The 50,658-nt window shown below is 73.0% G+C and carries 35 protein-coding genes, 1 tRNA gene and 2 pseudogenes; 21 read left to right on the forward strand and 17 right to left on the reverse strand.

Features of this window, described 5'->3' with window-relative positions; all coding sequences use genetic code 11:
• Positions 1-916: 916 nt before the first annotated feature.
• The 9 genes from I003_RS0124090 to I003_RS0124130 form a co-directional block, all read right to left on the reverse strand.
• Positions 917-3,814, reverse strand: a complete 2,898-nt coding sequence (locus I003_RS0124090; protein ID WP_051368426.1) for a beta-galactosidase — start codon at positions 3,812-3,814, stop codon at positions 917-919.
• Between the two features lie 126 nt (positions 3,815-3,940).
• Entirely contained in the window at positions 3,941-6,856 is a 2,916-nt protein-coding gene (locus tag I003_RS0124095) for a glycoside hydrolase family 3 protein (RefSeq protein WP_027773857.1), read from the reverse strand.
• Positions 6,857-6,978: 122 nt separating this feature from the next.
• The gene (locus tag I003_RS0124100; RefSeq protein ID WP_199784348.1) at positions 6,979-7,986 is read right to left on the reverse strand and encodes a LacI family DNA-binding transcriptional regulator; all 1,008 of its coding nucleotides are present in this window, start codon (positions 7,984-7,986) and stop codon (positions 6,979-6,981) included.
• Between the two features lie 52 nt (positions 7,987-8,038).
• Positions 8,039-10,348, reverse strand: a complete 2,310-nt coding sequence (yicI, locus tag I003_RS0124105) for an alpha-xylosidase (RefSeq protein ID WP_027773859.1) — start codon at positions 10,346-10,348, stop codon at positions 8,039-8,041.
• 27 nt (positions 10,349-10,375) lie between these two features.
• Positions 10,376-11,197, reverse strand: a complete 822-nt coding sequence (locus I003_RS0124110; protein ID WP_027773860.1) for a carbohydrate ABC transporter permease — start codon at positions 11,195-11,197, stop codon at positions 10,376-10,378.
• Entirely contained in the window at positions 11,194-12,186 is a 993-nt protein-coding gene (locus I003_RS0124115; RefSeq protein ID WP_027773861.1) for a carbohydrate ABC transporter permease, read from the reverse strand. Before I003_RS0124115 ends, I003_RS0124110 begins: the two co-directional genes overlap by 4 nt.
• Complete coding sequence (locus I003_RS0124120; RefSeq protein ID WP_027773862.1) at positions 12,183-13,487, reverse strand: extracellular solute-binding protein; 1,305 nt, start codon at positions 13,485-13,487, stop codon at positions 12,183-12,185. The genes I003_RS0124115 and I003_RS0124120 overlap by 4 nt, the downstream gene beginning before the upstream one ends.
• 189 nt (positions 13,488-13,676) lie before the next feature.
• Entirely contained in the window at positions 13,677-14,960 is a 1,284-nt protein-coding gene (locus I003_RS0124125; protein WP_486584358.1) for a lactonase family protein, read from the reverse strand.
• A 280-nt stretch (positions 14,961-15,240) separates the two neighbouring features.
• Complete coding sequence (locus tag I003_RS0124130; RefSeq protein ID WP_027773864.1) at positions 15,241-16,878, reverse strand: FAD-binding protein; 1,638 nt, start codon at positions 16,876-16,878, stop codon at positions 15,241-15,243.
• Between the two features lie 248 nt (positions 16,879-17,126).
• Between I003_RS0124130 and I003_RS0124135 the strand changes: the two are divergent.
• From I003_RS0124135 to I003_RS0124145, 3 genes and pseudogenes are all read left to right on the forward strand, one after another.
• Positions 17,127-17,567 (forward strand): annotated as a pseudogene (locus tag I003_RS0124135) (hypothetical protein); the annotation flags it as partial.
• A 235-nt stretch (positions 17,568-17,802) separates the two neighbouring features.
• The gene (locus I003_RS0124140) at positions 17,803-18,420 is read left to right on the forward strand and encodes an allene oxide cyclase barrel-like domain-containing protein (protein ID WP_027773866.1); all 618 of its coding nucleotides are present in this window, start codon (positions 17,803-17,805) and stop codon (positions 18,418-18,420) included.
• A 51-nt stretch (positions 18,421-18,471) separates the two neighbouring features.
• Positions 18,472-18,981 carry a hypothetical protein gene (locus I003_RS0124145; RefSeq protein WP_027773867.1) on the forward strand — a complete coding sequence of 170 codons (510 nt, stop codon included), beginning with the start codon at positions 18,472-18,474 and terminating at the stop codon, positions 18,979-18,981.
• 30 nt (positions 18,982-19,011) lie between these two features.
• Here the strand turns inward: I003_RS0124145 and I003_RS0124150 are convergent, their stop codons facing one another.
• Positions 19,012-20,808, reverse strand: a complete 1,797-nt coding sequence (locus I003_RS0124150; RefSeq protein ID WP_037721583.1) for a serine/threonine-protein kinase — start codon at positions 20,806-20,808, stop codon at positions 19,012-19,014.
• Between the two features lie 507 nt (positions 20,809-21,315).
• On the opposite strand from I003_RS0124150, the gene I003_RS0124155 reads away from it, so the two are divergent.
• The 7 genes from I003_RS0124155 (at position 21,316) to I003_RS0124185 (ending at position 30,049) form a co-directional block, all read left to right on the forward strand.
• The gene (locus I003_RS0124155; protein ID WP_027773869.1) at positions 21,316-22,701 is read left to right on the forward strand and encodes an MFS transporter; all 1,386 of its coding nucleotides are present in this window, start codon (positions 21,316-21,318) and stop codon (positions 22,699-22,701) included.
• A gap of 52 nt (positions 22,702-22,753) precedes the next feature.
• A complete protein-coding gene (locus tag I003_RS0124160; protein WP_027773870.1) occupies positions 22,754-23,896 on the forward strand; it encodes a uroporphyrinogen-III synthase in 1,143 nt (380 codons plus the stop codon).
• A gap of 123 nt (positions 23,897-24,019) precedes the next feature.
• A complete protein-coding gene (locus tag I003_RS0124165; RefSeq protein WP_027773871.1) occupies positions 24,020-24,568 on the forward strand; it encodes a sigma-70 family RNA polymerase sigma factor in 549 nt (182 codons plus the stop codon).
• A complete protein-coding gene (locus tag I003_RS0124170) occupies positions 24,565-25,281 on the forward strand; it encodes a zf-HC2 domain-containing protein (RefSeq protein WP_027773872.1) in 717 nt (238 codons plus the stop codon). Before I003_RS0124165 ends, I003_RS0124170 begins: the two co-directional genes overlap by 4 nt.
• 127 nt (positions 25,282-25,408) lie before the next feature.
• On the forward strand, positions 25,409-27,697 hold the full coding sequence (locus tag I003_RS0124175; RefSeq protein ID WP_027773873.1) for a UvrD-helicase domain-containing protein: 2,289 nt from the start codon (positions 25,409-25,411) through the stop codon (positions 27,695-27,697).
• Between the two features lie 367 nt (positions 27,698-28,064).
• Entirely contained in the window at positions 28,065-29,498 is a 1,434-nt protein-coding gene (locus tag I003_RS0124180) for an NAD-dependent malic enzyme (RefSeq protein WP_027773874.1), read from the forward strand.
• Between the two features lie 269 nt (positions 29,499-29,767).
• A complete protein-coding gene (locus tag I003_RS0124185; protein WP_027773875.1) occupies positions 29,768-30,049 on the forward strand; it encodes an HU family DNA-binding protein in 282 nt (93 codons plus the stop codon).
• Between the two features lie 111 nt (positions 30,050-30,160).
• Here I003_RS0124185 and murA read toward each other — a convergent pair whose 3' ends face one another.
• Positions 30,161-31,522 carry a UDP-N-acetylglucosamine 1-carboxyvinyltransferase gene (gene murA, locus I003_RS0124190; RefSeq protein WP_027773876.1) on the reverse strand — a complete coding sequence of 454 codons (1,362 nt, stop codon included), beginning with the start codon at positions 31,520-31,522 and terminating at the stop codon, positions 30,161-30,163.
• Between the two features lie 452 nt (positions 31,523-31,974).
• On the opposite strand from murA, the gene I003_RS0124195 reads away from it, so the two are divergent.
• The 6 genes from I003_RS0124195 (at position 31,975) to I003_RS0124220 (ending at position 39,621) form a co-directional block, all read left to right on the forward strand.
• Entirely contained in the window at positions 31,975-32,556 is a 582-nt protein-coding gene (locus I003_RS0124195) for a YqgE/AlgH family protein (protein WP_027773877.1), read from the forward strand.
• A gap of 30 nt (positions 32,557-32,586) precedes the next feature.
• Positions 32,587-32,871, forward strand: a complete 285-nt coding sequence (locus tag I003_RS0124200) for a DUF3039 domain-containing protein (protein ID WP_027773878.1) — start codon at positions 32,587-32,589, stop codon at positions 32,869-32,871.
• A gap of 85 nt (positions 32,872-32,956) precedes the next feature.
• Positions 32,957-34,627 (forward strand): beta-N-acetylhexosaminidase, encoded by a 1,671-nt coding sequence (locus I003_RS0124205; RefSeq protein WP_027773879.1) that lies wholly within the window; start codon positions 32,957-32,959, stop codon positions 34,625-34,627.
• 250 nt (positions 34,628-34,877) lie between these two features.
• Positions 34,878-35,774 (forward strand): FAD binding domain-containing protein, encoded by an 897-nt coding sequence (locus I003_RS0124210; protein WP_027773880.1) that lies wholly within the window; start codon positions 34,878-34,880, stop codon positions 35,772-35,774.
• Positions 35,775-35,785: 11 nt separating this feature from the next.
• Positions 35,786-37,342, forward strand: coding sequence for a (2Fe-2S)-binding protein (locus tag I003_RS0124215; RefSeq protein WP_486584359.1), 1,557 nt, complete (start codon positions 35,786-35,788; stop codon positions 37,340-37,342).
• Positions 37,339-39,621: a xanthine dehydrogenase family protein gene (locus I003_RS0124220; RefSeq protein ID WP_027773882.1), complete on the forward strand. Its 2,283-nt coding sequence runs from the start codon at positions 37,339-37,341 to the stop codon at positions 39,619-39,621. The genes I003_RS0124215 and I003_RS0124220 overlap by 4 nt, the downstream gene beginning before the upstream one ends.
• A 125-nt stretch (positions 39,622-39,746) precedes the next feature.
• On the opposite strand, the gene I003_RS0124225 is transcribed toward I003_RS0124220, so the two are convergent.
• Positions 39,747-39,818 (reverse strand) — tRNA-Cys (locus tag I003_RS0124225).
• 231 nt (positions 39,819-40,049) lie between these two features.
• On the opposite strand from I003_RS0124225, the gene I003_RS0124230 reads away from it, so the two are divergent.
• The 3 genes from I003_RS0124230 to I003_RS0124240 all read left to right on the forward strand — a co-directional run bounded on the left by I003_RS0124230 (position 40,050) and on the right by I003_RS0124240 (position 44,228).
• Positions 40,050-41,489 carry an MFS transporter gene (locus I003_RS0124230; RefSeq protein WP_027773883.1) on the forward strand — a complete coding sequence of 480 codons (1,440 nt, stop codon included), beginning with the start codon at positions 40,050-40,052 and terminating at the stop codon, positions 41,487-41,489.
• Between the two features lie 181 nt (positions 41,490-41,670).
• The gene (locus I003_RS0124235) at positions 41,671-43,503 is read left to right on the forward strand and encodes a DEAD/DEAH box helicase (RefSeq protein WP_051368431.1); all 1,833 of its coding nucleotides are present in this window, start codon (positions 41,671-41,673) and stop codon (positions 43,501-43,503) included.
• A 50-nt stretch (positions 43,504-43,553) separates the two neighbouring features.
• On the forward strand, positions 43,554-44,228 hold the full coding sequence (locus I003_RS0124240) for a GyrI-like domain-containing protein (RefSeq protein WP_037721586.1): 675 nt from the start codon (positions 43,554-43,556) through the stop codon (positions 44,226-44,228).
• On the opposite strand, the gene I003_RS0124245 is transcribed toward I003_RS0124240, so the two are convergent.
• Complete coding sequence (locus tag I003_RS0124245; RefSeq protein ID WP_027773886.1) at positions 44,200-45,174, reverse strand: hypothetical protein; 975 nt, start codon at positions 45,172-45,174, stop codon at positions 44,200-44,202. The two genes, I003_RS0124240 and I003_RS0124245, sit on opposite strands and share 29 nt — an antisense overlap.
• A gap of 214 nt (positions 45,175-45,388) precedes the next feature.
• Positions 45,389-46,720, reverse strand: coding sequence for an FAD-dependent monooxygenase (locus I003_RS0124250; RefSeq protein ID WP_027773887.1), 1,332 nt, complete (start codon positions 46,718-46,720; stop codon positions 45,389-45,391).
• 265 nt (positions 46,721-46,985) lie between these two features.
• Here I003_RS0124250 and I003_RS0124255 point away from each other — a divergent pair, with 265 nt between their 5' ends.
• Together I003_RS0124255 and I003_RS0124260 are read left to right on the forward strand one after the other, a co-directional pair.
• On the forward strand, positions 46,986-47,564 hold the full coding sequence (locus I003_RS0124255) for a hypothetical protein (protein ID WP_027773888.1): 579 nt from the start codon (positions 46,986-46,988) through the stop codon (positions 47,562-47,564).
• Positions 47,565-47,591: 27 nt separating this feature from the next.
• Complete coding sequence (locus tag I003_RS0124260; protein WP_027773889.1) at positions 47,592-48,176, forward strand: DUF6529 family protein; 585 nt, start codon at positions 47,592-47,594, stop codon at positions 48,174-48,176.
• 38 nt (positions 48,177-48,214) lie between these two features.
• On the opposite strand, the gene I003_RS0124265 is transcribed toward I003_RS0124260, so the two are convergent.
• The 3 genes and pseudogenes from I003_RS0124265 to I003_RS0124275 all read right to left on the reverse strand — a co-directional run.
• On the reverse strand, positions 48,215-48,850 hold the full coding sequence (locus I003_RS0124265) for a hypothetical protein (protein ID WP_027773890.1): 636 nt from the start codon (positions 48,848-48,850) through the stop codon (positions 48,215-48,217).
• A 47-nt stretch (positions 48,851-48,897) separates the two neighbouring features.
• On the reverse strand, positions 48,898-50,136 hold the full coding sequence (locus tag I003_RS0124270; RefSeq protein ID WP_027773891.1) for an AAA family ATPase: 1,239 nt from the start codon (positions 50,134-50,136) through the stop codon (positions 48,898-48,900).
• 320 nt (positions 50,137-50,456) lie between these two features.
• Positions 50,457-50,658, reverse strand: a pseudogene (locus I003_RS0124275) (hypothetical protein); the annotation flags it as partial.

The raw sequence follows: 50,658 nt of genomic DNA on the forward strand, positions 1-50,658 counted from the left end.
AGCTTCGGTCAACGGGCGCCCGCTCCCCCTGGGCCACCCTTAGCTGCCGGTCGTTCACGGGCCGGAGTCCGGGGTCAAGGGTGGGGCGAAGCCCCATCGCGCAGCGACGCCCCCGCAGCGAAGCGGAAGGGGGCGCCCTTGACGCCGGACGCAGGCCCGACAATCAAAAAGCGGGGTGGCCCGGGGGGAGCCCCCACGACACCGCCCCACCCCGACACGGACCCCACCGACGCCGTCCCCGTCGCGGACGGGCACCCACCCCGTCGTGGGCACCCCGCATGCGCCTCCGTCACGGGCGGGCACCCACCCCGAGGTGGGGCCTCACCGCACACCGGCCTACCTCACGCACCGCCGCCCGCCCCGGCACGTACCCCGTACTCCGGCCTGCTCGGCGCAGCACCGTTCCGCCCGGCGCGTACCCCCGCACCCGCTCCACCCACCACGCCGGCCAGCCGCCGACACCGACGACCCGGGCCCACTGTCAGAGCAGGCGCATACCCTTGGGCGGGCGTGAGGGGACGTACGGCCCCGGGCGAACGATGGATCCCCCCGGCACGGGCACCCCCGCACACCGGCCCACCCACGCACCAACCCCCACCCCGGGCACGTACCCCCGCACACCGGCCCGCTCGGCGAACCACCGCCCACCCCGACACGTAAGGCACACCCGCGGGCCCCGCGGGCCCCGCGGGCCCCGCGGAATCCCGGCGCCCCAGGCCACCGTGCCCTCGGGCCGGTGGCGCCGACCTGAGCGTCCGCGGCGGGCGGCTATCCTCCCGCCCGCCGCGGACCACCGTGGTCGCCTCGGCGGGTCCGCGCCACTGTCGTCGCCTCGGCGGGCCCGCGCCACCGTCGTCGCCTAAGCGGGCCCGCGCCACTGTCTCCGCCTCGGCGGGCCCGCGCCACCGTCTCCGCCTCAGCGGGCCCGCCTGGGCAGGCCCGTGAGGTGGTTGCCCTTCACCGTCAGCGACGGCAGCCGCACCGCCGAGTCGTTCTCGGCGATCACGGCGAGCGCCAGGGTGTTGCGCCCGTTGGCGCGGAGCAGTCCGGCCGGGAGGGTGAAGTCCCGCTGCGGGCCGATGCCGGCGCCGTACTGGCCGACGTTCCAGCCGTTGAGGTACATCAGCAGCCGGTGCCCGGCGGGCGGTTCGCCGAACCGCAGCGCGAGGGCGGTGTCCTGGTCCCGGGGCAGGCTGAGGCGGAAGGACGTGCGGTACCAGGTGACGGTGCCCGCCCCGACGTCCGGCGGCGCCGCCCGCCACGCGCCGGAGTGCGGCTCGGCCGGCAGGTGCCAGCCGTGCCGCTCGCCGTACAGGCCGCCGGTGTTGAGCGGTCCGCGTACGGTGTCCGTCAGGTCCTCGCCGCCGCGGGCGCCCTGGAGCTTCCAGGACAGGGTGGCGTCCGACCCCTCCAGCTCCGCGCGTACGAGGCCGCGGGGCTGCTTGAAGCGGGTGTCGTCGGCGATCCAGTCGTCGTTGTGCCCCATGTTCTGGACGAGCACCGCGACGACCACCTCCTGGCCTGCCGCCGCCTGCGGCAGCGTGAACGTGCCGGGGCCCGGGTCCTCGTTGACCGGCGGGTCGGAGTCCGCCTGGACGCCGCCCTTCGCCGAGCCGAGGTAGTGGCCGTCCGCCCACACCTGGTAGATGCCGCGCCGGCCGGTGAGCGCGTTCAGCTTCAGCGTCGTCTCGCCGCCGGTGGCGGTGAACCGCCCCCGGTACCACAGGCTGCCGTGGTGGAAGCCGTGGTCGTCGGCGTGCAGTGTCGTGTCGCCGGACCGCCAGCGGGAGTCGTCGAAGCCCGGCTGTGCCTCCGGGGCCTCCGCCGCGGCCCGCCAGCCCGTCAGCTCCGGTGGTTCGACCGCCCGCGGCCCGGGCAGCGCGCCGAGCAGCGACCCGCTGGCGGTGCGCCGTACGGGCACCCGCTCGCCGTTCACCGTGAGCCGGCGGGCGTCCGCGAACACCTCGACGTCGCCGGATCGTTCGGTGTCGGCCCGCAGCCGCGCGGTGCCGCCGCGGACCGCGCCGTCGCGCAGCAGCGCGGTGCCGCGTACCAGCAGGCCGCTCTCCGCGTCCTGCCAGAACTCCGCCGCGGTCGCGTCGGTGCCGAGGAGGAGCAGCAGCGGCGGCCGGCCGCCGCCGGTGATCCGGACCCGGGTCAGGCCCTCGTGGACGTAGCCGAGGGTCAGCTCGCCTCCCCCTCCCCGGCGGGTGTACGCGGCGGACACCTCTCCGGACAGCACCTCGACCCGCGGCCGGGAGCCGTACTCCAGCACCGTGCGCCCGTCCTCGCCCGCACGCCCGTAGAGCAGCGCGACGTCCCCGCCGCCGTCGCCCGTGTGCGTCATCAGCTCGGAGCTGGACACCGCGAGCCGCTGCCCGCCGAAGCCGTACTCCGAGAGCAGCACCTTGGCGTCCCGGCCGTCGAGGCGCACGGGCAGGGTGCGCCCGTCGCCGTAGCCGAGGACGGCGGAGTCGTCGGTGGTGGCGGCCGGGTCGGCGTGGCGGAGGAGGGTGAAGCGGGCGCCGGTGCCGGGGCTGACGCGGCTCGCGGTCTCCAGCGCCGGATTGTCCGACGCGGGCCCTTCCGCCTCGTCCGTCTCGGTCAGGTGCCCGGATGCCGCCCGCAGGAAGTGCGACTGGAGCTTGAACTCGTCGTACTTCTCCGTGAGCCGGCGGTCCTCGGTGATCATCGCCCCGTAGTCGTACGAGGTGTAGACGTCGTTCGGCTGCCCCAGATAGCCCCAGTTGGTGCCGCCGAAGCCCATGTAGTAACTGAAAAGGGTGGCGCCGCTTCTGATCAGGTTGGATTTGTAGAAGTACTTCATGTACGCGGGACCGGTCAGCTTCCGGCACGCCTCGTAGCCCGCGTCGTTGAGGTCGATCGCCCCGCCCTGGTACTCGGCGGCGTACACGGGCGCGTCGTCCTTCAGCCGCCGGGTGATGCCGTCCCCCCACGGGCCCCAGACGGTGTCCGCGTCCTGGCACTCGAAGGACTGCGGGTAGTCGTCGACGCCGGGGATGTCCACGGCGCCGAGGCCCTCCGCCCAGTGCGGGGTCCAGGACGCCTGGCAGCACTGGTTGTGCGTGATCGGCACGTCGACGCCCTGCGCGTGCGCGAGGTCCTGGAGGTCCTGCATGTACTGCGCGTCGGTGTTCTGCGCGTACTCGTTCTCGACGTTGTAGAGGAGGACCGGGCCGCCCCTGGTGATCTGGTGCGGCACGATGATCTTGTTGATCTCGGTCAGCCACTCCCGGTACGCGGCGGTGTACCCGGCGTCGGACGACCGGGCCCGCCCGTCGACGGTCTTCAGCCACGCGGGCAGCCCGCCGCCGCCGGTCTCGGCGTTGATGTACGGACCGGGCCGGACGACGGCGTACAGCCCGACGTCCGCGACGACGTCGAGCAGCCGGTCGACGTCGCGGACGCCGGAGAAGTCGTAGACGCCGCGCTTGGGGGAGTGGTAGCCCCAGTGGAAGTACAGGGAGACGGTGTTGAACCCGGCGGCCTTGTACTTCTCCAGCACGTCCCGCCAGGTGTCCGGCGACGGCAGCCGGAAGTAGTGGAACTCGGCGCCCTGGACGAAGACCCGCTCGCCGTCGACGAGCAGCGAGTGGCGGTCGTAGGAAACGGTGTGGGCGGTGCCGGTGCCGGTGCCCGTGTCCGCGCGGGCGGCGGGCCGCGTTCGGGACTCCGGTCCCGGCGGCGCCGGGGCGCCGGAGGCCAGCCCGAGGCAGGCCGCCGCGGCGAGCGCGAGCAGTGCCGCGAGCACGCGGCGCGGGCGCGCGCGGCGGCGGGCGAGGAGTGGGTGCATGACGCTTCCTTCCGTGAGAAGGGCGGACCGCCGCCCGCGGGGGCCGGGGCGCACCCGGGGCCGGCGCCCCGGGCCCTGGCGGCCCCGGCGCCCCCGGCGGCCCGGCGGCCCCGCGGACGGGAGCGGTCAGCGCAGGGTGAAGGTGGCCAGGCGGACGCCCTCGGTCAGGACCAGGTACACGTCCTGCCGGCCCGAGGCGCCCGTCAGGGCCGCCGTGACCTCCGTGTACGCGTACCGCGAACCCGTTTCCGGCACCGCCGCCGTGCCCGCGAGGCGGCCGTCCGGGGCGCCCAGGCGGACCTCCAGCGTGCCCTCGCCCGGCGACTCCTTCGCCACCCTGGCGGTCAGCCGGGCCGCGCCGCGGCGCAGGTCCGCGTCCGCGAACAGCAGCCACGCGCCGGCGGACTCCGCTCCCACCGCCGTGCCCCGCGGCTTCGCCTCGTCGACCAGGCGCACGTCCGCGTAGTCGTCGAAGTTCTCCGCCCGGGTCGTACGCCTGAGGTCCCGCGGCGGCACCGTCTCGCTGTCGACGGCCAGCTCGGTCCGCGCCCGGATGTCCCCGGACGAGGCGCCGACGAGCACGTCGTACGTACTGCTCTCCACGACCCAGCGCTCCCGTGTGACGTCCCAGTGCGCCAGCGCCTCGCGCGTCAGCGGCAGCGTCACCGTCCGCGTCTCGCCCGGCCGCAGCGACACCTTCGCGAACGCCTGGAGCTTCTTCAGCGGCTGTTTCACCCGCGAGGTGCGCTGGCGCGTGTAGAGCTGCACGACCTCCGCGCCCTCCCGCGCGCCGGTGTTGGTGACCGCCACCGCGACGGCGCCGCGCAGCAGCCGGGGGCGGCCGTAGCGGAAGGTGGTGTACGACAGGCCGTGGCCGAAGGGGTAGAGCACGTCGCCGGTGAAGTACTGGTACGTGCGCTCGTACTTGATGTTGTCGTACTCCAGGATCGGCGGCAGGTCGTCGGCCGACCGGTACCAGGTCTGGGTGAGCCGGCCCGCGGGGTTCACGTCCCCGAACAGCACGTCCGCGAGCGCGCGGCCCGTCTCCTGGCCCGCGTGCGTGGTCCACACCAGGGCCGGGACGTGCTCCTGTTCCCAGGTCAGCGTCGTGGGGTAGCTGTTCTCGACCACGACGACGGTCCTGGGGTTCGCGTCGAGCACGGCGCGTACCAGCGCCGCCTGGGTCCCGGCCAGGCCCATGTCCTCGCGGTCGTCGGTCTCGCGGGCGTTGATGAACGGCATCGAGCCGACGACGACGATCGCGGTGTCCGCGGCCCGCGCCGCGGCCACGGCCTCGTCGATGCCGTCCCGAAGCGTTTCGAGGGTGTAGCGGGAGGCTTCGGCGGCGGTACCGAGGACGAGCCCGCCGTCCTCCTCGCGGGCGCGGAGGTAGACGGCGTCGCCGAGCCAGTCCTCGTAGCCGGCGTAGCGCAGCACCACCGTGCCGTCGTCCTGCTCCTCGGGCCGGAACAACTGGGAGACGAACCAGCCGTTGGGCTGGTCCTGGTCGTTGAAGAACCGGTAGCCCTCCGGCCCTCCGTCGTCCGGGTCGCGCATGCCGACGACCTTGCCGTTGGCGACGGCCCGCAGGGTGACGACGCCCTCGCCCCAGCCGAAGACGTCGAACTGCTCGGTCTCCCCGGCCGCCGTCGCGCTCTCGGCCAGCGCCGCGCCCTCCTCGCCGCGGCCGGCGGTGACGTAGCGTCCGGTCGCGGCGTTCTTCAGCGCCACGCGGTCGACGGCCTCGCTGGTGGTCACCTCGGCGCCCGCCCCGAGCCGGTCGGCGATGCCCTGCAGCGGCGTGATCGCGTACGGGAGGCTGCCCGAGTACCAGTCGGTGTACAGGGTGTCGGCGAGCGGGCCGACGACCGCGACCTTCCGCAGTGCCTTCGCGTCCAGCGGCAGCGCGCCGCCGTCGTTCTTCAGCAGCACGACCGCCTCGGCGGCGGTGCGTCGGGCGAGCTTCCGGTGGGCGGGGCTGTCGATGACGGACTTGTCGATGTCCCCGTACGGGCCGCCGTCCTCGGCGAAGTCACCGAGCCGGGCGCGGATGTCGAGGATGTGCCGTACCGCGGTGTCGACGTCCGCCTCGGTGAGCAGGCCCTGCGCCAGCGCCTCCCGGACGGCGGCGGCGGTCGGGCCGCCGTCGGTGTCGTCGGTGGTGAAGCTGTCGACGCCGGCTTTGAGGATGGCGGCGTCGGCCTCGGCGAGGGTGTCGAAGTACTTCTGCGAGCCGGTGGCCGGGAGGTTGTTGGGGGCCCAGGCGTCGGTGACGTTGAGCAGGGTGCGGTCGGTCCAGGTGCGCACCGAGGCGTTGAGGTCGGTGACCGTGCAGGGACGGCCGTTGACGAGGTTGTACGCGGTCATGACGCCGCACGCCGCGTCGGCGGAGATCGCCGCCCGGTAGGCGGGCTCCTCGTACTCCTTCAGCACGCGGGGGCGCAGGTCCGAGGAGGTCTGGTCGCGGCGGACCTCGTTGTTGTTGGCCAGGTAGTGCTTGACGAGGGGGGCCGTCTTGAGGTTGTCGGGGTCGCCGCCGGTGAGCCCGCCCGCGTACGCGGTGGAGATCACGCCGGTCAGGTACGGATCCTCGGAGTAGCCCTCCTCGTTGCGGCCCCAGCGCGGGTCGCGCAGCAGGTTGACCACCGGCGCCCACACGTTCAGGCCCCACCCGGCGGGGCGTTCGTGCTGGAGGCCGCGCACCTCGTCGCCGACGGCCGCGCCGACCTCGCGGATCAGATCGGGGTTCCAGGTGGCGGCCAGCCCGATCGCCTGGGGAAAGACGGTGGCCGGGCCGAGCCAGGCCAGGCCGTGCAGGGCCTCGGTGCCGGTGCGGAACGCCTTCATGCCGAGCCGGGGGATGGCGGGCTGCCACTGGTGCAGCAGCGAGATCTTCTCGTCCAGGGTGAGCCGGCCCAGCAGCTCGCGCACCTTGCCGGCGGTGGCCGGGGCAGCGGCCGGGGCGGCGGCTGTGGCGGTGCCGGACAGCGCGGCCACGAGCGGGACGGCCAGCGGGACGGCGAGAACTGTTCTTCGTTTCACGTGTGCGACTCCTTCTGATCTTGTCGAATCGCTTCGACTACGAGATGAGTTGCTCCGTTCCGTACCGCGAGGCCCCGGGGCGGCCCGGCACCCCGTGCGGGGAACGCCGGACCCCCCGTCGCTCAGCCGGCGCGCGGCGCCGTCGTCGCCCGCCGCGTCAGCCACGGCGGCAGCATCGTCGACTCCGGCACCTCAAGGCCGTCGAGCTTGCGCATCAGCAGCTCCACGGCCCGCGCGCCGATCTGCGCGGACGGCACCGCGACCGACGAGATCGGCAGCGGCGCCTGCTCCGCCACCTCGTCCGGGCAGATCGCCGCCACCGAGAGGTCCTCCGGCACCCGCAGCCCGAGCCGCTGGAACGCTTCGATGAGCGGCTGCACCACCGGCTCGTTGTGCACCACGACCCCGGTCAGCTCCGGGTGCTCCCGCAGCAGCCGCTCCGCCATGGCCTGCGCGGCGGCCGGCGTCGCCTCGCAGGGGTGCACGGTCGAGGTCAGCCCGCGCTCGTCGGCCGCCGCGGTGAAGCCCTGCGTGACGCGCTGGGCGAACCCCGTGCGGCGTACGTACACCTCCGGCGGCGAGCCGACCAGGGCCACGCACCGGTGGCCGAGCTCCGCCAGGTGCGTCACGCACGCCCCGCCGGCCGCCGCGAAGTCCAGGTCGATACAGGTCAGTCCGGCGGACTCGGCGGGGAAGCCGATGAGCACCGAGGGCCGGTCCAGGGCCCGCAGCAGCGGCAGCCGTGCGTCGTGCAACTGCACGTCCATGACGATGAGCGCGTCGACCAGCGCCGTGTCCGCCACCCGCCGCAGCCCCTCCTCGCCCTCCTCCTGGGTGAGCAGCAGCACGTCGTGGTCGTGCTGCCGCGCCGTCGTCACCACCGACACCGCGAACTGCATGACCACCGGCACATGGATCCCGCTGCGGAACGGAACGACCAGCGCCAGCACGTTGGACCTGCTGCTCGCGAGCGCGCGGGCGCCGGCGTGCGGGCGGTAGCCCAGCTCGCGGATGCTGGCTTCGATGCGCTGCCGGGTCTCCTCGGAGATCGGGCGCTTGCCGCTGAGCGCGTACGAGACGGTACTCGGCGACACCCCGGCGTGCCGGGCCACATCGGTGATCTTGACCATCAACTCCCCCTGCTCGACCGTCCGGCCGTCCGGCACGCCGGACAGCCGGACCTTAGCCCAGCTCCGCGACGACGACGGCGCGGCCCGCGTCCGCCCGTACCGTGGGACCGCCCACGACCTCCAGCGCCCACGGCTTCGGGAACCCGGCCGCGTCCGCCGCGTCCGCCGCGGACGCAGCGGCGGCGGCCGACGCCCGCACCGTGCCGCCCTCGCAGACCACCGTGAACACCGTCCCCCCGACCGGCACCCGCACCCGCTGTCCGAACCGCAGCCCGAACGCCCGCAGCGTCACGCCGTCCGCGTAGTCGTAGTCCGGCCGGTCGTCCACGGCCCCCACCGGCAGGACCGCGCCCGGCCGCACCAGCACCGGCGCGCTCGCGAACCCGTGCCGCTCCCGCACCCAGCGCGGGCCGCGCACCTCCTCGCCGCTCAGCAGATGCGTCCACGTGCCCTCCGGAACGTAGTACGAGACCTCGCCGTCGTCGCTGAACACCGGCGCGACCAGCAGGTCGGGGCCGAGCATGTACTGCCGCTCCAGGTGCGTGCACGCCCGGTCCTCCGGGAACTCCAGCGCCATCGGCCGCATCATCGGCACGCCCGACTCGTGCGCCTCGCGCGCCACCGCGTCCAGATACGGCATCAGCCGCAGCTTCAGCTTCGTGAACACCCGCAGCACGTCCACGGCCTCTTCGTCGAAGAGCCACGGCACCCGGTACGACGACGAGCCGTGCAGCCGGCTGTGCGACGACAGCAGCCCGAAGGCGATCCACCGCTTGAACAGCGCCGGGGACGGCGTGCCCTCGAAGCCGCCGATGTCGTGGCTCCAGTAGCCGAAGCCCGACATCCCCAGCGACAGACCGCCGCGCAGCGACTCGGCCATCGCCTCGTACGTCGACTCGCAGTCCCCGCCCCAGTGCACCGGGAACTGCTGGCTGCCCGCCGTCGCCGAACGCGCGAAGACCACCGCCTCGCCCTCGCCGCGGTGCTTCTTCAGCACGTCGAAGACGGTCTCGTTGTAGAGGTAGGTGTAGTAGTTGTGCATCCGCTCCGGGTCGGAGCCGTCGAAGTACGCGACGTCGGTGGGCACCCGCTCGCCGAAGTCGGTCTTGAAGCAGTCCACACCCATGTCGAGCAGCGCGGCGAGCTTGCCCGCGTACCAGGCGCGCGCCTCGGGGTTGGTGAAGTCCACCAGCGCCATTCCCGGCTGCCACAGGTCCCACTGCCACACCCCGCCGTCCGGCCTGCGCAGCAGATAGCCGGCGTCGCGGCCCTCGGCGAAGAGCGGGGAGCGCTGTGCGATGTACGGGTTGATCCACACGCAGATCTTCAGGTCCCGCTCCTTCAGCCGGCGCAGCATGCCGGCCGGGTCGGGGAAGACCCGCGGGTCCCACTCGAAGTCGCACCAGTGGAACTCGCGCATCCAGAAGCAGTCGAAGTGGAAGACGGACAGCGGCAGGTCGCGCTCGGCCATCCCGTCGATGAAGGAGGTGACGGTCTCCTCGTCGTACGAGGTGGTGAACGACGTCGACAGCCACAGCCCGAAGGACCAGGCGGGCGGCAGCGCGGGCCGGCCGGTCAGCGCCGTGTACTTGCGCAGGATCTCCTTCGGCGTCGGGCCGTGGATGACGTAGTACGTCAACTCCTGGCCCTCGACGCTGAACTGCACCCGCGACACCGCTTCGGACCCCACCTCCAGCGACACCCGGCCCGGGTGGTCGACGAAGACGCCGTAGCCGGCGTCGGTGAGGTAGAACGGCACGTTCTTGTACGCCTGCTCGGTGGCCGTGCCGCCGTCGGCGTTCCAGATGTCCACGACCTGGCCGTTCTTCACCAGCGGCCCGAAGCGCTCGCCGAGCCCGTAGACGTGGGTGCCGACGGTGAGCCCGAGCTGCTCGCGCAGATAGTGCCGCGAGGGGCCGCCGCCGGGGGTGTCGGTCTCCATGATGGCCATGCCCTTGGGCCCGGAGGAGGTCAGCGGCTTCAGCCCGTCCGCGGTGAGGAACTCCAGATTCCACGGCCCTCCGCGGGTGACGCGCACGGCGAGGCTGCCCGCGGTGAGCAGCGCGTGCCCGTCGTCGTACGAGACCTGCGCGTGCGACTCGGACCCGGCGACCTGGAACCGGGGTCCGGTGTCGGTACCGCCGTCGAAGTGGGTGAGCGTCACGCCGATCACGTCGGGCATGGGGGAGTGGCAGGAGACCGTCATGACCGGGCCCTTCAGCAGATCGCCGCGGTGCCGGATGGGCTGGGTCGGTGCGTGGACGTCCAGCGTGCCGTCCCCGGCGGTGACGTCGAGCACCTCGACCGGGTAGGCCGCCCGGACACCCGCGCGCAGCATCCAGTAGCCGTCGGTGAACTTCATGCGCAGCCTCTCGGGGTCAGGGGGAGATCACTTGACCGCGCCCACGGCGATGCCGCGGGTCAGGGTCCGCTGGAAGATCAGGAAGAACGCGATCGCCGGCAGCACGCCCAGCAGGGCGGCGGCGTTCGTCATCGTGGCGTCCATGTCCCGCTGCCCCTGGAGCACGCCGAGGGCGACGGACACGGTCTGGTTGTCGTCCGAGATGAGCATGACCAGCGGCAGCAGGAACTCGTTCCACGTCCAGATGAAGAACAGCACCATCAGCACGCCGATCGTCGGCCGGCTGACGGGCACCACGACCCGCCACAGCACCTGCCACTTGCTCGCACCGTCGATCCGGGCCGCCTCGATCACCTCACGCGGGAACCCGCCGAGCACCGAGGCCAGCAGATACGTGCCGAACGCGGACTGCACGACGGTGAAGACGATCACCACGCTCAGCCGGGTGTCATACAGGCCCGCCTCCTTCGACAGGTAGTAGACCGGGTAGACCAGCGCCTCCTGCGGCAGCATGTTCGCCAGCACGAAGAACGCCAGCACGTACGCCCGGCCGCGGATCCGCCCGATGCCGATGGCGTACGCGCTGAGCACCGACAGCACCACGGCGAGCACCGCCACCGAGCCGGAGATCAGCACCGAGTTCCACAGCTTCTGCCCGAAGTCCACGCGCTCCCAGAAGTCGGCGAGCCCGTCGAGGTACACGCCGTCGGGCATGCTCAGCGGCCCGTCGCTGGAGTACTCCTCCGGCGACTTCACCGCGTTCATCAGCACCACGAAGAACGGCAGCACCATGAACGCCGCGCCCAGCACCAGCGCCACGAGCACGGGATACTTCCTGACCGCGGTCATGCGTTCTCGTCCTCCGCCCTCGTCTGCAGCTTCAGGGCGACGACCGCCAGCACCAGGATCACCGCGGTGAGGACGGTGGAGATCGCGGCGCCGTAGCCGGCCTGGAAGTTCTCGAAGAAGTTCTGGTACGCGAAGTACGACGGGACGTTCGTCGCGCCGCCCGGGCCGCCGCCGGTCAGGACGTACACCATGCCGAAGACCTTCAGCGCCGCGATCGTGCACCACAGCAGCACCACCGCGATCTCCGGCCGCAGTTGCGGCAGCGTCACGTGCCAGAAGCGCCGCCACCAGCCCGCGCCGTCCAGCTCGGCCGCCTCGTGCAGCGCGGGGTCGAGGCGCTGCAGCCCGGACATGAAGATCACCAGCGGGAAGCCGATCTGCACCCACACCATCACGGCCATCACGCTGTACAGCGCCCAGTCCGGGTCGCCCAGCCAGTCCTGTTGCAGCGCGTCCAGCCCGACCGCGCCCAGGAGTTCGTTCAGCGAGCCGCTCTCCGGCGCCAGGATCCAGCTCCACACGATGCCGGCGACGGCGATCGGCAGCACCTGCGGCAGGTAGAAGCAGGCGCGCAGCGTCGCCACCCAGCGGCTGCCGGCGTGCCGGCCGACGAAGTCGAAGAGCGCGGAGGCCAGCACCAGCCCGAGCGCGGTCGGGACGAGCGCCATCGCCGCGACCATGGCCAGGCTGTGGCGGAACGACTCCCAGAAGTCCTCGTCGCCGAGGAGCCGGTCGTAGTTCTCCAGGCCGGTGAACTCCGGGGTGCCGACGCCGCTCCAGTCGGTGAAGCTGATCCCGGTGTTCATCACGAACGGCACGACGATGACGACGAGGAACGCCAGCGCCCCGGGAAGGAGATAGAGCGCGTACGAGCCCTCGGTGGACGTCCGGCGGGCACGGACCGCCCGGCTCTTCCGCCACCGCCGGCGGGAGGGGGTTCCGCTCCCGCCGGCGGCGCGGGCCGCGTCCTTGGAGACGACGGCCGTCATTCCTGCAGCACGTTCTCGTCGTACTCGGCCTGCAGCGACTCCAGCACGTCGCCCGGCTCCGCGCTGCCGGTGAGGAGCTTCTGCGTCTCGGACGTCATCGAGTCGTAGAAGCCGTTGGCCGGCCAGTCGGGGTAGTAGGCCAGTCCGTCGCCCTCGGCGAGCGCCGTGTAGTCCTCGATGAGGGCCTTGGACTGGGGGTCGGTGATCGCGTCGGCGTCGGCCGCGACCGGGACGCCGCCGTTGTTGCCCAGGGTGTTCTGGATGTTCTTCTTCATCGTGAGGTCGATGAAGTCGTACGCCAGCTCCTTGTTGTCGGCGCCCTCCGGGACCACCCACAGGTTCCCGCCGGAGCCGGGGGTCAGGTCGCTGCCGGGCCAGAGGAAGGTGTCCCAGTCGAACTTCTGCACCTCCGCCTGGAAGCGCCCGAACCACCAGCTTCCGGAGAACAGCATCGGGTGCTTGCCCTGGATGAAGGAGACACCCGCGTCCTCGGCCTTGGTGCCGGAGGAGTTCTCGGCGATGTAGCCCTTGTCGACCCAGTCGGCGAAGGTCTCGGCGCCGTAGGTCCAGGCCGCGTCGGAGAAGTCGGTCTCGCCCTCCATCTGGAAGGAGTCGACCCACGCCTTGTCGGCCCGGCTGAGCGCGAGCTGGTAGAGGTACTGCTGCGCCATGTACTCGGCGCCGGCGTTGGCGAACGGGGTGACGCCGGCGTCCGCGAACGTCGCGAGCGCCTCCTCCAGCTCCGCGAACGTCGTCGGGACCTCGACGCCGTGTTCGGCGAAGAGGTCCTTGTTGTAGTAGACCATCGTGAACTCGGCGTAGTTGGGGATCCCGTACCAGGCGCCGGAGCCCATGACGCCGCTCTCGTCGTAGCGGCTCGTGGTGGCCACGGTCGGCGGCACGGCGTCGGCCCAGCCGCGCTTCTCCGCCTCCTCGGTGAGGTCGGTGAGCAGGCCCTGGCGGGAGAGCTGGCCGGTGGTGGCGTTGCCCTTGTTGTACTCCATGAGGTCGGGTGCCTGGTCGGAGTTGAGGACCTGCGGAGCGGTCTTCTGGATCTGCTCGAAGCCCTTCTCCTCGAACTCGACCTTCACCCCCGGGTGGCTGTCCTCGAACTCGTCGACGGCCTGGGCCCACGCCTTGCCCATGGCGCTGTCGGGGCCCTCGTAGTGCCAGAGCCGGAGGGTCTTGCCGTCGCCGGAACCGCCGTCGTCGGAATCGCCGCACGCGGTGAGCGTGCTCAGCGACAGGGCTCCCGCCAGGGCGGCAGCCAGCAGGCGCGCCCTTCTCCGTGCCTTCAACATCCACTGCCTCCGGGAAGTCGGTCTCGTCGAATCGGTTCGATGAGGGGTGTCGAAGCGCTTCGACGGAGGAAGGTAGGGAGGGCCCGACGGTATGTCAATGGTGTGGACACATGCCGTCGGAGAACGGGAGGACGGGCACCCGCCGGCACCCGTCCCCCCGCTGCCGTGGCGGCGGTACGCCGCCGCCGGCTAGGGCAGGACGCCCCCGAAGGCCACGCACGCCGGGCTCGGCGCCGCGGCGGTGGCGTCGGTGCGGCGCAGGGCGCCGGAGCGGGTGACGCGGAACGACACCACGTCGTCGCTGTTCTGGTTCGCCACCAGCAGCACGCCGCCGCCCGGGGCGAGGGCGAAGTGCCGCGGCCACGCGCCGCCGGTCGCGGTGGTCTCGCGCAGGTCGAGACGCCCGTCGGCGCCGACGGCGAACCGGGCGATGCTGTCGTGCCCGCGGTTGGAGACGTACACCGTCCGGCCGTCCGGGTGCACGGCGACCTCCGCGCAGTAGCTCTCGCCGGTGAAGCCGCGCGGCAGCGTGCCCGCGGTCTGCAGCCAGCGGAACGTGCCGCGTTCGGCGTCGTACGTGAAGGCCGTCACCGACGACGTCAGCTCGTTGACGACGTAGACGAAGCGCCCGCTCGGGTGGAACGCCAGGTGGCGGGCGCCCGAGCCGGAGGCGACCTGGAGGAACGGCAGCGGGTTCGGCGTCAGCTTCCCGGCCTCGGCGTCCAGCTTCCATGCCCAGACCCGGTCGGTACCCAGGTCGGCGCCGAAGACGTGGCCGTACGCCGGGTCGAAGGCGACCTGGTGCGGGTGCGGACCGGTCTGGCGCTCCGGGGCGGGGCCCGTACCGGTGACGGTGACGGTGTCCGAGACCGGCGAGGGCGTGCCGTCCGCGCCGAGCGGGACGACGGCGAAGGTGGCGCCGCCGTAGTTGGCGACGATCAGGTGGTCGCCGCGCTCGTCGAGCGCGCCGTGCGCGGGGACGCCGGGTACGGGCTGGTCGCCGGTGCGGGTCAGCTCGCCGGTGGCGGTGTCGATGGCGTACGAGACGACGCCGCCGCCCTTCTGCCCGTTCCAGGTGCTCACCTCGCAGACGGCGTAGAGCACGGGCAGCCGCGGATGGACCGCCAGCCACGAGGGGTTGGCGACGCCGGGCACCTCCTGGATCGGGGTGAGGCGCCCGTCGCCGGCCATGCGGAACGCGGCGAGCCCGGCGGGGGCACCGGGGCCGCCGGCGTAGCCGCCGACGTAGACGGCGCGGGGTGCGCCGGCGCGGCCGGAGGTGCGGCCCGCCGCCGCGGCGGAGGCGGGCGCCGCGGCCGCGGATGCGGCCGACGCGGGCGAGGCGGAGCCCAGCGCGGGAACGACGCCCGCCAGCGCCGCGGCGCCGAAGACCGGCAGCATCTGCCGCCGGCTCGGTCCTGCGGGGTTCTCGGGGGTGGCTGCGGAGTCGGGGGGCGGGGCGGAGGCGTGCAAGGCAGTGCTCCTTTCATGGTGGGACGGTCACCGTTGGAGCGGGTAGGGCCGCGGGCGCGGGGGTGCACGGTACGTGAGCCGACTCGACACGCAACCGAGCGCCACACGCGGGCCGTTCGCGTCCGGGCAACGGGCTGCCGGATACGTGCGGGCCACGGCTCGCGGCCCTTCGACGGTACGCCACCGGCATCCCGGCACCGCCCGGCCTCCGCCGGCGGCGCGCCCCGCCCGGCCCGGGATCCCCTGCGCCCCGGGCCGGGACGGCGGCGCCGCGACCGCCCTAGCCGGGCAGCCGGACGGACTGGGCGTGCCGGAAGACGTTCCCCGGGTCGTACGCGGCCTTGACCCGCTGCAGCCGGGGGTAGCCCTGCTTGTAGTACAGGTCGTGCCAGGGGGTGTCCGAGGTGTTCCACTGCGGGTCGCTGAGATCGATGTCCGGGTAGTTGATGTAGCAGCCGTCGTTGACCTCGTCGGGGACCGGGACGCCACCGGTGGCCGCGTACACGTCGCGGTACATGGTCCGGATCCAGTCGAGCTTCGCCGCCTCCTCGGCCTGCTCGCTCCAGTACGCCTGGTACTGGAGCTTGAGGATCGAGTCCCGCTGCGCCGCCGCGGTCGCGTCCGTGTCGACCGCGTTGACCTGGGCGCCGTACGAGTCGATCGACACCAGCGCGCTGCGCTGGTCGGTCTCGGTGAGGTTCTTGTACATGGCGGATATCTGCTCGTCCGGGAACGGCTGCCGCAGGTACGCCGACTTGTAGTCACCGCGCCCGCCCCAGCCGGAGCCGCCGAGCTGGCGGGTGGCGACCAGCCACGGCCGCGCCTGCGGCGCGAACAGCTCGGGCATCGCCCGCATCTCGTTCGTCGACAGCGTCGTCGGCTCCGGCTCGCCCATGTGGCCGCCGATCTCGGCGAGGAAGTCGTCGAGCCGGCCCGCCGCGCCGGGCCGGGTGGCGTCGATCTGGGTGGTCATCGAGATCGAGCCGCTGGCCTTCGTGCTGCAGACGAGCATGCTGAACATCCCGGCGTACGGGTTGCCGGGGGCGCTGTACTCCGCGTAGAAGCTGCCGTAGTTGCGCAGCAGGGTGCGGAAGCGGTCCTCGGTGATGTCGGTCCAGGACCACGACTGCTGGTGGACGTACACCTCGCCGGGCGGCTGCGGCAACTGCTTCTCCGGCGCCAGCCGCTCGGTGCCGGGGGCGCGCAGGAAGTAGCGGGTGACGATGCCGAAGTTGCCGCCGCCACCGCCGGTGTGCGCCCACCACAGGTCATGGTGCGGGTCGTTCTCGTCCCGGCTCGCCACGACGGCGCGGGCCTTGCCGGAGGCGTCCACGACGACGACCTCCACTGCCTCGATGTAGTCACTCGTCAGCCCGAACTGCCGTGACAGCAGCCCGAATCCGCCGCCCTGGATATGGCCTCCGGCGCCGACGGAGGAGCAGGAGCCGCCGGGGATCGTCACCCCCCAGACGCGGTACAGCTCCATGTAGACCTCCATCAGCGTGCAGCCCGGCTCGATGACGAAGGCGCGTCTTTCCTGGTCGTACGCGATGTCGTTCATCGCCGAGAGGTCGATGACGACCTGGGTCCCGGAGTGGTAGACGAACGCCTCGTAGCAGTGGCCGCCGCTCCGTACGGCGATGCGCTTTCCGGCGCGTACGGCCTCCTCCACCGCGGCCACCACCTGCTCGGTGGCCGTGGCCACGCGGATCGCGTCGGGCCGGGCGCTCCAGCGGCCGTTGCTGCCGGAGACGAAGTCGGGGTAACGCGCGTCGGCTGGGGTGATGGTCGAGGCGGGAACGCCGCGGGCGGCGGCCCCGGCCGGGGCCGCGGCGGCGAGCCGGCCGCCGCCGAGGGCGGCGGCACCGCCGAGCGCGGCACTCGAAAGAAGCACTTTCCGGCGTGAGACGTTGTCCATGAGAAAACTCCCGTCGGCGCGCAGGGAAAGGGGCAGCACAAAGTCGGGCGGTGCGCATGTGCGGAGGCAGAAGAGATGCGTCGGGGCGGCGCTCGATGCGGCAAGATGCTAATCCTGGGTGACCGGAACGTAAATGCCCCTTTGGGAATGCCCGTATCCAATTCCCTGATACTCGGGGGGAGTTGGGCTACCCGGGAACGGGTTGTGGTGGGGCGTTGCGCGGAGCGCAGCCGAATCCGGAGCGATGCGCCGCAGGCGTTCGGAAAAGACTCGTCCGGCGAGAGGGTCGCGCGGCGGCGGACACCATGGCCGTGGCGAAAAGGGCGATCGGCCTGACATCCCACGGCATCCGCCTCGCGGCACCGTTCCCGGAGATCGACGGCGAGGCGGAGTTCGTCCGGCTCGTCCACAAACACGGCTGGTCGGTACTGGCGACGACGGAGTTCGCGGACATCCCCGCGATGACGCTCCGCCCGCTGACCGGACCGGTCCCGCTCTCCCCGGTCAGGCTGGCCTGGCGCCGTGGCCTGACCCACCCGGGTCTGCGCGCCCTGCGCACGGCGGCGCGGGAGCTGGCCCGCGAGCACGACTGGCTGCACCACCCGGAAGGCGCCTGGCTGCCCGGTGCCGACCGTCTTCTGCGCGTGCGAAGGGCCCGTTCGAAGCGCCTGCGCGTCGGGAATGAGTGACCGCCGCCCCGGGGGAGCGGCGTTCGCCGCCGGGGCGGAGGCACGTCGTCCCCCGGGGAATGCACCCCAATGGTCCTACGCCCGGCCCTCGGGAGAGCACGTCGCCATCGCCTCTATTAGCGTTTCGGCCAGACGGAAGGCCCGTTCTGTCATCGGAGGACATTCGTCACCGCCGGAACGAACGTGCCGAACTCTCCCGGTAATTCCGCGGGCTTTCACCCACACGGAGGCACGTATGCGCTTCGCTCGCCGGCATGTTGCATTCCTCGCCGTTGCGGTTCTCGGCGGCTCCGCCGGGCTCGCTGTCCACGGTACGGCGTCGGCCGACGCCGGACCGACGGAGACGTCCGCGCATGCGGCGACCCGCCCGCATGACGGCTCCCCGTCGACAGGCCGCACCCTGAGCTTCGAGGCCCGGCTACGGGTCGGGGAAGAGCTGGACCTGGGCGGGACGGGCCGCACCGTCGGCGACCAGTTCCTCTTCAGCGGGGATCTGGTGTCGGCCGACGGGCAGGAAGAACGCTCCGTCGGCCGCTTCGGCGGGTTCTGCGTCATCACCGACGCCGTACGCAACGCGGGGCAATGCGCGTCGACCGCGGTGCTGCCGGAAGGACAGCTCACCGTGCAGGGCGAGCAAGCCGGAATTCCGGCACCGGCGCCGGTCGTCAACGCGATCACCGGCGGCACCGGAGAATTCCGTCAGGCGCGCGGCCAGGTGACTCAGCGGGTGCTGACGCCGTCGACCTGGAAACTCACCTTCGACGTTCTCGACGGCCGGCATCACGGGACCGGGGACGACCGCGTTCCGTCCGGGGAACCGCTGCCCCTGCCTTCGCCCCTCCCCGGCAAGTAGCCGCGGCACGCGCCTGCGTGACCCGCACCCCTCACCACCCCAGGAGAGATCGTGATCAGGAATTCCCGCACCCTCATCAGCTGGGGCGTCGCCCTGGCCACCGCCGCGGCCGCCACCGTCACGGTCGGCGCGACCACCGGTGGCCCGCCGGCCCCGCCCACGGCGGACGAGCAGACCGGCCGGACGGCCGGCCAGGGGAAGGAACCGCCGGCCGAGCCGCAGGCGGCGGAGCGCCGGCGGATCGCCACGTCGGTCCTGGACAGGGACTTCAGGTACACCCTCACCGCGCTGAGGTCGCAGACCGATCCGAACGCGGCATCCGTGCGCCTCCAGGTCTTCACCTTCCGGGACGGTGCGTGGAGAGAGTCGGACCGTGCCCTGGTCGGCGAGGCGGACGCCTGGTTCTGGTTCCCGCTGACCGGCCGCCACGCGGTGTGCCAGTTCTCCACCGCCGGCACGGAGCCCGCTCCGGTCGCCGTCAGCCTGCTGATCACGCCCTCGATCGGCTGCTCGCCGGCCGAGAACTTCCGGATCGAGAACGGGCAGATCATCCCCGTCTGACAGCGCCGAGGGCCGGAGGGCGGCGCACCCTCATTCCGTGACGGGTTCCTCCGCGTTGCGCCAGATCGTCAGGTCGAAGGTCACGTACGTCGCGTCGCCCGACTCGCCCTTGCCGCGGTACGTCGCCACCGCGATGTGGCCCGCGTCGCTGAGCACGCAGAACTGCGATCCCACGCTGATCTGGTCGAGCATGATCTTCTCGGTGAAGCGGGTCTCCGTGCGACAGGTCTCCAGGGAGCCCTCCTGCGCGTTGTTGAGCAGGACGAACTTCCCGTTGTCGGAGCCGATCCAGGTGTCCGAGAAGAGGGTGTCGACGTAGTAGTACAGGTCGTGGCCGTCGTAGAGCACGTCCCCCTCCTGCGGCCGCGGGGGATCGTCGGCGAGCATCACGGCGTAGTTCTGCGTCACGTCGATGCCCTCGTACGAGACCGGCTTCGGATCGGGCCGCTGCTCCTCCTCCGTCCCCGCGGGCGGGTTCTCGGCCGCGTCCTTGCCCCCGTCGTCGCCGGCCTTTCTCCCGGTGCTGGTGCCGGGGGACTTGCTCGCGTCGTCCTTGTCGGAATCCTTCGGCAGCAGGGCGCCGATGACCGCGAGGACCACGATCGCCCCCACGACCGACGCGGCGACGATCAGCCCCGTCCGCTTCTTCCTGGGCTGCTGCGGGGGCGCGTAGGGAGTGTGGCCGGTCGGCGGCGGGGTGGGGTAGCCGGGCCGGGGACCGGGGTGCACGGGGCGGCCGGGCGGCGGCACCGGTCCGGGAACCCCGGGTGCGGTCTGCGTCGGCGCGGCGGCGGCGGGGGTGGGTCCGGCGGGCGCGTACGGGGGCGGTGTGGCCGGTGCCGGCTGCTGCGGCGCGTACTCCGTCGGCGTCGGCGCGACGGTCGGCTGCGGCGGCGGGGTCTTCGCCGGTTCGGGAAGCTGCATCCGCTCGGTGATCGACCCGGCGACCGTCTGCGGCAGCCAGTCCTCGCCCTGACGCAGCGGTTCCGGGGAGATCTCGTGGCACAGCTCGATGACCTCGGTCAGACTCGGCCGGCTGTCGGCGTCGCGGGTCAGACAGCGGGTCACCAGGGGCAGCAGCTCCGCGGGCACCCGGCTGAGGTCGGGGTCCTCGTGCACGATCCGGTAGAGCACCGCGTGCGAGGCCCCTTCGCCGTAGGCGGGCGACCCGATCGCCGCGTAGGCCGCGATCTGGCCGAGGGCGAAGATGTCGGTGGCGGGGCCGATGGCACCGGTCGACGCCTGTTCGGGCGCCATGAACGCGGGGGTGCCGACGCTCACTCCGGTACCGGTGAGCGCGGTGGTCTCCGCGGCGCGGGCGATACCGAAGTCGATCACGCGGGGGCCGTCGGAGGCGAGCAGCACGTTCGCCGGCTTGAGGTCGCGGTGGACGATGCCGGCGCCGTGGATGACGTGCAGGGCTTCGGCGACCCCGACGGACAGCAGCAGCACACTGCGCAGCGGCAGCGCGCCGTGCTGGGCCACCGCGTGCGCGAGCGAGGGGCCCGGCACGTACGCGGTGGCCAGCCAGGGCTGCGCGCCCTCGGTGTCGGAGTCGATGACCGGCGCGGTGTAGAGGCCCTGCACCCGCTGTGCGGCCTGGACCTCCCGCTGGAAGCGCCGCCGGAACTCGGGGTCCTCACTGAACTCGGGCCGGATCACCTTGATCGCGATGGGCCGGCCGCCGGGCGTGTAGGAGAGGTACACCTTGCCCATCCCGCCCGTGCCGAGTACGGCGGCGAGTCGGTAACCGCCGACCACGGCCGGGTCGCTCTCCTCCAGCGGCCGGAAAAGCCCGGCCGACGGTGCACTCGCCATCGTGATCATCCCCCTGTTCACGGCGGTTCAGATCCCGCCGACCCCGAAGTCAAGCGGGAGCGTACCGAGTTTTCTTCCGTCTCTTCAGCACAGAGCGCAACAACACTGCAACAACAGGTTTTACAGGGGAGGTTGACGGCATGTGGGGGAGGTTCGGTGGCCTTCCGCCGTCCCCTCGCCTCCCCCGCCCGGTCCACCGCCTCCCGGCCGCCGGGTCCGCGCCCGCGACGGCCGCCGGGGCCGCGCCGTGACCGGGCTGCCGTCACCGCCGTCGCGCCCTTTGTTACGTCCGCGTGAACCCGGCGAACTGCCCCGCCCCGCACCCGAACCGCTACGGTTCCGCAGCCGGGAACGCCGGATCCTCACCTGTCAAGACCCTCTCCCGTGAGGGCAAGGTTGCGCCCGCGTCACCTGTCAACACGGGGTGGAAACCCGCCGTCCCTACGGTCACCCTGAACCAGATCCGCCGCCGCCCGCGGGGCGGCGGCCCGCCGACGAAGGGCAGGGACGGCTGCGATGACCGGCTCCGGACAGACCGCGCGCAGGGGGAAGCGCTGGATCGAGGAGTGGGATCCCGAGGACGAGGTGTTCTGGGCGGAGAAGGGCGAGAAGACCGCCAACCGCAACCTCCTCTACTCCGTCTTCTCCGAGCACATCGGCTTCTCCATCTGGACACTCTTCTCCGTGCTCGTCCTCTTCATGGGCGACGAGTACGGCATCGACGCCGCCGGGAAGTTCTTCCTCGTCTCGGTCGCCACCCTCGTCGGCGCCTGCGTGCGGGTGCCGTACACCTTCGCCGTCGCACGCTTCGGCGGGCGCAACTGGACGGTGTTCAGCGCGGCGATGCTCCTGCTGCCGACCGCCGCCGCGTTCGCCGTGATGGAGCCGGGGACGTCGTATGGCACTTTCTTGCTGGTCGCCGCGCTCGCCGGAGTCGGCGGCGGCAACTTCGCCTCGTCGATGACGAACATCAACGCCTTCTTCCCGCTGCACCGCAAGGGCTGGGCCCTCGGACTCAACGCCGGCGGCGGCAACATCGGCGTGCCCGTCATCCAGCTCGCCGCGCTGCTCGTCATCGCCCTCGCCGGGGACGGCCGGCCGCGGGTGCTGCTGGCGGTGTACATGCCGCTGATCGTGATCGCCGCCGCACTCGCGTGGGCGCGGATGGACAATCTGGCGCCGGTACGGAACGACACCGGGGCGGCGAAGGAGTCGGTCAGGGACGCGCACACGTGGATCATGTCGTTCCTCTACGTGGGCACCTTCGGCTCGTTCATCGGCTACAGCTTCGCCTTCGGGCTGGTGCTGCAGACCCAGTTCGACCGCACCCCGCTCCAGGCCGCGGCCGTCACGTTCATCGGGCCGCTGCTCGGCTCGGTGATCCGCCCGGTCGGCGGATGGCTGGCCGACCGGTACGGCGGGGCGCGGATCACGCTGTGGAACTTCGCCGCGATGGCCGGCGCGACGGCCGTCGTCGTCTTCGCCTCCGTACGCGAGTCGCTGCCCGTGTATCTCGTGGGATTCGTCGCGCTGTTCCTCTTCTCCGGGCTCGGCAACGGCTCCACGTACAAGATGATCCCCGGCATCTACCAGGCCAAGGCCGTGGCCATGGGGCTGCGCGGCGAGCAGGCGAACGCGTACGCGAGGAGGCTGTCCGGTGCCGCGATCGGGCTCATCGGCGCGGTCGGGGCGCTCGGCGGCCTCGGCATCAACCTCGCGTTCCGGCAGTCCTTTCTCGCCAACGGCAACGGCACGGCCGCCTGTGCGGCCTTCCTCGTCTTCTACGCTGTGTGCTTCGTGGTGACCTGGGCCGTGTACCTGCGCGGGCCGCGCACCCCCGCGGTGCTCGCCGACGGGACGGACGGCCCGGAACCGCGGCAGCCCGCGTACGCGGGGGTATGAGCAGAACACCATGGCACGGCACGAACGGGCACCGACCGGGGAGCAGCGAACCATGACCGTACCCACCGAGGTCAAACCCCTGGAGGGCTTCTCCGTCGGCGTCACGGCCGCCCGCCGCGCGGACGAGCTGAGCACCCTGCTGGCGCGGCGCGGCGCGATCGTGCACCGCGCCCCCGCGCTGCGGATCGTGCCCCTGCACGACGACGACGAGCTGCTCCACACCACCAAAGGGCTCATCGGCGATCCACCGGACGTCGTCGTCGCCACCACCGCCATCGGCTTTCGCGGCTGGGTCGAGGCAGCCGGCGGCTGGGGCCTCGGCGACGCGCTGCTCGACAAGCTGTCCGGCGTCGAACTGCTGGCGCGCGGGCCGAAGGTGCGCGGCGCGATCCGGGCGGCGGGGCTGACCGAGTCGTGGTCGCCGGCGTCGGAGTCGATGGCCGAGGTGCTGGAGCGGCTGCTCGCCGAGGGGGCCGAGGGCCGGCGGGTGGTGCTGCAGCAGCACGGCGAGCCGCTGCCGGGGTTCGTCGAGTCGCTACGGGCCGCGGGCGCGGACGTCATCGTCGTACCGGTCTACCGCTGGATGCCGCCGGAGGACCCGGCGCCGCTGGACCGGCTGCTGGAGGCGGTCGTCGTCCGCGGTGTGGACGCGGTGACGTTCACCTCCGCCCCCGCCGCGGCGAGCTTCCTGGACCGGGCGGCGGCCCGGCACTGCCGCGACGAGGTCCTCGACGCCCTGCGCCACGACGTGCTGCCCGCCTGCGTCGGGCCGCTCACCGCGCTGCCGCTGGAGCGGCACGACGTGCCGACCGCCCAGCCCGAGCGCTACCGCCTGGGCCCGCTCGTCCAGCTCGTCGCCCTGGAACTCCCCGGCCGGGTACGGACGCTGCCGGTCGCCGGCCACCGCGTGGAGATCCGCGGCCACGCCGTGATCATCGACGGCGTGCTGCGCCCCGTGCCGCCCGCCGGCATGTCGCTGCTGCGCGCCCTGGCCCACCGGCCGGGCTGGGTCGTCTCCCGCGCCGAGCTGCTGCGCGCGCTCCCGGGCGCGGGCAGCGACGAGCACGCGGTGGAGACGGCGATGACCCGGCTGCGTACGGCGCTGGGGGTGCCGAAGCTCATCCAGACCGTCGTCAAGCGCGGCTACCGGCTCTCCCTGGACCCGCCCGCGGACGACAAGTACGGCGAGAGCTAGGCCCTCCGGGAGGGGAGCGGCGGCCGGTCGCGGCGCGCGGCGGGCCCCGCACGGCACGGATCAGGCCGCCTATGGTGAACGCTTCGGCCAGGATTCCCGTACTCCTCGACCCGGAGGTGAGGGATGCGGGACGATGCCGTGGTGGCAGCGCAGCGCTCGGAGCCGACTCCCGACGAGGAGTTGATGCGCGTCCTCTACCGCGAGCACGCGGGCCCGCTGTTCGGTTTCGTGCTGCGCCTCGTCGCAGGCGACCGGCACCGGGCGGAGGACGTCGTCCAGGAGACGCTGCTGCGTGCCTGGCGGCACGCCGACGAACTGGCCGGCGCCGACGGCTCCGTACGGCCCTGGCTCGTCACCGTGGCCCGCCGGATAGTGATCGACGGGCACCGCAGCAGACAGGCCCGCCCGCGCGAGACGGACGCCGCGCCGCTGGAGAGCGTCCCGGCCGCCGACGACACCGACCGGGTGCTGCGGCTGATGACGATCTCCGACGCGCTCGACGACCTGACGCCCGCCCACCGGGCCGCGCTGGTGGAGACGTATTTCAAGGGGCGCACCGCGAACGAGGCGGCCGAGGTGCTGGGCGTACCTGCGGGGACGGTGCGCTCACGGGTGTTCTACGCACTGCGCTCGCTGCGGTTGTCCCTGGAAGAACGGGGAGTGGTGCCGTGACCGAGCAACGGCATCCGGACGTCGGTGCGTACGCGATCGGCGCGCTGGAACGGGACGAGGCGGAGCGGTTCGAGGAGCACCTCGCCGGGTGCACGCGGTGCGCCGACGCGCTGGCGGAGCTGGTGCCGGTCGCCGACATGCTGGCCGACGTGCCGCCGCCGGAGGATCCGCCGCCGGGCGGGCTCGACCGGCTGCTGACGGAGCTGACGGCGGTACGGACCCGGCAGCGGCAGGTGCGCCGGAGGCTGGTCGTCGCGGTGGCGGCCGCGGCCGTGGTGGCGGTCGCGGCGCCGGTGGTGACGGCGGTGGTGCTCGCCGGCGACGAGCCGGCGGGGGAGCAGCGCGCGGACGTGTCGGGGCAGGAGGTCAGGGCCGTGAACCCGGAGACGGGCGTGGAGGCCAGGATCGGCATGCGCTCGGTGACCTGGGGGACGAGCGTGGACCTCGACCTGCGCGGGGTCACGGGCCCGCGCCGCTGCGACCTTCAGGCCGTGGGCAAGGACGGCTCGCACGAGACGGTGACGAGCTGGGGGGTCCCGGCGGCCGGCTACGGCGCGGGGACCGGCGGGAACGCGGGCGGCGGCGGCCAAGGCGACGGGAAGCGCCTGCGGACGTCCGGGGGCACGAGCATGTCGCCGAACGACATCGACCACTTCGAGGTGGTCACGTCGGAGGGCGACCGGCTGGTGACCGTCCCGGCGGAGGCCGGCTGACGGCCGGCGTCCCGCCCCCGCGCCGCGCTCTGGCCCCCACACCCGCGCCGACCTGGGCTGACCTCCGGCCACCCCTTCGTGAGAGGTAAGATGAACGGCTGCCTTGTCCGTACGAAGGGGGCCGCGGGTGACCGCGCACATCACCGCTCCGGACTCCGTCCGGGATCGCGAGATCCAGGCAGAGCAGGACCATCTGGACCGCGTGTACGACCGCCTTGAGGAGAAGATCCACGAGGCGGAGTTCCTCATGAGCGACGCCGCCAAGCGCGGCCAGGTCGGCACCCCCGGCGCGCTCGCCGAGCGCGACGCGCAGGTCTTTCGCGCCGGCGTCCACCTCAACCGGCTGAACAGCGAGTTCGAGGACTTCCTCTTCGGCCGCATCGACCTCCTGCCCGGCAAGGACGGCGTCCGCGGCCCCGACGGCGCGTACACCTCCGTCGAGCCCGCCGACGACGCCGTGGAGACCGACGAAGCCGGCGGCGAGCAGCGCGCCCGGATCGAGGAGACCCTGCACATCGGCCGCCTCGGCGTTCTCGACGCCGACTACGCCCCGCTGGTCATCGACTGGCGCGCCCCCGCCGCCGCACCCTTCTACCGCGCCACCCCCGTCGCCCCCGGCCGGGTCGTGCGCCGGCGGGTGATCCGTTCCAAGGGCCGCCGGGTGCTGGGCGTCGAGGACGACCTGCTGCGGCCCGAGCTGTCCGTGACGCTCGACGGCGCCGCGCTGCCCGTGGTCGGCGACGGCGCGCTGATGGCGGCGCTGGGCCGGGCCCGTACGCACGCGATGCGCGACATCGTCTCCTCCATCCAGGCCGAGCAGGACACGGTCATCCGCGCGCCCGCCGCCTCCGTTACCGAGGTCGAGGGCGGCCCCGGCACCGGCAAGACGGCGGTGGCGCTGCACCGCGCCGCGTACCTGCTGTACCAGGACCGGCGGCGGTACGCGGGCGGGATCCTCGTGGTCAGCCCGACGCCGCTGCTCGTGGCGTACACCGAGGGCGTGCTGCCGTCGCTGGGCGAGGAGGGGCAGGTCGCGATCCGCGCGGTGGGCTCGCTGGTCGAGGGCGCCGAGGCGTCGCTGTACGACGACCCGCGGGTGGCCCGGGTCAAGGGCTCGGCGCGGATGGTGCGGGTGCTGCGCCGGGCGGCGCGCGGGGCGCTGACGGCGGGGGAGGTGCCGCAGCGGCTGCGGGTGGTCGCGTTCGGCGCCCGGGTGGAGCTGGACGCGCGGGACCTGCGGCGCGTACGGCAGGCGGTGCTCGGCGGTACGGCGCCGGTCAACCTGCTGCGGGCCAGGGCCCGGCGGTTCCTGCTGGACGCGCTCTGGCAGAAGTCCGGCGCCCGGCCCCGCTACGACGACCCGGAGCTGGCCGCGGAGGCCCGGGCGGCGTTCGACGAGGACATCGCCACCGAGGACGACTTCGTCGCCTTTCTCGACGCCTGGTGGCCGGAGTTGACGCCGCGCGGGGTGCTCGCGACGCTCGCCGACGAGCGGCGGCTCGCGGGCTTCGCCCGGCGTGTGCTGAACCCCGCCGAGGTGCGCGGCGTCGCCCGCTCGCTGGCCCGCGACGGGCTGACCGTGCACGACGTGGCGCTGCTGGACGAGTTGCAGGTGCTCCTCGGTGCGCCCGCGCGGCCTGCCCGGCAGCGCGAACTGGACCCGCTGGATCAGTTGACGGGCCTGGAGGAGCTGACGACGTACGGGGAGCGCACCGCGCCCGCCGTGCGCCGGCGGGACGAGGAGCGGCAGGAGTACGCGCACGTCATCGTCGACGAGGCGCAGGATCTGACGCCGATGCAGTGGCGGATGGTGGGCCGCCGCGGCCGGCACGCGACGTGGACGGTCGTCGGCGATCCGGCGCAGAGTTCCTGGCCGGACCCGGAGGAGGCCGCCGCCGCCCGTACGGAGGCGCTGGGGACCCGGCCGCGGCGCCGCTTCACCCTGACCGTCAACTACCGCAACCCGGCCGAGATCGCCGAGGTCGCCTCCCGGGTCCTGGCGCTGGCGATGCCCGGCACCGAGCCGCCGGAGGCGGTGCGCTCGACCGGGGTGGTGCCCCGGTTCGCGGTGGCGGGGGCGGATCCGTACGACACGGTGCGCGCGGAGGTCGGGCGGCTGCTGGCGGACGTGGACGGCACGGTGGGCGTGGTGGTGCCGATGGGCCGCCGCGAGGAGGCCCGCGGCCGGCTGACCGAGCTGGGCGAGCGCGTGGTGGTGCTGGGCAGCCTGGAGGCCAAGGGGCTGGAGTACGACGCGACGGTGGTGCTCTCGCCGGCGGAGATGGCCGACGAGTCGCCCGCGGGACTGCGGGTGCTGTACGTGGCCCTCACCCGTGCGACGCAGCGGCTGACGGTGATCGCCACACCGCCGGATCTCCCCGACGCCGAGGGCGTCCCCGACCTGCTGCGTCCCTGAGCCGGGGCGACGGGGCCGCCGGGACGGGAATGGCCTTACGGGGACGGTTTGTTAGCCTGGCAGTGGCACCGGCCCGATCCATGCCCCCGGGCCCAACCATCGGCGCTTCGAGCGCCCACTTGCCGCGAGGCGAGCTGGCGGGTCGGTGCCACCAGCTTGTGACGGGCCGGGTGTGCGGCGGAGCGCCGCGTACCCGGCCCGTCGCCGTCCCCGGGCGGTTCGTTGCCTGCTCTCCCGTCATGTGGAAAAGTGATTCCGCTTTCCGGAGCGTTTCCGGAAACCGCCCGGTAGGTGCGACCATCGATCCGATCCGCAGCGGGGCGTGCCGCGCCCCGTGGCTTCACCACACACGAGGGAACACACGGCCATGGCAACGGCGCCAAGCGTCTCCTACTCGAACACGGTCCGGCTGGAGGTGCCCGCGGGCGGCAGCGCCGTCAGCCAGCTCACCTCCGCCGTGGAGTCCTCCGGCGGCAGTGTCACCGGCCTCGACGTCACCGCCTCCGGCCACGAGCGGCTGCGTATCGACGTCACCATCGCCGCCGCCTCCACGGACCACGCGCGTTCCATCGTCGAAAAGCTCCGCGGCATCGAGGGCGTCACCGTCGGCAAGGTCTCCGACCGTACGTTCCTCATGCACCTCGGCGGCAAGATCGAGATGCAGTCCAAGCACCCGATCCGCAACCGCGACGACCTGTCGATGATCTACACCCCCGGCGTCGCCCGCGTCTGCATGCAGATCGCCGAGAACCCCGAGGACGCCCGCCGGCTGACCATCAAGCGCAACAGCGTCGCGGTCGTCACCGACGGCTCCGCCGTCCTGGGCCTGGGCAGCATCGGCCCCAAGGCCGCGCTGCCGGTGATGGAGGGCAAGGCGGCGCTGTTCAAGCGCTTCGCCGGCATCGACGCCTGGCCGCTGTGCCTGGACACCCAGGACACCGACGCCATCGTGGAGATCGTCAAGGCCATCGCCCCCGGCTTCGCCGGCATCAACCTGGAGGACATCTCCGCGCCCCGCTGCTTCGAGATCGAAGCGCGGCTGCGCGAGGCGCTGGACATCCCGGTCTTCCACGACGACCAGCACGGCACCGCCATCGTCGTGCTCGCGGCGCTCACCAACGCCCTGCGGGTGGTCGGCAAGGAACTGCGCGACGTGCGCGTGGTGATGTCCGGGGCCGGCGCCGCCGGCACGGCGATCCTCAAGCTCCTGATCGACGCCGGTGCCGAACACGCCGTCGTCGCCGACATCAACGGCGTCGTCCACTCCGGCCGCGCCGACCTGGTGGACGCCCCGCCCGGCAGCGCGCTGCGCTGGATCGCCGAGAACACCAACCGCGACGGCCTCACCGGCACGCTCAAGGACGCCGTGCGCGGCGCGGACGTCTTCATCGGCGTCTCCGCCCCCGACGTCATCGACGGCCACGACGTCGCCGCCATGGCGTCCGACGCGATCGTCTTCGCGCTGGCCAACCCCGACCCCGAGGTCGACCCGGCCGCCGCCCGCGCGCACGCCGCCGTCGTGGCCACCGGGCGCAGCGACTTCCCGAACCAGATCAACAACGTGCTCGTCTTCCCGGGGGTCTTCCGCGGCCTGCTCGACGCGCACTCGCGGACCGTCAACTCCGAGATGATGATCGCCGCGGCCCGGGCCATCGCCGACGTCGTTCAGGACGACGAGCTGAATCCGAACTACATCATCCCGAGCGTCTTCAACGACCGGGTGGCCCCCACGGTCGCCGACGCCGTCCGCGACGCCGCCCACGCCGCGGGGGTGACGGCGCCCCCCACCACCGGGGTGTGACCGGCCCTGTACGCCGCGTGGGAACGGGCCCGGCCCCGGCGCGTCGGCTGGCTTTCGGGCCGCGCGTACGTCATAAGTGTGCGGATGGACGGGCTGCGGCGGACGACGCGCCAGGGCGCCGGATTGGCGTTTCCGCCGCAGGTGAGGGCAGGATGCGTAGTCGGGCGCGAGGCGCTGTCATGGGACCCGGTTTCGGGGACTGTCAGCGGGTCCTGGCAGCATCGGCTTTGATCTCACGCCTCAATGGCAAGAAAACACGGGAGACAGATATGAACCGCAGTGAGCTGGTGGCCGCGATCGCAGAGCGCGCCGAGGTGACCCGTAAGGACGCCGACGCCGTGGTGGCCGCCCTCGCCGAGGTCGCCGGGGAGGTCGTCAGCAAGGGCGACGAGAGGATCACTATCCCCGGCTTCCTGACCTTCGAGCGCACCCACCGCAAGGAGCGCTCCGCCCGCAACCCGCAGACCGGCGAGCCGATCCAGATCCCCGCTGGTTACAGCGTGAAGGTCACGGCCGGCTCCAAGCTCAAGGAAGCGGCGAAGGGCAAGTAGGGCCCGCAGACCGAGGAGGAGGGCGGCCGGACCCGGCAGGGGGCGGCCGCCCTTCGCCTGTGCCGGCCGCCCCGCACTCCTCGACCGGCGGCGGTGACGGGGCGGCTGCGCTCAGCCGGCCGCGGCGGCGACCGCCGGGACGTCCGGCAGCTCGGCGCGGGCGCCGAGGTCCGCGAGCTTCTGCAGGAAGTTCTCGTAGCCGCGGTTGATCAGGTCGATGCCGTGCACCCGCGACGTGCCCTGCGCCGCCAGGGCGGCGATGAGGTACGAGAAGCCGCCGCGCAGGTCCGGGATGACCAGGTCGGCGCCCTGAAGCTTCGTCGGTCCCGAGACGACCGCGGAGTGCAGGAAGTTGTGCTGCCCGAACCGGCAGGGGGTGCCGCCCAGGCACTCCCGGTAGAGCTGGATGTGCGCGCCCATCTGGTTGAGCGCGGAGGTGAAGCCGAGGCGGGACTCGTACACCGTCTCGTGCACGATCGACAGCCCTGATGCCTGGGTGAGGGCGACGACCAGGGGCTGCTGCCAGTCGGTCTGGAAGCCGGGGTGGACGTCGGTCTCCAGCGCGATGGCGTTCAGCGGGCCGCCGGGGTGCCAGAAGCGGATGCCCTCGTCGCCGATGTCGAAGGCGCCGCCGACCTTCCGGAAGGTGTTGAGGAACGTCATCATCGAGCGCTGCTGCGCGCCGCGTACGAAGATGTCGCCCTCGGTCGCCAGCGCCGCGGACGCCCAGGAGGCGGCCTCCAGCCGGTCCGGCAGGGCGCGGTGGGTGTAGCCGCCGAGCTTGTCGACGCCGGTGATGCGGATGGTCCTGTCGGTGTCCATCGCGATGATCGCGCCCATCTTCTGCAGCACGCAGATGAGGTCCTCGATCTCCGGCTCGACGGCCGCGTTGGACAGCTCGGTGAGGCCTTCGGCCAGCACGGCAGTCAGCAGCACCTGCTCGGTGGCCCCCACCGACGGGTAGGGCAGCCGGATCTTCGTGCCGCGCAGCCGCTGCGGCGCCTCCAGGTACTGCCCGTCGGCGCGCTTGTCGATCCGGGCGCCGAACTGGCGCAGCACGTCGAAGTGGAAGTCGATGGGCCGGCCGCCGATGTCGCAGCCGCCGAGGCCCGGGATGAAGGCGTGGCCGAGGCGGTGCAGCAGCGGGCCGCAGAAGAGGATCGGGATCCGCGAGGAGCCCGCGTGCGCGTCGATGTCGGCGACGTGTGCGCTTTCGACGTGCGTCGGGTCGAGCACCAGCTCGCCCGGCTCCTCGCCGGGGCCCACGGTCACGCCGTGGAGCTGCAGCAGGCCGCGCACCACCCGCACGTCGCGGATGTCCGGGACGTTGCGCAGCCGGCTGGGGGAACTGCCGAGCAGCGCGGCCACCATCGCCTTGGGCACGAGGTTCTTGGCCCCGCGGACGTTGATCTCACCCCTGAGGGGCGTACCGCCGTGGACGAGTAGGACATCGGCGCTGTCAGGAGCTGTCATGAGGCTCGCGATCCTGGAGACGGGCTGGGACAGACAGAAATGCTAATGCCCCTTCCACCCCCCTCCCCCTGGCCCCAGCGGGGCAGGGAACGTCATGAATTCGCTACAGAAGCGGAGAGGGGACGCCGGGGGACTCTGCGTACGGCACGCGGGTGCGCAGGGTGAGCGGAGCCGCGTGCCCGGGGTGCCCGGGGCGCCCGGCGTGCCCGCCGGAGCCGGGCGCCGGGCGCGGGGGAGGCGGGAGCGCAGGGGCGGGCGCCGGGGTAGGGCGGGAGCGGGCGCCGGCGCCGGCGCGGGGTGTGCGCCCGGTGGGTGCTCCGTGAGCACCGCGTGGGCCTGGAGAGGCGCACGGGACCGCCCGGGGCCGCGGGGTGCCGTACGCGAGTGCGCGCTTTGCCGTATTCCTCGGCCGCCCGCTCCCCACGCGCCCGTAACTGGGGGATCATGTCCGCATGACGGAGGTGTCATCCCTCACGGGCCGGTTGCTGGTCGCGACGCCGGCCCTGACCGATCCGAACTTCACCCGGACCGTGGTGCTCCTGCTCGACCACGACGAGGAGGGGTCGCTCGGGGTCGTGCTCAACCGCCCGACCCCCGTCGGCGTCGGTGACGTGCTGCGGGACTGGGCCGACCTCGCCGGCGATCCCGGCGTGGTCTTCCAGGGCGGCCCGGTCTCCCTCGACTCCGCGCTCGGGCTCGCGGTGGTCCCCGGCGACCAAGCCGGCGCGCCCGGCGGCGAAGGGCCGCTCGGCTGGCGCCGGGTGCACGGCGCCATCGGCCTGGTCGACCTCGACGCGCCGCCCGAACTGCTGGCGGCGGAGCTGGGCACCCTGCGCATCTTCGCGGGGTACGCGGGGTGGGGCCCCGGGCAGTTGGAGGAGGAGCTGGACGACGGCGCCTGGTACGTCGTGGAGTCCGAGCCCGGGGACGTGTCCTCGCCCGCGCCGGAGGGCCTGTGGCGGGCGGTGCTGCGGCGGCAGCGCAGCGAGCTGGCCATGGTCGCGACATATCCGGACGACCCGAGCCTGAACTGATCCGCGCTGCCGTCGGTACCCTTGGCCACCATGAGCACTCCTCTCCCCGAGCCCGAACGCGGAACCGGCACCGGCACCCTCGTCGAACCGACGCCGGAGGTGTCGCACGGCGACGGCGACCACGAGCGCTTCGCCCACTACGTCCAGAAGGACAAGATCATGGCCAGCGCTCTCGACGGCACGCCCGTCGTGGCGCTGTGCGGCAAGGTCTGGGTCCCGGGGCGTGATCCGAAGAAGTACCCCGTCTGCCCCATGTGCAAGGAAATCTACGAGTCCATGGGCGCCGGCGGCGGCAAGGACGGCGGCAAGAAGTAGCCGCACCCCGGCCGCGGCCCCCGGACTCCCGGGCCGCGGCCGGAATGGTCTAGTCCAAAACGCCTTCCTGGGGCAGGATGAGGTCATGGATCTCATCCCCGCGCCCCGCAGCGCCGCTCGCACCGGCGACACCGCGACCTTCGCCCTGGGCCAGGGCACCGTCCTCGCCGCAGGCGACGGGGCCGACGGCGTCGCCCGGTGGCTGCGCGCCCAGCTCGGCGCGGCCACCGGGCTGCCGCTCGCCCCGGCGGGCCCGGCCGCCGGTGAGCCGGCCGCCGCGGACGCGGCCGACGTCATCCGCCTCGACGTCGACCCCGCGCTCACCCTCGCCGGCGGCCCCGCGGGCGCGGCCGGCGCCGAGGCGTACCGGCTGGAGGTCGGCCCCGGCGGCGTCCGCCTCACCGGCGGCGGCCCCGCCGGGCTGTTCTGGGGCGCGCAGACCCTGCGCCAGCTCCTCGGCCCCCGGGCGTACCGCACCGCACCCCTCGGCGAGCACGCCTGGGAGCTGCCGCACTGCCGTGTCGAGGACGCCCCGCGGTTCGGCTGGCGCGGCTTCATGCTCGACGTCAGCCGGCACTTCCTCCCCAAGCGCGAGGTGCTGCGCCACATCGACCTGATGGCCGCGCACAAGCTCAACGTGCTGCACTTCCACCTCACCGACGACCAGGGCTGGCGCATCGAGATCAAGCGCCATCCCAAGCTCACCGAGGACGCCTCCTGGCGTCCGCGCACCAAGGTCGGCCACCGCGCCTCCGACATCTGGGACGAGCGCCCCCACGGCGGCTTCTACACCCAGGACGACCTCCGCGAGATCGTCGCGTACGCCGCCGCCCGGCACATCACCGTCGTCCCGGAGATCGACGTTCCCGGCCACTCGCAGGCCGCCATCCACGCCTACCCCTGGCTCGGCAACACCGACGTCGTCGACACCTCCTCGCTCGGCGTCTGGGACGACTGGGGCGTCTCGGAGAACGTCCTCGCGCCCACCGAGGAGGTACTGCGCTTCTACGAGGGCGTCTTCGAGGAGGTACTCGACCTCTTCCCGTCCACCTTCGTGCACGTCGGCGGCGACGAGTGCCCCAAAGACCAGTGGAAGGCGTCGCCCGCCGCCCAGGCCCGTATCCGCGAACTCGGCCTGGCCGACGAGGACGAGCTGCAGTCGTGGTTCATCCGGCACTTCGACCGCTGGCTCGCCGAGCGGGGCCGGCGCCTCATCGGCTGGGACGAAATCCTCGAAGGCGGCCTCGCCGACGGCGCCACCGTCTCCTCCTGGCGCGGCTACGCCGGCGGCATCGCCGCGGCCCGGGCCGGCCACGACGTGGTCATGTGCCCGGAGCAGCAGGTGTACCTCAACTACCGTGAATCGGGCGCCCCGGACGAGCCGGTGCCGATCGCCCAGGTGCGTACACTGGAGGATTTCTACCGCTTCGAGCCCGTGCCGCCGCACCTCGACGGCGAGGCCGCCGCGCACGTCATCGGCACCCAGGCCAACGTCTGGAGCGAGGTCCTGGAGAGCCCGCAGCGCTTCGACTACCAGGTCTACCCGCGCCTTGCCGCCTTCGCCGAGGTCGCCTGGTCCGCCCTGCCGCCCTCCGCGGAACGGGACTTCGCCGGCTTCTCGGCCCGCATGGAGGAGCACTACGCGCGGCTCGACGCCCTCGGCGTCGACTACCGGCCGCCCGGCGGTCCGCGGCCGTGGCAGCGGCGGCCGGGAATCCTCGGACGCCCGATCGAAGGGCCGCCCCCGATCGTGTGAGGCGGACGGCTGCCCCGGAAGTCGTACAAGCCTCCCCTAAGAGTGACAATCCCCACTCGGTGCCGACCAGGTCCCAATCCGGGCCCGCGAGTTGGACGCCGAGGGGGGTACGCTCGTGTTCTTCCGCGCCGCCGGAGGCGGCCCCGGACCGTGACGGATGTGCCAGAGTTGCCACGTTGCGGCCGGGAGCCCGTACCGTACGGCGGAACGGCCGGAACTCCTGGGGGACACTGCGGAAGGGGCAGCCGGGTTGACCACTCATCCACCGCAGGCCGCGCAGACGGTGGTGCTGCCGGACACGCTCGACGAAGCGGTCGCGGCGCTCGTCGCCATGCCCGCCGCCGTGCCCGTCGCCGGCGGGACCGACCTCATGGCGGCCGTCAACGCGGGCCTGCTGCGCCCCTCCGCGCTCGTCGGCCTCGGCCGGATCAGCGAGCTGCGCGGCTGGCACTACCAGGACGGCGCCGCCCTCCTCGGCAGCGGCCTGACCCACGCGCGCATCGGCCGGCCCGACTTCGCCGCACTCATCCCGGCGCTCGCCGCCGCGGCACGCGCCGCCGGCCCGCCCCAGGTGCGCAACGCGGGCACGCTCGGCGGCAACATCGCCTCCGCCGACCGCACCGGCGACGCGCTGCCGGTGCTCGCCGCGCTCGACGCCACCGTGCTGATCGCCGAGCCCGCCGGCGGGCACCGCGAGATCCCGGTCAGCCATCTCCTCGCGGGCGTGGAGATGCTGCGCACCGGCGAACTGGTCGCGTACGTACGGGCGCCGCTGCTGCACGCGCCGCAGGTGTTCCTCAAGGCCACGGGGCGCACCGGGCCGGGGCGTGCGATCGCCTCGGTCGCGCTGGTGCTCGACCCGGCGCGGCGCTCGGTGCGCTGCGCCGTCGGCGCGGTGGCGCCCGCGCCGCTGCGCCCGATGGAGGCCGAGCAGTGGGTCGCCGGGCTCATGGACTGGGACGGTCACCGCGGACTGCCCCCGGAGGCGCTGGCCGCCTTCGGCGAGTACGTCGCCGCCGCGTGCATCCCCGACCCGCCGCCCGGCGCGGAGGGCGCGGAGCCGCCGCGGCTGCCGGCCGCGGCGCTGCACCTGCGGCGTACGGTGGCGGCGCTGGCGCGCCGGGCACTGGGGAGGGCGCTGTCGTGAGCCGGGAGAACATGGACCCAGACCAGCCGCAGTACGGCACCGGGGGCTGGCAGCCGATGCCGCAGGGCGCGGACGGCGACCCGGACGCCACGGCGTTCGTGCAGTTGCCGCCGGAGGCGTTCCCCGAGGCGGACGCGGGCGCGCCGCTCGCCGCGCCGGGGCACGGGTACGTACCGCCGCCGATAGCGGTTCCGGCGACGGACCCGGGGCAGACCGGGCAGTTCCAGATCCCGGAGGGGCTGAGCGGGCAGACGGCTCCCGAGCCGCCCGTCGCTCCGGAGGGGTACGGGCAGGGCGACCCGTACGGATACGGGCAGGACCCGGCCGGACCGGGCGACGGCCAGGGCCGGGCCCGGCGGCCCGGGGCGGGCGGCTTCGGGCAGGCCGGCATGCGCGCCGTGGCCGAAAGCCGGCGCGCGGCGACAGCCGACGGGGCCGAGGGGTACGCGCAGGACCCGTACGGCGCACCGGCGGACGCGGGCCCGAGCGGCGCGCAGACGTGGAGCCCGGACCGGGCCCACCCCGCCGGCCACGAACCGGACACGGGCCCGTGGCCCGGGACCGCCGGGCGCGCGGACGCCGGCGACGGCCCGTACGGCGAGGTGCCCCCGGACCATGCCCGGCACCCGGCCGACCACCAGGGACCGCCCGCCGAGGGCCAGATCAGCGCGTGGCGCCGCGTGCAGCAGGACGGCGACACGTCACCGGGGTGGGCGATCCCGACCGCGCCCGACGACCTGCCGGAGGATTCCGGCGAGTACGCGCTGCACGACCGCCCCGGGGGCGCCGCGCAGCCGGACGGCGAGGCGCGCGAGCACGCGGCGCCGGAGGCGGAGGACGTACCGCAGCCGGATCCGGACGCGACCGGCGGGACGGACCCGGCCGCCCGGGAGGCGGCGCCTCCCGGACCCGGGCAGGACGCCCCCCCGGCCGGCGTCCTGCCGCCGGACGAACACCCCCTCGCGTCGTACGTGCTGCGCGTCAACGGCGCCGACCGCCCGGTGACCGGCGCGTGGATCGGGGAGTCCCTGCTGTACGTGCTGCGCGAGCGGCTGGGCCTCGCGGGCGCCAAGGACGGCTGCTCGCAGGGCGAGTGCGGCGCGTGCTCGGTGAAGGTCGACGGCCGGCTCGTGGCGGCCTGCCTGGTGCCGGCGGCGACGGCCGCGGGCGCGGAGATCCGCACGGTCGAGGGGCTCGCGGACCAGGGCGTGCACTCCGACGTCCAGCGCGCGCTGGCGGCGTCGGGCGCGGTGCAGTGCGGGTTCTGCGTGCCGGGCCTGGCGATGACTGTGCACGACCTGCTGGAGGGCAACCACACGCCGAGCGACCTGGAGGCCCGCCAGGCGCTCAGCGGCAACCTCTGCCGCTGCACGGGCTACCGCGCGGTGCTCGACGCCGTACAGGAGGTCATCGCCGGCCGCCGCGCCCCCGACACGGAGGACGACGCCGAGCGCGCCCGCATCCCGCAGCAGGCGGGCCCGGGCGAAGGCGGCGCCCACCCCGCCCAGGACACCGTCCGCATGCCCCCGCCCCGCCCCCCGAACCCCCACGAGGGAGGCCCCCGGTGACCTCCTCCTCCCCGGAGCACACGGCCACGGCCGCCATCCCCCCCGGCGACCCCGAAGCGCACGGCATCGGCGCCTCGCTCCCCGCGGCCGACCTCGCCGCCAAGACCGAGGGCACCTTCCCGTACGCCGCCGACCTGTGGGCTGAGGGCCTGCTGTGGGCCGCCCTGCACCGCTCCCCGCACGCGCACGCGCGGATCGTCTCCATCGACACCTCCGCCGCCGAGGCCATGCCCGGCGTCCGCGTCGTCGTCACCCACCGCGACCTGCCCGACGCCGCCGACCACGGCCGCGGCGTACGCGACCGGCCCGTCTTCGCGCACGACGTCGTCCGGCACCACGGCGAGCCCGTCGCCGCCGTCGCCGCCGACCACCCCGACACCGCGCGCCTCGCCGCCGCCGCCATCGCCGTCGAGTACGAACTGCTCGACCCCGTCACCGACCCCCAGGCCGCCTTCGAGGCCGAACCCCTGCACCCCGACGGCAACCTGATCCGGCACATCCCCCTGCGCTTCGGCGACCCGCAGGCCGCCGGCGAGGTCGTCGTCGAGGGCATGTACCGCATCGGCCGCCAGGACCCCGCGCCCATCGGCGCCGAGGCCGGCCTCGCCGTGCCGCGCCCCGACGGCGGAGTGGAGATCTACGCCGCCGCCACCGACCCCCACTCCGTACGCGACCAGGTCTCCGCCTGCCTGGGCCTGGCCGCGGACCGGGTGAAGGTCGTCGTGACCGGCGTCCCCGGCGCCACCGGCGACCGCGAGGACGGCTCCATGCAGTTGCCCCTCGGGCTGCTCGCGCTGCGCACCGGCTCGCCCGTGAAGCTCCTCGCCACCCGCGAGGAGTCGTTCCTCGGCCACGCCCACCGCCACCCCACCCTGCTGCGCTACCGGCACCACGCCGACGCGAGCGGCAAGCTCGTCAAGGTCGAGGCGCAGATCCTGATGGACGGCGGCGCCTACGCCGACACCTCCGCCGACGCGCTGGCCGCCGCGGTGTCGTTCTCCTGCGGCCCGTACGTCGTCCCGCACGCCTTCGTCGACGGCTGGGTCGTCCGTACGAACAACCCGCCCTCCGGCCACGTCCGCGGCGAGGGCGCCATGCAGGTCTGCGCCGCGTACGAGGGGCAGATGGACAAGCTCGCCGCCGCCCTCGGCATGGACCCCGCGGACCTGCGCGCGCGCAACGTGATGGCCACCGGCGACGTGCTGCCCACCGGCCAGACCGTCACCTGCCCCGCGCCCGTCGCCGAACTGCTCACCGCCGTACGCGAAGCGCCGCTGCCCGCCGAGGAGGACACCCTGATGCCCGGCGGCCCCGAGGGCGCGGGCGAGCCGGGCGTCGTGCGCCGGGGCGTCGGCTACGGGCTGGGCATGGTGCACATGCTGGGCGCCGAAGGCGCCGACGAGGTGGCCACCGCGACCGTGCGCGTCAGCGGCGGCGCGGCCACCGTCATCTGCGCGGCCGTCGAGACCGGCCAGGGCTTCGCCACCCTGGCCCGGCAGATCGTGCAGGAGGTCCTCGGCGTCGACGAGGTGCAGACCGCGCCCGTCGACACCGACCAGCCCGCCGCGGGCCCCGCCTGCCACGGGCGCCACACCTGGGTCTCGGGCGGTGCGGTGGAGCGGGCCGCGAAAATGGTCCGTACCCAACTGCTCCAGCCGCTGGCGCAGAAGTTCGGCATGTCCGCGGAGCTGCTGACGATCGCCGACGGCAAGATCACGTCGTATGACGGCGTGCTGTCGACGACGGTCGCGGAGGCGCTGGAGGGCAAGGAGCTGTGGGCCACGGCCCAGTGCCGCCCGCACCCGACGGAGCCGCTGGACGGCAACGGCCAGGGCGACGCGTTCGTGGGCATGGCGTTCTGCGCGGTGCGCGCCGTGGTGGACGTCGACGTGGAACTGGGCTCGGTGCGGGTGGTGGAGATGGCCGTCGCCCAGGACGTCGGCAAGGTCCTCAACCCGCGGCAGCTCGCGGCCCGGATCGAGGCGGGCGTCACGCAGGGCGTGGGCGCGGCGCTGATGGAGAACCTCCGCACGAACAAGGGCATCGTCCGCCGCCCCGACCTCACCGGCTACCCGCTGCCCACGGCGCTCGACGCGCCCGACGTGCGGATCGTGAAGCTGGTCGAGGAGCGGGACGTGGTGGCCCCGTTCGGCGCGAAGGCCGCCAGCGCGGCCCCGGTGGTCACGTCCCCGGCGGCCATCGCGGCGGCGGTCCGGTCGGCAACGGGCCGCCCGGTGAGCCGCCTGCCGATCCGCCCGCAGTCGGCGGCGGTGCAGTAGCGCCGTCCCACACCCGGCCCGCCGCCCGCCCCAGGCCCGCGAAACGCTGTTGTCCACCGACGGCCGCCGCCGGCCAGGCCGGTCGCGCCGAACACCGAGGCCCGGGGGCAGGGCGGGCGCAGGAGAGGCCGTGGCGGGAATCGAACCCGCGTAACTCGCTTTGCAGGCGAGCCCCTGAGCCACTCGGGCACACGGCCTTGGTACTCCGTCGAGCGTAGGCCGCGGAGGGGCGGGGCTCAATGTGCGGCGGCGGGATGTCACACGGCGGCAACAGGCTGTGCACACCGGTGACGTAAGGGGCGGGCGGAGCCCCGCGAGGGGCCTGGGGCGGGGGCCGGTCTTCAGGGGTGGACCTAGGACCAAGGGACCGGCGGGTCACCGACCTTTGACAGGGGCTCTTGTCGGTGTCGGGCCTTACCCTGCTGCTCATGGCCAGCCTCGAATCGCGCGACACCGACGTCGCCCCCGGCGGCGCTCCGGCCGTCCCCGGGGGCGTGCTGCGGCGGCCGTACCGGGCGCTCAGCATCGGGATCGTCACCGTCGTGCTGCTCATCGCGTTCGAGGCCACCGCCGTGGGCACCGCCATGCCCGTCGCCGCGCACGAGCTGGACGGCATCGGGCTCTACGCCTACGCCTTCTCGGCGTTCTACACCACCGCGCTCTTCGCCATGGTCTTCTCCGGCCAGTGGTGCGACCGCAGCGGGCCGCTGCGCCCCCTGAGCGCCGGGATCGGGCTGTTCGCCGTCGGGCTGCTCATCTCCGGCAGTGCGCAGGCGATGTGGGCGTTCGTGGCCGGGCGGGCGGTGCAGGGGCTCGGGGGCGGGCTCGTCATCGTCGCGTTGTACGTGACGGTGAGCCGGGCCTATCCGGAGCGGCTGCGGCCGTCGATCCTCGCCGCGTTCGCCGCCTCGTGGGTGGTGCCGTCCGTCGTGGGCCCTCTGGCGGCCGGGAGCGTCACGGAGCACCTGGGGTGGCGCTGGGTGTTCCTCGGCATACCGCCGCTGGTCGTCGTGCCGCTGGCCGTCGCCCTCCCGGCGATACGCCGCCGCGCCCGCGGCCCGGTCGACCCGGCCGCGCCGCCGGCCCTCGACCGGCGGCGAATCCGGCTCGCGCTGGCCATCGCCGCCGGCGGCGGGCTGCTGCAGTACGCGGGGCAGGACCTGCGCTGGGTCTCGCTGCCGCCGGCACTGGCGGGCGTGGCGCTGCTGGTTCCCGCGGTGCGGGTGCTGCTGCCGCGTGGTACGTACGTCGCCGCCCGCGGGCTGCCCACCGTCGTGCTGATGCGCGGCATCGCGGCGGGGTCGTTCATCGCCGCGGAGAGCTTCGTGCCGCTGATGCTGGTCACCCAGCGCGGGCTGTCGGTGACCGAGGCGGGCATGTGTCTGGCGGTCGGCGGCGGGACCTGGGCGCTGGGTTCCTGGACCCAGGCCCGGCCCCGGCTGGACCCGTACCGGACGCGGCTCGTCCGCATCGGCATGCTGCTGACCACGACGGCGATCGCGACCGCGCCGCTGGTGCTGGTGGAGTCGCTGCCGGTGTGGATCGTCCCGGTCGAGTGGGCCCTGGGGTGCTACGGGATGGGGATGGTCATCTCCGGTACGAGCGTGCTGCTCCTGAAGCTCTCCGCCCCCGAGGAGGCCGGCGCCAACTCCGCGGCCCTCCAGCTCTCCGACAGCCTCGCCAACGTCGTCCTCCTGGCCGTCGCCGGCGTCATCTTCGCCGCTCTCGGCGGCGCGGCCGTCGGCCACGGCGCCCTGGGCGCGGGCGACGACGGCCGGCCGGGCGCGTTCGTGGCGGTCCTGCTGCCGATGGCGGCGGTGGCGCTGGTCGGAGCGGCGGTGGCGGGGAGGCTGCGTACGACGCCGTAGGCGCGGTCCGGTACCGGCCGGCCGGGCCACGGTCCGCAGGCTGGGGGCGACATACGCCACGCATGGGCCCTGCGCCGGGCTGAGTCGGGCGGAACGGGCGGTAAACGACCCGGGTTCGTGTGAGGCTCCTCTCGTCCGGCACGCCGCGGGTGGCGCGTGGGGCGGCGGTAGGCTGACGCGGTTGGCGACGAGCGACCGCCACACGACGACCGACCGACCCCACCCGGAGACCGTGAGCACCACCTCTCATCACCTCTCACCGGCCTTCCCCGGCCGTGCCCCCTGGGGCACCGCCGGCAAGCTGCGCGCGTGGCAGGAAGCCGCCATGGACCGCTATCTGCAGTCCCAGCCCCGCGACTTCCTCGCCGTCGCCACCCCCGGCGCGGGCAAGACGACCTTCGCGCTCACGCTGGCCTCCTGGCTGCTGCACCACCATGCCGTCCAGCAGATCACCGTCGTCGCGCCCACCGAGCACCTCAAGACCCAGTGGGCCGAGGCCGCCGCACGCATCGGTATCCGCCTCGACCCCGAGTACAGCGCGGGACCGGTCGGCAGGAACTACCACGGCGTCGCCGTCACCTACGCGGGCGTAGGCGTACGGCCCATGCTGCACCGCAACCGCTGCGAGCAGCGCAAGACGCTGGTCATCCTCGACGAGATCCACCACGCCGGCGACTCCCGCTCGTGGGGCGAGGCGTGCCTGGAGGCGTTCGAGCCCGCCGCCCGGCGGCTCGCGCTCACCGGCACCCCGTTCCGCTCGGACACCAACCCCATCCCCTTCGTCGCCTACGAAGAGGGCAACGACGGCATCCGCCGCTCCTCCGCCGACTACACGTACGGCTATGGCAACGCCCTCGGCGACGGCGTCGTCCGCCCCGTCATCTTCCTCTCCTACAGCGGCAACATGCGCTGGCGCACCAAGGCCGGCGACGAGATCGCCGCCCGTCTCGGCGAGCCGATGACCAAGGACGCCACCGCCCAGGCGTGGCGCACCGCCCTCGACCCCCGCGGCGACTGGATGCCCAACGTCCTCAGCGCCGCCGACCGCCGCCTGACCGAGGTCCGCCGCGGCATCCCCGACGCGGGCGGCCTCGTCATCGCCTCCGACCAGGACTCCGCCCGCGCCTACGCCAAGCTCCTCAAGGAGATCACCGGCCACCGCGCCACCGTCGTCCTCTCCGACGACACCGGGGCGTCGAAGCGCATCGACGAGTTCACCGACTCCGACGACCGGTGGATGGTCGCGGTGCGGATGGTGTCGGAGGGCGTGGACGTGCCGCGGCTGGCGGTCGGGGTGTACGCGACGACGATCTCGACGCCGCTGTTCTTCGCCCAGGCGGTGGGCCGGTTCGTACGGTCACGAAGGCGCGGCGAGACGGCGTCGGTGTTCCTGCCGACGATCCCCGCGCTGCTCGGCTTCGCGCACGAGATGGAGGTCGAACGCGACCACGTCCTCGACAAGCCGAAGCCCGACGGCGAGGAGGACCCGTACGCCGAGAGCGAGAAGGAACTCGCCGAGGCGGAGAAGCAGCAGGACGAGGAGACCGGCGACCAGGACGAACTGCCCTTCGAGGCCCTGGAGTCGGACGCGGTCTTCGACCGGGTCGTCTACGAGGGCGCCGAGTTCGGCATGCAGGCCCACCCGGGCAGCGAGGAGGAGCAGGACTACCTCGGCATCCCCGGCCTGCTGGAACCGGACCAGGTGCAGATGCTGCTCCAGAAGCGGCAGGCCCGCCAGATCGCGCACAGCAGGAAGAAGCCGGCGGAGGACGCGGACCTGCTGGAACTGCCCGCCGACCGGCGTCCGGTGGTCTCGCACCGCGAGCTGATGGAGCTGCGCAAGGAGCTGAACTCCCTGGTCGGCGCGTACGTCCACCAGAGCGGCAAGCCGCACGGGGTGATCCACACCGAGCTGCGCCGCGTCTGCGGCGGCCCGCCGAGCGCGGAGGCGACTCCGGGGCAGATCCGGCAGCGGATAGCCAAGGTGCGGGAGTGGGCCACCCGGATGAAGTGAGCGGGCTGCGAACAGCGGGCACCCGCGGACCAGAAAGGCGACTCCCGTCCATGCCCCCTTCCGACGGCGTGCACGGCGGCCCACACGGCGGCAAGCACGACAAGTACGACGTGAAGCGTGAACTCAGGCAGCTCTACGCGCCGAAGAACACCGACTGGGCGCTCGTCGACGTGCCACCGCAGCGTTTCCTCGCCGTGGACGGCAAGGGCGATCCGAATACAAGCACCTCCTACACCGAGGCGGTCGAGGCGCTGTACTCGGTCGCGTACACGGCGAAGTTCGCCGGCAAGTGCACCCTGGGCCGGGACTTCGTCGTCGGACCGCTCGAAGGGCTGTGGTGGGCGGACCGCCCGGAGGTGTTCGTGACACGGGACAAGGCCGCATGGCAGTGGCGCATGCTGATCAGCCTGCCGGAGTGGATCACCGACGGCTTCGTGGCGGAGGCGAAGCAGGCGGCGCTGGCGAAGAAGGGCGCCGCCGCCCTGCCCGCGCTGCCCGGACTCCGCGTCGAGACGCTGCACGAGGGCACCAGCGCGCAGCTTCTGCACGTGGGCCCGTACGACGACGAGGGGCCGGCGCTGGCCAGGCTCCATGACGAGTACCTGGCCGCGCACGGCCTCCGGATGACCGGGCACCACCACGAGGTCTACCTCAGCGACCCGCGGCGAGCGCGGCCGGAGAAACTGAAGACCGTCCTCAGGCAGCCCGTCGTACGGGCGGAGTGACGGCGGACCGCGCCCCGGCCCGGCCGGAGGGCTCCGCGCGCTCGGAGCGCAGGAGGGCGGTGGTCCGGCCGGTGACCGGGTCGTGCTCCAGGACGACGTACCGGCCGAGGACGGCGAGTGCGACGACGCAGGCGCCCATCTCCAGTCCCTCCTCGACGAGGGTGCCGAGCATGAGCGTGAGGCTGTAATCGTTCTTGTGCGCCCAGCCGTTGAACGCCTCGACGACCAGCGCACCCCCCAGATACACACCGAGCGCCCCCAGCAGCCCGTACCGCAGATCCCGCGGCAGCCCCCGCGCCCACACCACGGCGACCACGACGCCCACCACGGCGAGGATCGCCCCGGGCAGCACCCAGGCGTGCGAGGGCAGCGCGACCCCGGCGGTCTCCTTCCACGACTTGCCGACCTCGCCGAGACGCTCGTGGAGGGAGACGGTCTCGTCGACGCTGAGCAGCGCGGTCGCCGCGGAGAACCCGAGCCACGACAGCCGCCCGGGGCGGGCGTCACGCCCGCTGAGCAGCGCGGCGGCGAGGGCGACACCGGCGACGGCGAGGAGGAGGGTGCTGTTCCACCAGGTGGCGAGGTTGGCTTCGAGGTCGACGTTGAGCATCCTGCGGACGCTGGGGATGTCCTCGTAGGCGTTGATGCCGCGGGATATGAGGTCGGCGGCGAGCACGGCGAGGGTGATACCCCCGGCGCCCAGGAGCACCCAGCGGCGGCCGGAGGGAGGGGCGGCTTCGGCGGAGGCGAGGGCGGGGGCTTCCGAGGCCCCTGCGGCGGCTTCGGCGACTTCGGAGTCCTCGGCCGATCCGGCATCCGCGCGGACGCTTTCGCGGGCGCCGTCACCCCCGTCGGCTTCGGCGTCAGCCTTGGTCCTGGACGCGGAACCGGCGGTTCGGCCGCCGGTGCCGTCCGCGTCCGGCTGGTGTATCTCAAGGTCGGTCATAAGCGCGGAGATTAACGGCAGCCGACGGGGGTGAAGTGCCCGGGGTGCCCTTGTATGAAGCAGTTCTCACGTCTCCTGCATCCATGAGGGGAACTCGCCCCCGCCGAGGGAAAATCCGGCAAGGAGACCGAAAGCCCACTTCATCAGCACGTCCCGCGGCCCGGCGGGCACGTGGAGGAGGCGGCCGCGCGGAGCGGTCGGAAGAGCCGGCCGGTCACCGCCTTGCGCGCGCCGCGATCCGCGGCGCAAGCAGCGATTCGGGGCGGCGGTTGAGTGACAGCACCGCGAAGAACGCCTCGGACACCACCGGGTCGGTGTTGGCCGCGGCCACCACCCGTGACATGTAGCGCTGCTGCATCCTGCCGAGTCGCCCCGGCTTCGGCCCGTCCGTGTCCGGGTAGCGGGAATCCTCGCCCGTGGCGATCACCCAGGCGTCCCGCGCGCACTTCGCCACGGCCTTCTGCAGCTCCGGTGCACGCGCAGGGACCTCCGCCGGCCCGAGCGCCGAGATCCGGGCGGCGAGGGCCTGCGCCTGTGTGGCAGCGACCGTCATCCCGTGCCCGTAGACCGGGTTGAAGCGGCACAGGGCGTCGCCGACCACCAGCAGCCCTCGGGGCCAGTGCCTCGCCCGCTCGAAGTGCGTCCACTCGTTCGCCGTCGCCCGGAAGGCGACCGCGTCCGACAACGGCTCCAGGCCCGTGATCGCCTCCGCCAGCTCATCGGTGCGCAGGGAGGCGGCGAAGGCGAGCCAGTCCTTCTCCTCGACCGGCGGCTGGTGTTCAGCCTGCCCGATCAGCGTGACCAGCCAGCGCCCGCCTTCGATCGGCGTGATCACCCCGGCGCGTGGCACCTCCGGGTTGCCCTGCACGTACATGGCCTTCCAGGGGCCTTCGGCGGCCGGGCGCCGGTAGTAACGGGAGGAGTAGCCGAGGTGCGCGTCGAACCGCTCCGTGGTCGGCGCGGCGTGACCGAGTTCGGCCAGCCAGCGGGTGGTGCGGGAGCTGCGGCCGGTGGCGACGACCACCAGGTCGGCGTGGACCGTGGACTCCTGACCGTCCTTGCCGCGCTCGCGCAGCCGTACGCCGGACACCGCCGCCGCCCCGTCCCGCCCCGGCACCAGGGCGGTCACCTCGTGACGGGGCATCCATGCGATCGCGGGATGGTCGCCGACCTTGCGCCGCACGGTCGACTCCACCAGTTCACGCGAGGCGGAGAGGTAGTGCGCTCCCGGGACGCCGTCGAACCACCGGGCCGGAGAGAGCCAGCGCATCTGATCAGGGGCGCGGACGAGGGTGGCCCCGGCGGCTTCGAGGTCGGTGACGGCCCCCGGTAAGAGCGCGTCCACCGCGGCCTGCCCGCGGGACCACAGGACGTGCACATGCCTCGACTGCGGCACCCCGGGCCGGAACGCGGGCGCCCCGTCGGCCAACGCATCCCGCTCGACCACCGTCACCCGCTCGAAGCGGCTCGCCAGCACGTGAGCGGCGAGCAGACCGGAGACTCCGGCTCCCACCACCACCGCATGGCGCCCCGGGTCGATCGCCACGTCGCACCCCCTTGCCCTCGCCGACCGTGTCTGCTTCATCATCCCGCACGCGAAAGGCGATCGACAGGGCGCGTCCGCCGGCCGGCCCCGGCCCCCGGGCGCTCGGAAGCTCGGCCGACGGGACCCCCGTACCCCTCCGTCGCGCCGCCATCTCAGTGAATCCGCGCCCCGCCCGGCGCCAAGGGCCGCCGGGAAGCCGTAAATCAGGGAATATGCCTTCATCCGGCCCCTCGGACGTGCGGGCCTCACGAGTTGTGGAGCTGAGATGAGGCGTATCCGCCGGGCCGTCGTGGGTGCGGCCGCGATCGTGATGATGACCACCGCGGGCGGCTGTGCCGACAGCGACAGCGATGCATCCTCCTCGACCCCCTCGACCAAGGCGCCGGACAAAGCGTCGGCCAAGGCATCGCGCGAGGCGCCCAGCGTCAGGCAGGCCGGCGACGACGCCACGGTGAAGACCGCCTCCGCCGACAAGCTCGGCACCATCCTGGTCGACGAACAGGGCCGCACCCTCTACCTCTTCGAAAAGGACACCTCGACCACGTCCACCTGCGACGGCGCCTGCGCCGAGGCGTGGCCGCCGCTGGTCACCACCGGGACACCCAAGACCGACGGCTCGGCGCAGTCCAAGCTCATCGACACGTCGAAGCGCTCCGACGGCAAGATGCAGGTCACCTACGACGGCCACCCCCTCTACCGGTACCAGGCCGACACCAGCGCCGGCGACACCAACGGCCAGGGCCTCAACCAGTTCGGCGCCAAGTGGTTCGTCCTCGACGCCGACGGCAAAGCGGTCAAGACCAGCAGCGACTCGGCCGGCGGCTCGGACGGGCCGGGGTACTAGTCGCCGCCCGGCGCACGGGCGATCGGCATGAAGTCGTCACCCCGTCCCCGATCCCACCGCCGCCCCTCCCCGGCACGCGGCGTCTTCTTCCTCCTCGGCGCCGCGCTGCCGGTGGCCACGGGGGTGGTGATCTGGCTGGTCGGTGAGCACCACACGCCCGAGTACACGACGGGCCTCTTCGGCCAGGAAGGCGACGCCGCGGTCACCCTCAAGGCCCGCCTGGGCACCGCGCTGTTCGGCCTGGCCGTCATCCAGGTTCTGCTCGCGCTGTGGATGTACGGCGCGCTCCCCCGCATCACCCCCGCGTCCCGCCCCGTCCGCCTCACCCACCGCGTGCTCGGATGGGGGGCCTTCCTGCTGTCGGTGCCCATCGCCTACCACTGCGTCCGCACCTACGGCGTGGAGACCTTCGACACCCGCGTCCATCTCCACTCGATCGTCGGCTGCGTGCTGTACGGGGCCTTCGTCGCGAAGGTCCTGGTCGTACGCAGCCGCCACCTCCCCGGCTGGCTGCTCCCCGCGGCGGGCAGTGCGTTGTTCGCCGCCATCGGTCTGCAGTGGTACTCGGCCGCACTGTGGGCCCTGAACGGTTACACGGTTCCCGGGCTCTAGCTCGCTCAGTGACTTACGGTGGGTCGATCACCGTGGCCTTACCCCCGCCCTGACGCTCCGGCCCAACCCTTGAGGTCTTTGATGAAGTCGGTGTATGAGTCGTTTCTTCCTTCGGGAGCAGAGATCAGATCGTTCTCCCGTGCTATGCGTGCGACCGCCGGCCCATCGCTTTCCCGGAAGGGTGGGGAGCCCAGCCGCCTCTTCAGCTCTTCTTTCGGCTCTCGGATCCGGCCAAAGTCCCTCCCGCGTAACTGAGCGGGAACTTTCCATCGAGACCTTACGCGGGGGAAGGCGTCGGGAAAGAGGAGAAGCCAGCCCTCGGATTCCCAAGCGGCGAGCGCCAGGGCGGTGTGGTGGATTCCGTTGCACTCCCGGCCGAGCGCATCCTTGACCGTCGTGCGGATGCGGCGATAATCCTGGTCGGTGAATCCATCCAGATCCTCGTGCACCACAAGCCCCAGCAACTTTGCCCTCTGCTGGAATGCCTTGGCGCGCGCCTTTCCGGCAAGCACCCGCACCGCTTCGGTCAGATCGGGACCGGACTTCCTTCGGAGCCGCACCGGGTCGTTGATGCGGACGAGCTTGGCGGCCGCACTGAGATCGGGACGATGTGCACGTACCAGATCGGCCATGATGGCGCAGTCGTTCCGGTCCTCGCCTGCGAAGACGATCACCCGGTCCTGGACACCGGGGTGTCGGCGACTGCCCCGGCCTGTGCTGTTCACAGAGCGCCCCCGGTCAGATCGCCACCGAGCACACCCGCGAACCACAGTTCGCCGAGCGGCTGGTCACCGGACTCCTCGACGATCTCCTCCACTTCACTCGCGGTGAGTGCCGGAATGATCGACGCGCTTCCCTCGTCCCGGTCGCAGACGATGAACTCCTCCGGGCGAAGCCGGTTCACCAGCGCAGGTGAGTGGGTGGCGACGATGAACTGGGTTCGCTCGGAGGCTTCCCGCAGCCGCTGCACGACGAGTTCCAGCGCCTGAGGGTGCAGTCCGTGATCGATCTCTTCGATGCACGTGAGGGCTGGTGGCCGGGGGTCGTAGAGCAGGGCGAGCAGCCCGAGTAGTCGCACCGTACCGTAGGAAGCATCAGCCAGAGGGGTCAGCCGGCGTAGGCCGCGCTCCCGCAGGAGGACGGTCAGCCGATCGACCGAACCGCCCACCGTCTCGAACTCGATGTCCTCCAGTTGCGGAAGGCACTGCCGGGCATCCTCGACGAGACTCTCCCAGATCTCTTCCCTGCCGTTCAGGTGGATGAGGAACGCGGCCAGGTTCTCGGCACGTGGCGCCAGGGTCGTCATGTCCGCGGAACGCAGACGAGTGGGGAGACGGGCCGCGGGCACGTCGACATCGAAGACCCGGAAGGAGGAGAGGCGGTCGGCGAGGCGAGTCACTTCGTCACCGCCATCTGCGGGACCGAGTCTGGGGAGAGTGGACAACCCACTGCTCAGTCTGCGGATGCCGATGCTGCTTCCAGGGCTCTCCTCCTTGCCTCCACGTTTGTCGACCACCCGCGCTTCCTCGCCCGAGATGGTGATGCGTCGCCCACGACCCTGGGTTCGCTTGAACGCGAAGCGCTCTTCGCGAGACAGGGTGTAGGCAGCGCGGTTGCTGTCCCTGTTCGATGGCAGTGACCGACGCCGGATGGTGAGGCTGTACTCGTCAGGCGCATTGAGCGTGGAATGAGTTGTCCACGTGGCAGTCAGCCGGACCTTCATGAACGTGGGAGGTCTCTGCCCGCCCCAGAAGGCGACCTCATCGAACCCGCCCCGGTCGTCGAGCGCAGGTTGGAGGTCTGTGCGGATGATGTCGGCGAGGAACTCGAAGACCTTCAGCACGTTCGACTTGCCCACGCCGTTCGGGCCCACCAGAACGGTCAGCGGGCCGAGGGGGATGGTTACGTCGCGCAGGCTGCGGAAGTTCTCGACGCGAAGTTCGAGGAGGCGACTGGGCATGGGATGAACCTATCCGGTGAGCGATCGCATCGATGGCAGATCGCTCAGCCGATGAGGATGGCGCCGCCGGCAGGCAGCCGTTGGCGAGTGACTGGCCGGCTCCGAGCCGTGCGCCCAGGTCGACGAGGCCGCTTCCACACGTGCCTGCCCGGCCCGCGTGCGACGTGTCGTCACCAACACCGGAACACACACCGCGAGCTAGGCGGCTCGCGGTGTGTGGAGCGTAGGCGGGAAGGCCGCTCCTCAGAGGGCGGTTCGTGATCTGATGTCCGTTTCCTGGTGAGGTTGGGGCAGGGCTGGTGGTCGCGGGGCTTGGTCGGCTATTGCTTCCTGGCGAAGCTGCCCGTGTCGATCTCGGTGATGATGCCGAGCTTGACCAGGCGTTTCAGCTTGGCGCGGGTGCCCTCGATGTTCTTCGGCAGCAGTTCGTGATCGAGGGCTTCGCAGACATCCCGGGCCCGTAGCGGTCCGGTCGCACCGTTGAAGACGGCGAGGATGCGGGGGTAGTCCGGGTGCTCGGGC

The sequence above is a fragment of the Streptomyces sp. CNQ329 genome (assembly GCF_000482585.1).

Excerpts from the sequence above, each read along its gene's own strand:
- I003_RS0124090 (WP_051368426.1), bottom strand. The coding sequence starts at position 3,814 with ATGCACCCACTCCTCGCCCGCCGCCGCGCGCGCCCGCGCCGCGTGCTC.
- I003_RS0124100 (WP_199784348.1), bottom strand. The coding sequence starts at position 7,986 with ATGGTCAAGATCACCGATGTGGCCCGGCACGCCGGGGTGTCGCCGAGT.
- yicI (WP_027773859.1), bottom strand. The coding sequence starts at position 10,348 with ATGAAGTTCACCGACGGCTACTGGATGCTGCGCGCGGGTGTCCGGGCG.
- I003_RS0124110 (WP_027773860.1), bottom strand. The coding sequence starts at position 11,197 with ATGACCGCGGTCAGGAAGTATCCCGTGCTCGTGGCGCTGGTGCTGGGC.
- I003_RS0124115 (WP_027773861.1), bottom strand. The coding sequence starts at position 12,186 with ATGACGGCCGTCGTCTCCAAGGACGCGGCCCGCGCCGCCGGCGGGAGC.
- I003_RS0124120 (WP_027773862.1), bottom strand. The coding sequence starts at position 13,487 with ATGTTGAAGGCACGGAGAAGGGCGCGCCTGCTGGCTGCCGCCCTGGCG.
- I003_RS0124130 (WP_027773864.1), bottom strand. The coding sequence starts at position 16,878 with ATGGACAACGTCTCACGCCGGAAAGTGCTTCTTTCGAGTGCCGCGCTC.
- I003_RS0124140 (WP_027773866.1), top strand. The coding sequence starts at position 17,803 with ATGCGCTTCGCTCGCCGGCATGTTGCATTCCTCGCCGTTGCGGTTCTC.
- I003_RS0124150 (WP_037721583.1), bottom strand. The coding sequence starts at position 20,808 with ATGATCACGATGGCGAGTGCACCGTCGGCCGGGCTTTTCCGGCCGCTG.
- I003_RS0124155 (WP_027773869.1), top strand. The coding sequence starts at position 21,316 with ATGACCGGCTCCGGACAGACCGCGCGCAGGGGGAAGCGCTGGATCGAG.
- I003_RS0124160 (WP_027773870.1), top strand. The coding sequence starts at position 22,754 with ATGACCGTACCCACCGAGGTCAAACCCCTGGAGGGCTTCTCCGTCGGC.
- I003_RS0124165 (WP_027773871.1), top strand. The coding sequence starts at position 24,020 with ATGCGGGACGATGCCGTGGTGGCAGCGCAGCGCTCGGAGCCGACTCCC.
- I003_RS0124180 (WP_027773874.1), top strand. The coding sequence starts at position 28,065 with ATGGCAACGGCGCCAAGCGTCTCCTACTCGAACACGGTCCGGCTGGAG.
- I003_RS0124185 (WP_027773875.1), top strand. The coding sequence starts at position 29,768 with ATGAACCGCAGTGAGCTGGTGGCCGCGATCGCAGAGCGCGCCGAGGTG.
- murA (WP_027773876.1), bottom strand. The coding sequence starts at position 31,522 with ATGACAGCTCCTGACAGCGCCGATGTCCTACTCGTCCACGGCGGTACG.
- I003_RS0124195 (WP_027773877.1), top strand. The coding sequence starts at position 31,975 with ATGACGGAGGTGTCATCCCTCACGGGCCGGTTGCTGGTCGCGACGCCG.
- I003_RS0124200 (WP_027773878.1), top strand. The coding sequence starts at position 32,587 with ATGAGCACTCCTCTCCCCGAGCCCGAACGCGGAACCGGCACCGGCACC.
- I003_RS0124205 (WP_027773879.1), top strand. The coding sequence starts at position 32,957 with ATGGATCTCATCCCCGCGCCCCGCAGCGCCGCTCGCACCGGCGACACC.
- I003_RS0124215 (WP_486584359.1), top strand. The coding sequence starts at position 35,786 with ATGGACCCAGACCAGCCGCAGTACGGCACCGGGGGCTGGCAGCCGATG.
- I003_RS0124230 (WP_027773883.1), top strand. The coding sequence starts at position 40,050 with ATGGCCAGCCTCGAATCGCGCGACACCGACGTCGCCCCCGGCGGCGCT.
- I003_RS0124240 (WP_037721586.1), top strand. The coding sequence starts at position 43,554 with ATGCCCCCTTCCGACGGCGTGCACGGCGGCCCACACGGCGGCAAGCAC.
- I003_RS0124245 (WP_027773886.1), bottom strand. The coding sequence starts at position 45,174 with ATGACCGACCTTGAGATACACCAGCCGGACGCGGACGGCACCGGCGGC.
- I003_RS0124255 (WP_027773888.1), top strand. The coding sequence starts at position 46,986 with ATGAGGCGTATCCGCCGGGCCGTCGTGGGTGCGGCCGCGATCGTGATG.
- I003_RS0124260 (WP_027773889.1), top strand. The coding sequence starts at position 47,592 with ATGAAGTCGTCACCCCGTCCCCGATCCCACCGCCGCCCCTCCCCGGCA.
- I003_RS0124270 (WP_027773891.1), bottom strand. The coding sequence starts at position 50,136 with ATGCCCAGTCGCCTCCTCGAACTTCGCGTCGAGAACTTCCGCAGCCTG.